Annotated in this window: 52 protein-coding genes, 3 tRNA genes and 1 pseudogene (2 of these 56 running past the window's edge); 17 read left to right on the top strand and 39 right to left on the bottom strand. The window is 59.5% G+C overall.

Going from position 1 to position 57131, the window contains the following annotated elements; genetic code table 11:
* On the bottom strand, window positions 1–426 hold the 5' portion of the coding sequence (locus QE453_RS15450; RefSeq protein ID WP_035207864.1) for a GNAT family N-acetyltransferase. It extends 84 nt beyond the left edge of the window; only the first 426 of its 510 coding nucleotides appear in the window; it begins with the start codon at window positions 424–426; the stop codon falls past the left edge of the window.
* A 273-nt stretch (window positions 427–699) separates the two neighbouring features.
* Between QE453_RS15450 and QE453_RS15445 the strand changes: the two genes are divergently transcribed.
* Window positions 700–957 (top strand): YjhX family toxin, encoded by a 258-nt coding sequence (locus QE453_RS15445; RefSeq protein WP_006698014.1) that lies wholly within the window; start codon window positions 700–702, stop codon window positions 955–957.
* A gap of 56 nt (window positions 958–1013) precedes the next feature.
* On the opposite strand, the gene QE453_RS15440 is transcribed toward QE453_RS15445, so the two are convergent.
* The 4 genes from QE453_RS15440 to QE453_RS15425 form a co-directional block, all read right to left on the bottom strand.
* On the bottom strand, window positions 1014–1517 hold the full coding sequence (locus tag QE453_RS15440) for a GNAT family N-acetyltransferase (protein ID WP_404977895.1): 504 nt from the start codon (window positions 1515–1517) through the stop codon (window positions 1014–1016).
* Window positions 1508–2989: an Asp-tRNA(Asn)/Glu-tRNA(Gln) amidotransferase subunit GatA gene (gene gatA / locus QE453_RS15435; protein WP_309777382.1), complete on the bottom strand. Its 1482-nt coding sequence runs from the start codon at window positions 2987–2989 to the stop codon at window positions 1508–1510. Before gatA ends, QE453_RS15440 begins: the two co-directional genes overlap by 10 nt.
* Before the next feature lie 54 nt (window positions 2990–3043).
* Window positions 3044–3331 (bottom strand): Asp-tRNA(Asn)/Glu-tRNA(Gln) amidotransferase subunit GatC, encoded by a 288-nt coding sequence (gatC, locus tag QE453_RS15430; RefSeq protein ID WP_004441400.1) that lies wholly within the window; start codon window positions 3329–3331, stop codon window positions 3044–3046.
* Between the two features lie 124 nt (window positions 3332–3455).
* Entirely contained in the window at window positions 3456–4160 is a 705-nt protein-coding gene (locus tag QE453_RS15425) for a metal-dependent hydrolase (protein ID WP_004441396.1), read from the bottom strand.
* Window positions 4161–4244: 84 nt separating this feature from the next.
* Between QE453_RS15425 and QE453_RS15420 the strand changes: the two genes are divergently transcribed.
* Complete coding sequence (locus QE453_RS15420) at window positions 4245–4547, top strand: zinc ribbon domain-containing protein YjdM (protein ID WP_022556051.1); 303 nt, start codon at window positions 4245–4247, stop codon at window positions 4545–4547.
* Window positions 4548–4561: 14 nt separating this feature from the next.
* Entirely contained in the window at window positions 4562–5041 is a 480-nt protein-coding gene (gene ruvX / locus QE453_RS15415) for a Holliday junction resolvase RuvX (RefSeq protein WP_045534082.1), read from the top strand.
* On the opposite strand, the gene QE453_RS15410 is transcribed toward ruvX, so the two are convergent.
* The 5 genes from QE453_RS15410 to QE453_RS15390 all read right to left on the bottom strand — a co-directional run bounded on the left by QE453_RS15410 (window position 4993) and on the right by QE453_RS15390 (window position 8914).
* Entirely contained in the window at window positions 4993–5310 is a 318-nt protein-coding gene (locus tag QE453_RS15410) for a DUF6105 family protein (protein WP_004441389.1), read from the bottom strand. The genes ruvX and QE453_RS15410 overlap by 49 nt on opposite strands.
* Window positions 5307–5468 (bottom strand): hypothetical protein, encoded by a 162-nt coding sequence (locus QE453_RS15405; protein WP_004441388.1) that lies wholly within the window; start codon window positions 5466–5468, stop codon window positions 5307–5309. The genes QE453_RS15410 and QE453_RS15405 overlap by 4 nt, the downstream gene beginning before the upstream one ends.
* Before the next feature lie 250 nt (window positions 5469–5718).
* On the bottom strand, window positions 5719–6363 hold the full coding sequence (locus tag QE453_RS15400; protein WP_004441386.1) for a TetR/AcrR family transcriptional regulator: 645 nt from the start codon (window positions 6361–6363) through the stop codon (window positions 5719–5721).
* 149 nt (window positions 6364–6512) lie between these two features.
* Complete coding sequence (locus QE453_RS15395; protein ID WP_004441384.1) at window positions 6513–7124, bottom strand: GNAT family N-acetyltransferase; 612 nt, start codon at window positions 7122–7124, stop codon at window positions 6513–6515.
* Window positions 7125–7261: 137 nt separating this feature from the next.
* Window positions 7262–8914 carry an acyl-CoA dehydrogenase family protein gene (locus QE453_RS15390; protein WP_004441382.1) on the bottom strand — a complete coding sequence of 551 codons (1653 nt, stop codon included), beginning with the start codon at window positions 8912–8914 and terminating at the stop codon, window positions 7262–7264.
* Window positions 8915–9043: 129 nt separating this feature from the next.
* Between QE453_RS15390 and QE453_RS15385 the strand changes: the two genes are divergently transcribed.
* The 4 genes from QE453_RS15385 to dprA are packed head-to-tail and all read left to right on the top strand — an operon-like array spanning window position 9044 to window position 13100.
* Window positions 9044–9985 carry an aspartate carbamoyltransferase catalytic subunit gene (locus QE453_RS15385; RefSeq protein WP_003502441.1) on the top strand — a complete coding sequence of 314 codons (942 nt, stop codon included), beginning with the start codon at window positions 9044–9046 and terminating at the stop codon, window positions 9983–9985.
* Window positions 9982–11274: a dihydroorotase gene (locus QE453_RS15380; RefSeq protein ID WP_004441379.1), complete on the top strand. Its 1293-nt coding sequence runs from the start codon at window positions 9982–9984 to the stop codon at window positions 11272–11274. Before QE453_RS15385 ends, QE453_RS15380 begins: the two co-directional genes overlap by 4 nt.
* Before the next feature lie 45 nt (window positions 11275–11319).
* Window positions 11320–11937 carry a glycerol-3-phosphate 1-O-acyltransferase PlsY gene (plsY, locus tag QE453_RS15375; RefSeq protein WP_004441376.1) on the top strand — a complete coding sequence of 206 codons (618 nt, stop codon included), beginning with the start codon at window positions 11320–11322 and terminating at the stop codon, window positions 11935–11937.
* 20 nt (window positions 11938–11957) lie between these two features.
* Window positions 11958–13100: a DNA-processing protein DprA gene (gene dprA, locus QE453_RS15370; RefSeq protein ID WP_004441374.1), complete on the top strand. Its 1143-nt coding sequence runs from the start codon at window positions 11958–11960 to the stop codon at window positions 13098–13100.
* Here dprA and QE453_RS15365 read toward each other — a convergent pair.
* Window positions 13053–13286 (bottom strand): hypothetical protein, encoded by a 234-nt coding sequence (locus QE453_RS15365; protein ID WP_004441372.1) that lies wholly within the window; start codon window positions 13284–13286, stop codon window positions 13053–13055. The two genes, dprA and QE453_RS15365, sit on opposite strands and share 48 nt — an antisense overlap.
* A 260-nt stretch (window positions 13287–13546) precedes the next feature.
* On the opposite strand from QE453_RS15365, the gene topA reads away from it, so the two are divergent.
* The 6 genes from topA (at window position 13547) to rpmG (ending at window position 21196) form a co-directional block, all read left to right on the top strand.
* Complete coding sequence (gene topA, locus QE453_RS15360) at window positions 13547–16231, top strand: type I DNA topoisomerase (protein ID WP_112554944.1); 2685 nt, start codon at window positions 13547–13549, stop codon at window positions 16229–16231.
* Window positions 16228–18582: a ribonuclease R gene (gene rnr / locus QE453_RS15355; protein WP_037089085.1), complete on the top strand. Its 2355-nt coding sequence runs from the start codon at window positions 16228–16230 to the stop codon at window positions 18580–18582. The genes topA and rnr overlap by 4 nt, the downstream gene beginning before the upstream one ends.
* 42 nt (window positions 18583–18624) lie before the next feature.
* On the top strand, window positions 18625–19068 hold the full coding sequence (locus QE453_RS15350; RefSeq protein WP_004441365.1) for a DUF983 domain-containing protein: 444 nt from the start codon (window positions 18625–18627) through the stop codon (window positions 19066–19068).
* 18 nt (window positions 19069–19086) lie between these two features.
* Window positions 19087–19755 carry an NUDIX hydrolase gene (locus tag QE453_RS15345; protein ID WP_022556046.1) on the top strand — a complete coding sequence of 223 codons (669 nt, stop codon included), beginning with the start codon at window positions 19087–19089 and terminating at the stop codon, window positions 19753–19755.
* A gap of 17 nt (window positions 19756–19772) precedes the next feature.
* A complete protein-coding gene (locus QE453_RS15340; protein WP_006698003.1) occupies window positions 19773–20939 on the top strand; it encodes an MFS transporter in 1167 nt (388 codons plus the stop codon).
* An 89-nt stretch (window positions 20940–21028) separates the two neighbouring features.
* Window positions 21029–21196, top strand: a complete 168-nt coding sequence (rpmG, locus tag QE453_RS15335) for a 50S ribosomal protein L33 (RefSeq protein WP_003496403.1) — start codon at window positions 21029–21031, stop codon at window positions 21194–21196.
* 889 nt (window positions 21197–22085) lie between these two features.
* On the opposite strand, the gene QE453_RS15330 is transcribed toward rpmG, so the two are convergent.
* Window positions 22086–23456, bottom strand: coding sequence for a PleD family two-component system response regulator (locus tag QE453_RS15330; RefSeq protein WP_004441356.1), 1371 nt, complete (start codon window positions 23454–23456; stop codon window positions 22086–22088).
* An 18-nt stretch (window positions 23457–23474) separates the two neighbouring features.
* The gene (locus tag QE453_RS15325) at window positions 23475–23846 is read right to left on the bottom strand and encodes a response regulator (RefSeq protein WP_003521498.1); all 372 of its coding nucleotides are present in this window, start codon (window positions 23844–23846) and stop codon (window positions 23475–23477) included.
* A 131-nt stretch (window positions 23847–23977) separates the two neighbouring features.
* Here QE453_RS15325 and QE453_RS15320 point away from each other — a divergent pair, with 131 nt between their 5' ends.
* From QE453_RS15320 to QE453_RS15310, 3 genes and pseudogenes are all read left to right on the top strand, one after another.
* A complete protein-coding gene (locus tag QE453_RS15320) occupies window positions 23978–24286 on the top strand; it encodes a DUF3572 domain-containing protein (RefSeq protein WP_309777379.1) in 309 nt (102 codons plus the stop codon).
* Between the two features lie 69 nt (window positions 24287–24355).
* Complete coding sequence (locus tag QE453_RS15315; RefSeq protein WP_309777378.1) at window positions 24356–25639, top strand: DNA polymerase IV; 1284 nt, start codon at window positions 24356–24358, stop codon at window positions 25637–25639.
* A 166-nt stretch (window positions 25640–25805) separates the two neighbouring features.
* Window positions 25806–27045 (top strand): annotated as a pseudogene (locus QE453_RS15310) (L,D-transpeptidase family protein).
* 23 nt (window positions 27046–27068) lie between these two features.
* On the opposite strand, the gene dnaE reads toward QE453_RS15310, so the two are convergent.
* The 25 genes from dnaE to QE453_RS15185 all read right to left on the bottom strand — a co-directional run bounded on the left by dnaE (window position 27069) and on the right by QE453_RS15185 (window position 54641).
* Window positions 27069–30569: a DNA polymerase III subunit alpha gene (gene dnaE / locus QE453_RS15305; protein ID WP_004441347.1), complete on the bottom strand. Its 3501-nt coding sequence runs from the start codon at window positions 30567–30569 to the stop codon at window positions 27069–27071.
* 492 nt (window positions 30570–31061) lie between these two features.
* Window positions 31062–31745 carry an ABC transporter ATP-binding protein gene (locus tag QE453_RS15300; protein WP_004441345.1) on the bottom strand — a complete coding sequence of 228 codons (684 nt, stop codon included), beginning with the start codon at window positions 31743–31745 and terminating at the stop codon, window positions 31062–31064.
* Window positions 31746–31760: 15 nt separating this feature from the next.
* The gene (locus QE453_RS15295; RefSeq protein WP_037089082.1) at window positions 31761–33068 is read right to left on the bottom strand and encodes a lipoprotein-releasing ABC transporter permease subunit; all 1308 of its coding nucleotides are present in this window, start codon (window positions 33066–33068) and stop codon (window positions 31761–31763) included.
* 123 nt (window positions 33069–33191) lie between these two features.
* A complete protein-coding gene (gene proS / locus QE453_RS15290; protein ID WP_006697999.1) occupies window positions 33192–34514 on the bottom strand; it encodes a proline--tRNA ligase in 1323 nt (440 codons plus the stop codon).
* A 659-nt stretch (window positions 34515–35173) separates the two neighbouring features.
* On the bottom strand, window positions 35174–35479 hold the full coding sequence (locus tag QE453_RS15285) for a DUF1467 family protein (protein ID WP_006697998.1): 306 nt from the start codon (window positions 35477–35479) through the stop codon (window positions 35174–35176).
* A gap of 130 nt (window positions 35480–35609) precedes the next feature.
* Window positions 35610–37277, bottom strand: coding sequence for a ribonuclease J (locus tag QE453_RS15280; protein WP_035207842.1), 1668 nt, complete (start codon window positions 37275–37277; stop codon window positions 35610–35612).
* Between the two features lie 202 nt (window positions 37278–37479).
* Entirely contained in the window at window positions 37480–38220 is a 741-nt protein-coding gene (locus QE453_RS15275; RefSeq protein WP_004441337.1) for a biotin--[acetyl-CoA-carboxylase] ligase, read from the bottom strand.
* 26 nt (window positions 38221–38246) lie between these two features.
* The gene (nuoN, locus tag QE453_RS15270; protein ID WP_022556035.1) at window positions 38247–39689 is read right to left on the bottom strand and encodes an NADH-quinone oxidoreductase subunit NuoN; all 1443 of its coding nucleotides are present in this window, start codon (window positions 39687–39689) and stop codon (window positions 38247–38249) included.
* Window positions 39690–39707: 18 nt separating this feature from the next.
* A complete protein-coding gene (locus QE453_RS15265) occupies window positions 39708–41219 on the bottom strand; it encodes an NADH-quinone oxidoreductase subunit M (protein ID WP_004441333.1) in 1512 nt (503 codons plus the stop codon).
* Window positions 41219–43216, bottom strand: coding sequence for an NADH-quinone oxidoreductase subunit L (nuoL, locus tag QE453_RS15260; protein WP_309777377.1), 1998 nt, complete (start codon window positions 43214–43216; stop codon window positions 41219–41221). Before nuoL ends, QE453_RS15265 begins: the two co-directional genes overlap by 1 nt.
* A 7-nt stretch (window positions 43217–43223) precedes the next feature.
* On the bottom strand, window positions 43224–43532 hold the full coding sequence (nuoK, locus tag QE453_RS15255) for an NADH-quinone oxidoreductase subunit NuoK (protein ID WP_003521516.1): 309 nt from the start codon (window positions 43530–43532) through the stop codon (window positions 43224–43226).
* Window positions 43533–43560: 28 nt separating this feature from the next.
* A complete protein-coding gene (locus tag QE453_RS15250; protein ID WP_004441329.1) occupies window positions 43561–44175 on the bottom strand; it encodes an NADH-quinone oxidoreductase subunit J in 615 nt (204 codons plus the stop codon).
* A gap of 136 nt (window positions 44176–44311) precedes the next feature.
* Window positions 44312–44803 carry an NADH-quinone oxidoreductase subunit NuoI gene (nuoI, locus tag QE453_RS15245; protein WP_004441327.1) on the bottom strand — a complete coding sequence of 164 codons (492 nt, stop codon included), beginning with the start codon at window positions 44801–44803 and terminating at the stop codon, window positions 44312–44314.
* A gap of 36 nt (window positions 44804–44839) precedes the next feature.
* Window positions 44840–45886, bottom strand: a complete 1047-nt coding sequence (gene nuoH / locus QE453_RS15240; protein ID WP_004441324.1) for an NADH-quinone oxidoreductase subunit NuoH — start codon at window positions 45884–45886, stop codon at window positions 44840–44842.
* Window positions 45887–45898: 12 nt separating this feature from the next.
* Window positions 45899–47980 (bottom strand): NADH-quinone oxidoreductase subunit NuoG, encoded by a 2082-nt coding sequence (gene nuoG / locus QE453_RS15235; protein WP_112765743.1) that lies wholly within the window; start codon window positions 47978–47980, stop codon window positions 45899–45901.
* Window positions 47981–48129: 149 nt separating this feature from the next.
* Window positions 48130–49434 carry an NADH-quinone oxidoreductase subunit NuoF gene (nuoF, locus tag QE453_RS15230; RefSeq protein ID WP_004441321.1) on the bottom strand — a complete coding sequence of 435 codons (1305 nt, stop codon included), beginning with the start codon at window positions 49432–49434 and terminating at the stop codon, window positions 48130–48132.
* Between the two features lie 10 nt (window positions 49435–49444).
* Complete coding sequence (locus QE453_RS15225) at window positions 49445–50554, bottom strand: NADH-quinone oxidoreductase subunit E (RefSeq protein ID WP_004441319.1); 1110 nt, start codon at window positions 50552–50554, stop codon at window positions 49445–49447.
* Window positions 50555–50570: 16 nt separating this feature from the next.
* On the bottom strand, window positions 50571–50831 hold the full coding sequence (locus QE453_RS15220; protein ID WP_004441318.1) for a hypothetical protein: 261 nt from the start codon (window positions 50829–50831) through the stop codon (window positions 50571–50573).
* On the bottom strand, window positions 50831–52021 hold the full coding sequence (locus QE453_RS15215) for an NADH-quinone oxidoreductase subunit D (RefSeq protein ID WP_004441317.1): 1191 nt from the start codon (window positions 52019–52021) through the stop codon (window positions 50831–50833). Before QE453_RS15215 ends, QE453_RS15220 begins: the two co-directional genes overlap by 1 nt.
* Before the next feature lies 1 nt (window position 52022).
* On the bottom strand, window positions 52023–52451 hold the full coding sequence (locus tag QE453_RS15210) for a GFA family protein (protein ID WP_004441314.1): 429 nt from the start codon (window positions 52449–52451) through the stop codon (window positions 52023–52025).
* Window positions 52448–53050 carry an NADH-quinone oxidoreductase subunit C gene (locus QE453_RS15205; protein WP_004441311.1) on the bottom strand — a complete coding sequence of 201 codons (603 nt, stop codon included), beginning with the start codon at window positions 53048–53050 and terminating at the stop codon, window positions 52448–52450. The genes QE453_RS15210 and QE453_RS15205 overlap by 4 nt, the downstream gene beginning before the upstream one ends.
* 20 nt (window positions 53051–53070) lie before the next feature.
* Window positions 53071–53655, bottom strand: coding sequence for an NADH-quinone oxidoreductase subunit B family protein (locus QE453_RS15200; RefSeq protein ID WP_003496467.1), 585 nt, complete (start codon window positions 53653–53655; stop codon window positions 53071–53073).
* The gene (locus QE453_RS15195) at window positions 53646–54011 is read right to left on the bottom strand and encodes an NADH-quinone oxidoreductase subunit A (RefSeq protein WP_003496469.1); all 366 of its coding nucleotides are present in this window, start codon (window positions 54009–54011) and stop codon (window positions 53646–53648) included. Before QE453_RS15195 ends, QE453_RS15200 begins: the two co-directional genes overlap by 10 nt.
* A 435-nt stretch (window positions 54012–54446) precedes the next feature.
* Window positions 54447–54523: transfer RNA gene (locus tag QE453_RS15190), tRNA-Asp, on the bottom strand.
* Window positions 54524–54564: 41 nt separating this feature from the next.
* Window positions 54565–54641, bottom strand: a tRNA-Asp gene (locus tag QE453_RS15185).
* Between the two features lie 447 nt (window positions 54642–55088).
* On the opposite strand from QE453_RS15185, the gene QE453_RS15180 reads away from it, so the two are divergent.
* A tRNA-Val gene (locus tag QE453_RS15180) sits at window positions 55089–55164 on the top strand.
* Window positions 55165–55816: 652 nt separating this feature from the next.
* Here QE453_RS15180 and QE453_RS15175 read toward each other — a convergent pair.
* Window positions 55817–57131: the 3' portion of an esterase-like activity of phytase family protein gene (locus QE453_RS15175; RefSeq protein ID WP_309777376.1), read on the bottom strand. The gene runs 884 nt beyond the window's last position; the window shows 1315 of its 2199 coding nt (coding positions 885–2199); its start codon lies off the right edge, out of view — the gene reads right to left on this strand; the stop codon is at window positions 55817–55819.

Raw genomic sequence — 57131 nt, 5'->3', positions numbered from 1 at the left:
CGGCGCATAGGAAACCGAGAGCCAGCGAATGCTGTAGCCATGATAACGGAAAAAGGCGACGGCCGGTTCATTCTGGGCATGGGTTTCAAGCCGTATGGTCTCGAAGCCCTTTTCCTCTATCAGTCGTTCGATGTCGCCCAGCAGGCGGCTGCCGACGCCCCTCCGCTGAAACTCCGGATCGATCCAGAAGTCGGAAATCGCCTCGTTAAAATACTCCCGCGCGGCCCAACCCGCAACCGAGCCGCCCAGTTCCGCGACGCGGATGGCAAGCCACGATGAGCGGGTGAAATTGGAAAAGGCGCTCGCCGCATTGTCGTAAAGCGTCGGTGTGATGCCGAGAGCCGCGGTTGCCTGCCGCCACGCCCTGAGGCCGATGGCCGCCAGAACCTCCGCTTCCTGCTCATACGCGTTGCGAATGACGATCAAGCCGCGCCCTCCTTGGCCGTTTGAAGTAAACCATTGCGGGTGCGATTCGACCAGCGTGGTTTTCCCGCTCCCTGCGGGACTTGACCGCGCCGGTTTGGCCCATTACCCAAAAGGAGCAAGAACGGAGTTTTTATGTTCGCTCAATCGGAGTCCCGGTAAAGGCCCGGCCCGCAAGTTTCTTGCGCGCCGGGCCAAATGAAACCGAGCCGGATGCCCTAACGGCACCCGGGTTTGCTTTCACGCGTCTAGAAGACGCCGACCGGACTTCAAACAATGGACATTTCCCGCGCCGAACAGCGCATTCTTCACCTGCTCGCCCAGGGCGGCAGAATTGAACTCGTTCGAGACGACGCCCGCAAAATTGAAAAACTTTCGCTCTTCACGCGCGAAGGATGGATTTTCAGCGGCCTCGATCTCCTCACCTTCCGCAAGCTGAAACGGAAGCGAGCCATCGCCTCCTCCGGTGGCAAGCCCTACCGCATTACCACGCGCGGGCTGGAACTTGTGAGGGGTGAGCTGGACAACCGATAAACTGACCGGGCGGCGGCAATGCCGTCGCCCGGCATTTCGCCACGCGGCATCGACGGTCACAAATTATAAGAGAGCATTTGCTCCAGCTTCACCTTCTCAAGTTCGACTTTCATGATGTCGGACCATTCCATGCCGCGCCAGACGATCTGAAAGCCGCAACGCTGGTAAAGGCCTATGGCGGCACGATTTCTCGCGTGGGTGTCGATGGTGGCAAGCGGCAGGCCCGCAGCCCGCATCCTGTCGAGAAAGTGGAGGATCAGCGCTTTGCCAATCCCCTTGCCCTGCCAGTTCGGGTCCACCCACAGATCGGAAATATGATGAGGCTTGGCATCGCAAGCGCCCCAACCGGCGACAACACCGTCGATTTCGGCCACAACGACATCACCAGTCGGAGACTTGGCGAAGCTTTCGAATTCGCCCCTCACCCGCTCGATGACATGGGAATCGAGATAGGCGGCGTCGAAGGCTTCACCGGCACGCCATGCGGCAAAACCGACAAAGCCGACCGCATCGCGATCGGCTTCGTTCATCTGTCTGAGCTTGAGACTGCTTACCACCACTTGGCAGGCGTGAACTTGCCCGCTGCCTGCTCGATGGCGTGGGCCGTCTTGAACAGCGTTTCTTCTTCGAACGGCTTGCCGATGAGCTGCAGGCCAAGCGGCAGGCCCTTGCCATCAAGACCGGCAGGCACCGAAAGGCCGGGAAGACCGGCCATGTTGACGGTGATGGTGAAGACGTCCTGCAGGTACATCTTGACGGGATCGGAGGCGAGCTCCTCATCACCGACCGCGAAGGCGGAAGACGGCGTGATCGGCGCCAGAATGGCGTCCACACCCTCGTGGAAGACGTTTTCGAAGTCGCGCTTGATGAGCGTGCGGACCTTCTGCGCCTTGAGATAATAGGCGTCGTAATAACCGGCCGAAAGTACATAGGTGCCGACCATGATGCGACGCTGCACTTCCTTGCCGAAACCGGCGGCGCGGCTCTTTTCGTACATGTCGGCAATGTCCTTGCCGTCGACGCGCAGGCCGTATCGGACGCCGTCATAACGGGCAAGGTTGGACGAGGCTTCTGCCGGTGCGACGATGTAATAGGCGGGAAGCGCGTATTTGGTGTGCGGCAGTGAGATGTCGACCACCTCTGCACCGGCGTCACGCAGCCATTCGACGCCCTTGGCCCAAAGCTTTTCGATTTCGTCAGGCATGCCGTCAACGCGGTATTCCCGGGGGATACCGATCTTCAGGCCCTTCAGCGACTGGCCGATGGCCTTTTCATAATCCGGCACAGGAAGGTCAATCGAGGTCGTGTCCTTGTCGTCGACGCTTGCCATGGTCTTCAGCAGGATGGCCGCGTCGCGCACGTCGCGGGCAATCGGGCCAGCCTGATCGAGCGATGAGGCGTAAGCGACGATGCCGAAGCGCGAGCAGCGGCCGTAAGTGGGCTTGATGCCGACGGTGCCGGTGAAAGCCGCCGGCTGGCGGATGGAACCGCCGGTATCGGTTGCGGTTGCGCCGGCGCAAAGATGCGCGGCAACGGCTGCGGCCGAACCACCGGAGGAGCCGCCGGGCACCAGCTTCTGTTCGGAACCATTGGCGCGCCATGGGTTGATGGCCGGGCCGTACCAGGAGCTTTCATTGGACGAGCCCATGGCGAATTCGTCCATGTTGAGCTTGCCGAGCATGACGGCGCCCTGATCCCAGAGGTTCTGGGTGACGGTGGATTCGTATTTCGGCTTGAAGCCATCGAGGATGTGCGAGCAGGCCTGGGTATGAATGTCACGCGTTGCGAAAAGGTCCTTCACGCCGAGCGGAATACCTTCCAGCTCACCCGCGGAACCGGCAGCAATACGGCCGTCGGAGGCTTTCGCCATCTCGCGCGCCTTTTCGGGCGTCGTCGCCACATAGGCGTTCAGCGCACCGTTGGCGGTGTCGATGGCGGAGAGATAGGCGTCGGTGAGCTCAAGGGCGGAAAATTCTTTCGCCTTCAGCTTCTCGCGGGCTTCGGCAATGGTCAGGCTCGTCAGGTCGGTCATGGTCGGCAACGGCTTTCGAAAATCTCGGAAAAATCGGGCGGCAAGATGGATCGATTACTCGACCACTTTCGGCACCATGAAGAAATTGCGATCGGTCGCGGGCGCGTTGGCGACGATGTCGTCCGCCTTGTCGCCATCGGTCACCTCGTCGGCGCGCTTCTTCATCGCCACCGGCGTCACCGACGTCATCGGCTCGACGCCATCCACATTCACTTCCGAAAGCTGCTCCACGAAACCGAGTATGCCATTCAGCTGGCCGAGCATGTTCTGTGCTTCGTCTTCAGTGACAGCGATACGGGCAAGGCGCGCAACACGCTTTACGGTGGCGAGATCGACGGACATGGTTTTACTCCGATGGGATATTTCCCATTCGCTATAATGACCATGTCCGTCCTTCGCAACGGTAGAAAGCATGTCGCGGCTAACTCGGCGGCGGTTTTGCGCTCACGACATGCGGCGTTGACGCTTAGAAGGACAGCACGTCGCCCGCCCTGGGTGTATGGACGCGCGCTTCGGCGCCTTCCATGCCGGCCACGAATTTCTCCGGCGTCTGGTCGATTATCGGGAAGGAGCCGTAATGGCAGGGAAGCACGTGCTGGAACTTGAAGAAGCGCTGGCAGGCAAGCGCCGCCACAGCTCCGCCCATGGTAAAGCGGTCACCGATCGGCACGAGACCGATATCAGGCTGATGCAGTTCATTGATGAGCTTCATGTCGGAGAAGATATCCGTATCGCCCATATGGTAGACGGCTGGACCGTCCTCGAAATGCAGCATCAGGCCGTTGGCATTGCCGAGCGAATGGGAAACGCCATCCTCGGTGATCTGGGCGGAGGAATGCAGCGCATTGGTGAAGGTAACCGAGAAACCGTCAAAATGAACGGTGCCGCCGGTATTGCCCATATCGACCTTCGCAACGCCCTTGGCGGAAAGCCACGCGGCTAGATCGGCATTCGCCAGCACGGTCGCACCCGTCTCGCGGGCAAGCTGCACGGTATCTCCGACATGGTCGCCATGGCCGTGGGTCAGCAGAATATGGGTGACGCCTTCGGCTGCAGACTTGCCATCCTGCCCTGCAAAACCGGGGTTGCCGGTGAAAAACGGATCGATGAGAATCTTCGCGCTGCCGTTTTCCAGACGGAAGGCGGAATGGCCGAGCCAGGTGATTTTCATGGGAAGTTCTCCTTTGTATTGCCGGTATAATATGACATAGGACGGCCGGAACAACCGCACTACCTGTATTTAAGAGGGGCGACAATGGCCGCTGACAATGACGATTATGTGTACGACGAAGCGACCGGCGAGTGGCGCCCTGCCTCCGAACTGGCCGCAGAAGCGGCACGCGCGAAGGAAGTGCGCGATGCAGCAGGCAATGTGCTCGCCGATGGCGATTCCGTGACCTTGATCAAGGATCTGAAGGTCAAGGGCACCAGCACCGTCATCAAGCAGGGCACGGTCATCAAATCGATCCGACTGACCGATAATCCGGAAGAAATCGATTGCAGGCATGATGCGGTGAAGGGTCTGGTGCTGCGCACCGAATTCGTCCGCAAGCGATAAGGACAGCACGCGACATGGCAACACTCACCATCGAGGAACTGGCGGCAACGCTTCAGCCCGCGCAGGCAATTGCCGGCCTCGACCTTGGTACGAAAACCATCGGGCTCGCCATGTCGGATCTGTCGCGGCGTTTTGCGACACCGCGCCCCGTTATCAAGCGCGTGAAATTCACGCTGGATGCGGAAGTGCTGCTGGCCTTCGCTGAAAAGGAAAAGGTCGCCGCCTTCATTATTGGCCTTCCGATGAACATGGACGGCTCCGCCGGGCCCCGCGTGCAGGCGACCCGCGCCTTCGTGCGCACCATGGGCGAAAAAACCCCCCTGCCCTTTGTTTACTGGGATGAGCGGCTTTCGACCGTTGCGGCAGAGCGCGCGCTTCTCGAAATGGATGTGTCTCGCGCCAAGCGGGCCGAACGCATCGATTCGGCAGCGGCTAGCTTCATTCTTCAGGGTGCGCTGGACAGGCTTTCTGCACTGACCCGCGCGGCCGACTGACGGCCCTGCCACCAGGCGTAAATCTGCCTGCGTTTGCGGAAACCGAGAATCGCAAAGACGATCAGGCTGTCGACCGCAATGGCACGCGCCACCAGCGGCGGCAGGCTTTCCGGCGGAAGTCCGAGAATATTCCCGTATATCTCGAAGACGAGATCGTGGGTCTGACGTGTGAGCATGTAGAAGCCGAAGCTCATGTCGTAATAGGAAAGCCAGTACCAGCTGCCCAGCAGCGCGACAGGACCGGCCCACAGGATCAGAAACCACTTCATGCCGCCTGCCCTCGCACAAACAATGTATCGGGGATGCCAGCAAGCACCGCCCAGCGCGCCACGGCCATCAGGCAGAGGTTCAGCGCCGGCACGTCGATATCCAACGGCAGCATAGCAAAAAACGTCATCATGACGCCCAAAGCTGTCCAGCGGCTCACTTGCGGCTCCCTTATGCGCAGTCATTGCGCATGGTTAACATTTCGTTAATCCACACTGGACCGGCCGGGATGGAGAGGCAAATGAAAGCTGTGATTATGGTTAACGACGGGCGGCCGGCATGTGGAAAACAACGTGACCTCCTGAACGGACGGACGCGCCGAGCGGTTGCCGGCCCAGTAAGAACATGGCTGATTTTTCTTTAATGCCCAGCTTCCAGCGCGGCTGCCTGGGCCCGTGTCTGAGACCGGTTCAGCCGTAAACGCCCCGCACCAGCCTTTTTACGGCAGTGGCGATCTTGTCCCAATCCCGATCCGATTTGAGCGCAACACCGGCAAACTGGCCGCTGGTGGCGGCGGAAATCACGAGGTGCTGGATGGCGGCGAACAGCACGGCATTGACGGCGGCGGTATCAACACCCTTCGGCGCCGCCAGCGAACCGCGCATGCGCTCCAGCCATTTGCCAAGCGACTTGGCACGGGCTTCCGCCAGCTGGCGCACCTGCGGCGAGCCGTCGGAAACTTCCCAGGCGATGATCTTGCAGACAAGAGGATCGCTCCGCAGCGCATCCATGAAGTAGAGCGCCAGCTTTTCCATCAGATCACCATAGGTCAAAAGGAACATTCCGCCGGTATCTTCCGGAATGCGATCCTTAACCCAGGATCCAAGATCCTCACCGATCGCCTCAATCAGACCATCGAGGCCACCGAAATAACGGTAGATCAGCTGCTTGTCGCAGCCGGCACGGCGAGCAACGGCATTGATCCCGAAGCCCTGAAATCCCTCTTCGGCAAGCAGCGACCGCGCCGCATTAAAAATCGCCTTCTCGGTCTGAGCGCGATCCTTGATGCGCTTTTCCGGTCTGTCGGCTGAAATCGCCTCTGCGGTCGCCAGCATGATTCCCTACCCGTTTTCTGAAAGGCCTGACTACAGGGGTTAACAAAGCATGAAGGCAAGGACAATGTGATGGGAAGATTGGACGGAAGGTTCCTGTGGATGAAGCAGCGGGGCCAACAATATCGCCCCGCATCCTCAGAGTGAGCCGCTCACTCCAACCCCATGCCAAACCAAACGCTGCCGGGGGTTTCGTGGCTGTCCAGACGCTTGAAACCTCGGGTTTCCCAGAAACGCATTCCAGCCAGGTTGCGTTCGCTGGCGCCGAGATGGATGCCGTAGACGTTGTTCTGTCGGGCCATATCCAGCCAGCGCGACAGGAGCCGGGTGCCGCCGCCCTTACCCTGCGTGCGTGGCAAAAGGTTCATGTGTATGTGGGCGGGGAACGGATCTGTGAGCCAGGCCGGGGTGCGGCGTGGGTGGTGAATGAAATGGGCGCGGCGCTGGTCGGCGTCCCATGTCTGCTGGTCGCCCCCAGGATCGGCATAGATGGCGCGCAGATGCGGCCACCATTCCCGCTCCAGTCGCTCTTCATGCAGGGCCGTATCCAGCGCGCCGACGATGTAACCGCAGACGCCTTCCTCATCCTCGGCAACGAATACAGCATCCGGCCACAGATGCAGATAGGGCACGGAATAGATATGCCCCACCATGCGGCCATCGTTGTAAAGTGGCGTGGCATCCTGCCCGGCATCGCCGGTGGCGAGGCTTATGGCATAGAGCGCGTCTTCATCCTCGGAACGAGCGGAGCGAAAAGTCAGCATCGGCCGCCATCCTCCATTGCCGCGCCTCGATGTGCGAAGCTATCGTGACAGACAAGAATACGTCCTAGGCCATTGCTGTTTTTCAAATCCGAGACCCCTCCCGCCGGAACTGTAAATCCTTCATCCGCATCCATCGCTCAAGCTGCAGGCGGATAAAGAAGATCGATTATATAGGTCGGATCGAAGCGGGAATCGAGCATGCCGTAAGTATGCCGCCAGCCACCGGCAAGCCGGGTTTCGAGGAAGGCATCGGCAATCTTGCCGGCGCCGAGGCGGCAAAGCTCGGCGGCAGCGGCCGCAAGCGCGAACTGCTCCACCAAAAGGCGAGCTGCCCCCTCATCACGTTCGGCAAGTGCGATTGCGGCGCGCAGCACGTCCGTTGTCTTCTTCCCGGCGGGTCCGAGGTCACGCTCCAGCGTCTGGAAGACAAGATCGAACAGGTCCTTGCCGCGCTGAAGAACCCGCAGGACATCCAGCGCCATGACGTTGCCGGAGCCTTCCCAGATGGCATTGACGGGCGCTTCGCGATAGTGGCGGGCGATCGGCCGCTCTTCCACGTAACCGTTGCCGCCAAGGCATTCCATGGCTTCGTAGATAAGCGCCGGCGCAATCTTGCAGCACCAGTATTTCACGATCGGCGTCATCACCCGCGCATAGGCGGCCTCGGCCGGATTGTTGCGGGCGGCATCAAAAGCACTCGCCAACCTAAAGGACAAGGCGGTCGCCGCAGCGACGTCCAGCGCCATGTCGGCAAGCACGCGCGTCATGATCGGCTGGGTGACCAGCATCTTGCCGAAAACGGAGCGACCGCGGGCGTAGTGCACGGCTTCGGCGAGCGAGGCGCGCATCATGCCGGCCGACGCCAGCGCGCAATCGAGCCGCGTCAGCGTCACCATGTCGAGAATCGTGCGAATGCCGCTGCCGGGATCGCCGAGCAGATAACCGAAGGCATCGGTGAATTCGACTTCGGCGGATGCATTGGATCGATTGCCCAGCTTGTCCTTCAAACGCTGGAAGTGCAGGCCATTTTTCGAACCGTCCTCGAGATAACGCGGCACGAGGAAACAGCCCATGCCGTCACCCATCTGGGCCAGCATGACAAAACCGTCGCTCATCGGCGCAGACAGGAACCACTTGTGGCCTGAGAGACGGTAGATGCCCTCGCCCACCCGCTCTGCCGTGGTGCGGTTGGCGCGCACATCCGTGCCGCCCTGCTTTTCTGTCATGCCCATGCCGATGGTAACGGCAGTTTTCTGCAAGGCCGGCTTCTGTGCGGAATCATATTTGCGCGAGAGGATCTTCGGCGCCCATTCCTTCTGCACACGCGGAGACGCCATGATGGCGGCAACGGAGGCGCTGGTCATGGTCAGCGGGCAGAGATGACCGGCTTCCAGCTGCGAGGTCAGGTAGAACTTCGTGGCGCGGGCCTTGTGCTCGTTACCGCGCGTGTCGGGCGAGTTTTCCCACACGCTGGAATGCAGGCCCGAGGACATGGAACGGCGCATCAGCGCGTGCCAGGCCGGGTGGAATTCCACCTGGTCCAGACGCTCGCCCCGCGGGCCGTGTGTGTGCAGCTGCGGCACGCCCTGGTTCGCCATACGCGCCAGTTCCTGCGCCTCATGCGAGGTGACATAGCGGCCGATCTGATCGAACTCGTCCCTCAGATTGCGTGACAGGCCGGAGGTCAGATCGACGATCAGCGGATCGGAACGATAGGCGTTGATACCGGACCAGAGGCTGGGCTGGTTCAGTTCGGCGAGCTGTTCTTCTGTCCGGTTCATGCCTGTCATTCGCATCCTTCTATCGGGATTCGTGCTTTATTGCGTGTATATGCCAAAACCCGGCTTATCGCATGCTTGCCCGCAACGCCACCTGTCTTTATAGACCCGTTGACTATTGCGACCCGGAGGACAATTTCCATGGTCTTTTTTCCCCATCGCCATCTCCTCGGCATCAAGGGGCTTTCCCATCAGGATATTACCCTGCTTCTCGACAAGGCTGATGAGGCGGTGAAAATCAGCCGCCAGCGCGAGAAAAAGACCTCGACGCTTCGGGGCCTGACACAGATCAATCTCTTCTTCGAAGCTTCGACGCGGACGCAATCCTCCTTCGAACTTGCCGGAAAGAGGCTTGGTGCAGATGTGATGAACATGTCGGTCGGCAACTCCTCGGTGAAGAAGGGCGAAACGCTGATCGACACGGCGATGACGCTGAATGCCATGCGCCCGGATGTGCTTGTCGTGCGCCACTCCTCGGCCGGTGCCGCAGCGCTTCTCGCCCAAAAGGTCGCCTGCTCCGTGGTCAATGCCGGCGACGGCCAGCACGAGCACCCGACGCAGGCGCTGCTCGACGCGCTGACCATCCGCCGCGCCAAGGGCGAGCTTTCAGGTATCACCGTAGCGATCTGCGGCGACGTACTGCACTCGCGCGTTGCCCGCTCCAATATCATCCTTCTCAACCAGATGGGCGCGCGCGTTCGTGTCGTCGCCCCGGCCACGCTTCTTCCTTCGGGCATTCGCGACATGAGCGTGGAAGTCTTTCACGACATGAAGGAAGGGTTGAAGAATGCCGATGTGGTGATGATGCTGCGCCTCCAGCGTGAGCGCATGTCCGGCTCCTTCGTGCCTTCAGTGCGCGAATATTTCCATTATTACGGTCTGGATGCCGAAAAGCTGAAGGCGGCCAAGGAAGATGCGCTTGTCATGCATCCCGGCCCGATGAACCGCGGCGTGGAAATCGCCTCCGAAGTGGCCGATGGCCCGCAGAGCGTCATCGAAAGCCAGGTTGAAATGGGGGTCGCCGTGCGCATGGCCGTCATGGAAACCCTGCTTGTCTCGCAAAATCAGGGTGAGCGCGTATGAGTGCCGTTACCGTTCTCAAGAACCTCCGCATCGTCGATCCCTCCCGTAATCTCGACGAGAACGGCAGCATCGTCATCGGCGCCGATGGTACCATTCTTGCTTCAGGAAAAGACGCTCACAATCAGGGTGCGCCCGACGGTGCGACGGTGCGCGACTGCAAGGGTGTCGTGGCCGTTCCGGGTCTGGTGGATGCCCGCGTCTTCGTGGGTGAACCCGGTGCCGAACACCGCGAAACCATCGAATCCGCATCGCGTGCGGCAGCGGCCGGCGGCGTCACCAGCATCATCATGATGCCTGATACGGATCCCGTGATCGATGACATCGCCCTTGTCGAATATGTGAAAAAGACGGCGCGTGACAAGGCAATCGTCAATGTGCATCCGGCAGCCGCCCTGACCAAGGGTCTGCGGGGCGAGGAAATGACCGAATTCGGCATGCTGAAGGAAGCCGGTGCGGTGGCCTTCACCAACGGCCGCAAGGCGCTGTCCGATACGCTGGTGCTGCGCCGCGCCATGACCTATGCCCGTGAACTCGGCGCTGTCATCGCGCTCGAAACCCGCGACAAATATATCGGCGGCGGCGACATGAACGAGGGGCTTTTCGCGAGCTGGCTCGGCCTGTCAGGCGTTCCCAAGGAAGCCGAGATCATTCCGCTGGAGCGTGACCTGCGCATTGCCGGCCTGACGCAGGCGATCTACCACGCCGCCAAGATTTCCGTGCCGGAATCGGCAGAGGCGATCCGGGTTGCGCGGCAGCGGGGCGTGAAGGCCACCTGCGGCATTTCGATCAATCACCTGACGCTCAATGAAAACGATATCGGCGAATATCGCACTTTCTTCAAGCTCTCCCCGCCGCTGCGCGCCGAAGACGACCGCAAGGCAATGGTGGAAGCGCTGAAGGACGGCACGATCGATATCATCGTCTCTTCGCACGACCCGCAGGATGTCGATACCAAGCGCCTGCCGTTTTCGGATGCTGCGAGCGGTGCGGTCGGGCTCGAAACCATGCTGGCGGCGGCGCTGCGCCTCCACCACAGTGGTGAAGTTCCGCTGATGCGGCTTATAGATGCGCTCTCCACCCGCCCGGCCAAGATTTTCGGTCTCGATGCAGGAACGCTGAAAGCGGGTGCCCAGGCCGATATCACCCTGATCGACCTCGACGAACCGTGGCTCGTGGCCAAGGAACAGCTGGTCTCGAAATCCAAGAACACGCCGTTCGAGGATGCCCGGTTCAGCGGTCGCGCCATCGCCACTTATGTGGCTGGCAAAGCCGTTCATTCCTTGGCATAAGATCATCAACAGATCACGCGGCAGGCGGGACAGAGGGGATATTGAATGAGTGCTTTGACTGACTGGCAGACCGCGCCTGCCCTTCTCGCGCTTTCGGCGCTGATCGGCTATCTGTTGGGCTCCATTCCCTTCGGCCTCCTCCTGACCCGCATGGCCGGGCTGGGCGACGTGCGCAAGATCGGCTCCGGCAATATCGGCGCGACCAACGTGCTGCGCACCGGCAACAAGAAGCTCGCCGCCGCGACCCTGTTGCTGGACGCACTCAAGGGCACGGCGGCAGTTCTGGTCGCCAATGCGCTCTGGGGTTATGAGGCCTCCCTCGTAGCCGGTTTCTTCGCCTTTCTCGGCCATCTCTTTCCAGTCTGGCTGGGCTTCAAGGGCGGCAAGGGCGTGGCGACTTATATCGGGGTGCTGCTGGGCGCCGCTCCGCTAATGATGCTGGCCTTCGCGCTGATCTGGCTCGCGACCGCCTTCATCACCCGCTATTCGTCGCTCTCTGCGCTCGTGGCAATGCTGGTCATCCCCGTTGCCCTCTGGGTCCTCGGACCAGAAAAAACAGCGCTGCTCGTGACGCTGCTCAGCGTGATTTCCTGGTGGAAACATCGCGAGAACATTGCCCGGCTGCTGGCGGGCACCGAAAGCAGGATCGGTCAAAAGGGCTGAGGCCGTCTCGGGGATATGCCATGCCGCATGAGGAAACGACACGGCAGGGCATAGAGCTTTCCGCGCGGCAGCGGGTGGCGTGGCTACGGTTGATCCGCAGCGATAATATCGGTCCCGTCACCTTTCGCGAACTTATCAATCATTTCGGCAGCGCTGAAAAAGCGCTGGATGCGCTGCCCGAACTGTCGCGCCGTGGCGGTTCGTCGCGCAGTCCGCGCATCGCAACACAGGCAGAGGCGGAACGGGAGCTTGAGGCGGCCGAGAATTTCGGCGCGCGTTTCGTCGGCATCGGCGAACCGGATTATCCGCCGGCCCTGCGGCATGTGGACGGCGCGCCGCCGTTGATCGCCATGAAAGGATCGGCGGATACGGCGACGAGAGCCTGCGTCGGCATCGTCGGTTCGCGCAACGCTTCGATCAACGGCGCAAAATTCGCCGCCATGCTTGCGCGCGACTGTGGCCGCGCCGGTTATACGATCGCCTCGGGGCTGGCGCGCGGCATCGATGCGGCGGCCCACAGAGCGAGCCTTTCAACGGGCACTGTAGCAATGCTGGCAGGCGGTCTCGACCGCCCCTACCCGCAGGAAAATTTCGGACTTTTGCAGGAGATATACGGTCAGGGCGGCGCGACTATCAGCGAAATGCCTTTCGGCTGGGAGCCGCGCGCCCGGGATTTCCCGCGGCGCAACCGGTTGATCGCGGGCGTGTCACTCGGCGTCGTCATCGTCGAGGCGGCGGAGCGTTCGGGCTCGCTGATCACGGCGCGGCTTGCCGGTGAAGCGGGACGACTGGTGTTCGCCGTGCCCGGCTCGCCGCTCGACTTGCGCTGCGAAGGCACGAACCGGCTGATCAAGGAAGGTGCCATGCTGACTACGGGAGCGGCCGATATTCTTGATGCACTGCGACCATTGATGGAGCCGCAATTGCCCAATGACCGGAAGATCGAGGAACCGCAGCAGGACGCTGAAATGTCACCACCGGGAGACGACGAGCGCAGCATCATCGCCGCTGCTCTCGGTCCCTCGCCTGTGGAGATCGACGACATCATCAGACACACGGGTTTCTCCGCCGCCACCGTTCATCTGGTGCTGCTGGAGCTCGATATTGCCGGGCGTCTAAACCGGCATGCCGGGGGGCGCGTGTCGCTCTTCATCGCGGATTGAGAGTTTGCGCCTTCCGCTCTGGATATCACCGACTTCGACATAGGCCATCTCGATGAGATAGCACAGCATATCGGCACCTTCCCGGTGGGCCACCTGCCGCAGCTCCGCCAGCATCTGGCGGATGTAAGCCAAGTTCTCCCGGGTCCCCTCATTATCGGCATTATTGTTTGTTGCGTTCGGGACCATATATTTATCCTGAGAATGCCGGACTGAAACGAAGAGCGTCAAGTAGATTCAAATGATGTTGCCCATCATAACCAATTTACCAAAGATTGCAATACAACGATAGATTATCCATAGGTTGCAGTCGTCTCAAAGCGAGAAAATCGGGCTTGCCTCTTGACCAGCGGGCATTACCTGTCCATGTCGAATTATAAAGAAGGCCAATTGCGGCACCACGCTGCAACCGGGGCCACGTTAACGGACCAGTTCCAGAGAAGAACAATATGAATGTCGTCGTCGTAGAATCTCCTGCCAAAGCCAAGACGATCAACAAGTATCTTGGCTCGGGCTATAAGGTTCTTGCATCCTTTGGCCACGTCAGGGACCTTCCTGCCAAGGACGGATCGGTGTTGCCTGACCAGGATTTCGAAATGTCCTGGGAAGTTGACAGCGCCTCCGCCAAGCGCATGAAGGATATTGCCGATGCGGTAAAATCCTCCGACGGCCTCTTTCTGGCAACCGACCCGGATCGCGAAGGGGAAGCCATTTCCTGGCACGTTCTCGATCTTTTGAAGAAGAAGCGGGTTCTCGGCGACAAGCCGGTGAAGCGCGTCGTCTTCAACGCCATCACCAAGAAAGCGGTGCTGGACGCGATGGCGAACCCGCGCGACATCGATGTGCCGCTGGTGGACGCCTATCTCGCCCGCCGAGCGCTCGACTATCTCGTCGGCTTCAACCTCTCTCCGGTTCTGTGGCGCAAGCTGCCGGGTGCGCGTTCGGCCGGCCGGGTGCAGTCCGTGGCGCTGCGTCTCGTCTGCGATCGCGAATCCGAAATCGAGCGTTTCGTTTCCGAAGAATACTGGAACATCAGCGCACTTTTGAAGACACCGCGCGGTGACGAGTTCGAGGCTAGGCTGGTTTCGGCCGATGGCAAGCGATTGCAGAACCGCGCCATCAAGACCGGAGACGATGCGAACCGGCTGAAAGCGCTGCTCGAAGGCGCGACCTATGTGGTGGATAGCGTCGAGGCGAAACCCGTCAAACGCAATCCCAGCCCTCCCTTTACGACCTCGACGCTGCAGCAGGCGGCTTCTTCGCGGATGGGCTTCGGCGCCTCGCGCACCATGCAGGTGGCGCAGAAGCTTTATGAAGGCATTGATATCGGCGGCGAGACCGTTGGTCTGATTACCTATATGCGTACCGACGGCGTGCAGATGGCCCCGGAAGCGATCGATGCTGCGCGTAAGGCTATTGGCGAGCAGTTCGGTGACCGTTACGTGCCGGAAAAGGCGCGCTTTTACTCTACCAAGGCCAAAAACGCCCAGGAAGCGCACGAGGCGATCCGCCCGACCGATTTCAACCGCACACCGGATCAGGTGAAGCGTTACCTCGATGCCGACCAGCTGCGCCTTTACGAGCTGATCTGGAAACGCGGTATTGCGAGCCAGATGGCGTCAGCCGAAATCGAGCGCACAACGGTTGAAATTCTCGCCAGCAACGGCGGCGAGAAGGCTGGCCTGCGCGCCGTTGGCTCCGTCATCCGCTTCGACGGCTTTATCGCCGCTTATACCGACCAGAAGGAAGATGGCGAGCAGAGCGACGATGGTGACGACGAAGGCCGTCTGCCGCCGATCAATGAGCGCGAGAACCTCGCCAAGCAGAAGATCAATGCCAGCCAGCACTTCACCGAGCCGCCGCCGCGTTATTCGGAAGCGTCCCTGATCAAGAAGATGGAAGAACTCGGCATCGGCCGTCCTTCCACCTATGCGGCGACGCTGAAGACGCTGAGCGACCGCGAATATATCGTCATCGACAAGCGCAAGCTGGTGCCGCATTCGCGTGGCCGGCTGGTGACGGCTTTCCTCGAAAGCTTCTTCACCAAATACGTCGAGTATGATTTCACCGCCGCCCTTGAAGAAAAGCTCGACCGCATTTCCGCCGGCGAACTGGACTGGAAGCAGGTTCTTCGCGATTTCTGGAAGGATTTCTTTGCGCAGATCGAAGATACCAAGGAACTGCGCGTCACCAACGTGCTGGATGCGCTGAACGAGGTTCTGGCGCCGCTGGTGTTCCCGAAGCGCGAGGATGGTTCCGATCCGCGCATCTGTCAGGTTTGCGGCACCGGTAATCTGTCGCTGAAGCTCGGCAAATACGGTGCCTTTGTGGGTTGCTCGAACTACCCTGAGTGCAACTATACCCGCCAGCTGACCTCCGATGGCGCGGAAGCTGAAGCCGCTGCTCTCAACGAGCCGAAGGCGCTGGGCGCTGATCCCATGACCGGCGAGGAGCTGACGCTTCGCTCCGGCCGTTTCGGGCCCTATATCCAGCGCGGTGACGGCAAGGAAGCCAAGCGCTCCTCGCTGCCGAAGGGCTGGAAGCCTGAGGATATCGATCACGAAAAGGCGTTGGCGCTCATCAACCTGCCGCGCGATATCGGCAAGCACCCGGAAACCGGCAAGATGATCTCGGCTGGTCTCGGCCGTTACGGACCTTTCCTGCTGCATGATGGTTCCTATGCGAACTTGGAGAGTATCGAGGACGTGTTCTCGATCGGCCTCAACCGCGCCGTGACCGTGATTGCTGAAAAGCAGAGCAAGGGTCCGGGACGCGGCCGTAGCGGCACGCCCGCTGCTCTCAAAGAGTTGGGCGACCACCCTGATGGCGGCCCGATCACCGTTCGTGACGGGCGCTACGGCGCCTATGTGAACTGGGGCAAGGTCAACGCCACCATTCCCAAGGGGCAGGATCCGGCATCCGTGACGCTGGACGAGGCGCTCGTGTTGATCGCCGAGCGCATTGCCAAGACCGGCACCGGCGGCAAGCCCGCCAAGGCCAAGAAAACAACCGCCAAGAAGGCCGATGGTGACGCCGCTGCAAAGCCGAAGGCGACCAAGGCCAAGGCAGCGACAAAGAGCAAGACGGCCGCCAAGCCGAAGGCAGCGGCCAAACCCAAGAAGGCAGCAGAGTGAGCAAAGCGCCGCGTCAGAGACAGGGTTCCGCCAGCGACGGTTTCGGACGCACCGGGCGCGGCAAGCGGGTGAGCGAAGGTGAAGGCATCATCCACGGCGAGGTGCCTTCGCGCGAAGTGCTGCTGAAATTCATCGCAGATCATCCGCAACAGGCTTCCAAACGCGAAATTGCCAAGGCTTTCGGGCTGAAGGGTGAGAACCGCGTTGTCCTCAAGGCGCTGCTGAAGGAACTTGAAGTCGACGGCATGGTGCACAAGAGCCGCAAGTCGCTTACGCGACCGGGCGGCCTGCCGCCCGTGACGGTTCTCGACATCACGACCCGCGACAAGGACGGCGAGCTGATCGGCCGCCCGGCGGAATGGCCTGAGGATTTGGGCGCAGCGCCGGCTGTGCTGATCCGCCAGTCCTCGCAGGACCGTGGCAAGAAGGCCCCGGCCGCCGGTCTCGGCGACCGTATTCTCGCGAAAATCTTCCCCTCGAAGGAAAGCACCGGTCCCGCCTACACCGCCCGCGTCGTCAAGCTGATCGACCGCCGCCAGAATGCACTGCTCGGCGTGTTCAAGGAGACGCCCGGCGGCGGCGGACGGCTGATGCCAATCGATCGCCGCGGCGAGGAAATGGTCATCGATCCTGATGGCGTCGGCGATGCCAAGGATGGCGATCTGATCGAGGTCGAAACCTCGCGCAACAGCGGTCGTTACGGCCTGACGCGTGCCAAGGTTCTCTCGGTCATCGGCTCCGTCGCCTCGGAAAAGGCGATCTCCATGATCGCAATCCACGCCCACGGCATCCCGCATATATTCCCGCAGAATGTTCTTGCCGAAGCGGATGCGGCCAAGGCAGCGACGATGTCCCATCGCGAGGACTGGCGCGACCTGCCGCTCATCACGATCGATCCGGCCGACGCCAAGGATCACGACGATGCGGTCTATGCCGAACCGGACACATCGCCCGACAATCCCGATGGTGTCATCGTCACCGTCGCCATTGCCGATGTCTCCTGGTATGTTCGATCAGGTTCGCCGCTGGACCGTGAGGCGCTGAAACGCGGCAACTCCGTTTATTTCCCGGATCGCGTCGTACCGATGCTGCCGGAGCGTATTTCCAATGATCTCTGCTCGCTGAAGGAAGGGGTCGACCGCCCTGCCCTTGCCGTGCGCATGACCTTCTCGAAGGAAGGCCGCAAGGCCGGCCATACCTTCCATCGGATCATGATGAAGAGCGCCGCCAAGCTCTCCTACCAGCAGGCACAGGCGGCGATCGACGGCAAGCCCGACGACAAGACCGGACCGCTGCTGGAGCCGATCCTCAAGCCCCTGTGGCACGCCTATGAGGTGATGAAGCGAGGCCGTGACCGGCGCCAGCCGCTGGAACTCGACATGCCCGAGCGGAAGATCAAGCTTCGCCCTGACGGCACGGTCGACTCCGTGGTCATTCCCGAACGTCTCGATGCGCATAAGCTGATCGAAGAAATGATGATCCAGGCAAATGTCGCCGCCGCCGAGACGCTGGAAAAAAAGAAACAGCCGCTGGTTTACCGTGTCCACGATGCGCCCACGCTTTCCAAGCAGGAGGTGCTGCGCGAATTTCTCGGCACGATCGGCATCTCCATGGCCAAGGGTGCGGCCATGCGCGCCAATTCCTTCAACGGCATTCTGGCACGCGCTCTCGACACGCCGCACCAGATCATGGTCAACGAGATGGTGCTGCGCAGCCAGAGCCAGGCTATTTACAGCCCCGAAAATATCGGCCATTTCGGCCTGAACCTCATGAAATATGCCCATTTCACCTCGCCGATCCGCCGGTATGCCGACCTCATCGTGCATCGGGCGCTGGTGGGCTCTCTGGGGCTCGGTGAAGGCGGCATCACGCCACAGGAAGAAGCGACACTCGACGATATCGCCGCTGAAATCTCGACCTTCGAGCGCCGCGCCATGGCAGCAGAGCGCGACACCGTCAACCGACTGATCGCGCATCATCTTTCCGAGCGGGTCGGCGAGGAATTCGAGGGCCGGGTCGGCGGTGTCACCAAGGCGGGACTATTTGTCGCGCTTCCGCAGTTTGGCGCTGATGGTTTCGTTCCTATATCTACACTCGGAACGGATTATTTCCTGTATGACGAAGCCCATCAGGCTCTCACGGGGGAAAAGACCGGTCTTGGTTATCAGCTTGGCGACACAGTGCAGGTAAGGCTCGCGGAAGCGGTGCCGCTGGCGGGTGCGCTCAGATTCGATATGCTGAGTCCCGGGCGGAAGATGCCGGTGGGCGTGCGCTCGTTCCACAAGGCCGGACGGCGGACAGCACGGGCTGCCGCCAAGCCCGGAACACGGCCGCCGAGAAGGCGACGATAACAAAGCCGCCTCAGCGGTTGAACGGACGGGAAGGACTTAAGGATGAGTGCACATCAGGGCTCGGAGACAGTTACCTTCGGAGACGATAGCGCCGAGCGGCCGCTTGGCCGGTCCATCATGCGCGGCATGGCCAATCGCTGCCCGGCCTGTGGCAGCGGCCGCCTCTTCCGCGCCTGGCTGAAGCCGGTGGACGCCTGCGCGGCCTGCGGCGAGGAAATGCACCATCATCGATCGGACGACCTGCCACCCTATATCTCCATCGTCATCATCGGCCACATCGCGGTCGGCGGCTTCATGATGACGGACATGGTTCTAAACATTCCCATGTGGGCTCATTTCGCCATCTGGGTACCAATCACAATTCTGGCCGCGCTTCTGACGCTGCAGCCCATCAAGGGCGGCGTCATCGGTCTGCAATGGGCGCTGCGCATGCATGGCTTCGACGGGAAAAAACCGCAGATACAGATAGACGGCTCCTCGCACTGACGCGCGCGGGTCTTGTACATGCCCCGGCATTCCACCAAGGCGGAAGCGGCAAGCGCCCCATTGCGGCCGCGCGATGCCGCCTCCCTCATTCTGTTCGACCGATCCGGCCCGACGACACGGGTGCTGATGGGTCAGCGCAGCAGCGCCCACGTCTTCATGCCCGGCACTTATGTCTTTCCAGGCGGCAAACGCGATCCGCGCGACCATGCGCTGCCCTTTTCCGGCGATCTGCATCCCGCTGTCCTTGACAGCCTGACGGCGTCGGCTTCGCGGCGCCTGAGCGTCGCCGGGGCAAGGGCGCTGGCGCTTGCCGCCGCGCGCGAACTTGTGGAGGAAACCGGGGTCGAGCTTGGGCCGGCCACTGAAGGTCCGGACCTCTCCTGTTTCCGCTATGTGGCGCGCGCCATCACACCGCCCGGCAATGTCAGGCGTTACGACACGCGATTCTTTTGCTGTTATGCCGACGAATTGCGGCTGGATATCCGGCTAACCCGGGATTCCGAAGAGCTTCACAACGTGCAATGGCTTGACATGACAGACCTTTCCGGTCTGAACATGCCGAAAATCACGCGTACGGTTCTCGAAGATGTCACAAATTTCATGATAGGTGATCCCTCACTGCCCTATGAAAGCCCCGCGCGGCTTTATGTCACGCGCCACGGCCGGTTCATTCGAGACTTTGTATAAAGGCCGTCATGTCACAAATGAAATGCGAAGAAGCGGATGCCATTCACTGGCCCTCACTGATCGCCGCCATTTCCGCCATCAGTGCGGTCGGCGTCGCCATAGGCCTTGGCCTGCCGCTCCTGTCGATCATCCTTGAGAAACGTGGCATCTCCTCCACCATGATCGGGGTGAACTCGGCCATGGCCGGCGTCGCGGCCATGATGGCGGCCCCGGTGACCACCAAGATCGCGCATGATTTTGGCGTGGCCCGCACCATGTTGTTTGCGGTTTTCATCTCCGCGCTGAGCGCGCTCGGCTTTTATTTCGCCGATGCTTTCTGGATGTGGTTTCCGCTGCGAATCGTCTTCCATGGCGCAACCACCACGCTCTTCATCCTCTCCGAATACTGGATCAACATGACGGCGCCGCCGAAGAAGCGCGGTATGGTTCTCGGCATCTACGCCACCGGCCTTGCGGTCGGTTTTGCCGTTGGTCCGCTTCTGTTTTCGGCGGTTGGCAGCGAAGGCATCCTGCCTTTCCTCGTCGGGGCGGCAATCATATTGCTCGCGGCAATTCCCATCTTCATGGCGCGTGGTGAGAGTCCGGAACTGGACGAGCGGCCCAACCACCATTTCGTCCGTTATGTCTGGCTGGTGCCGATGGCATCAGCCGCCGCTTTCGTCTTCGGCTCGGTACAGGCGGGCGGCCTTTCGCTGTTTCCGATCTATGCCACCAGGGAAGGCTTCAACGAATCGCAGGCGGCCCTTCTCCTTACCGTGATGGGCATTGGCAACATGGTCTTCCAGATACCGATCGGCCTGCTTTCTGACAGGATGAAAGACCGGCGGACGATGCTGGGCCTGATGGCCCTTGCCGGTGTCTGCGGCACGCTGGCCCTGCCGTTCCTGGTGGAAAGCTGGATCCTGGTGGCGGCACTGCTGCTGTTCTGGGGCGGCCTCGTTTCCGGCATGTATACGGTCGGCCTTACCCATCTCGGGTCGCGTCTGAAGGGTGCCGACCTGGTGGCCGCAAATGCCGCCTTCATCTTCTGTTACGCCATTGGTACGATCGCGGGGCCGCAGGCCGTGGGCATTTCCATGGACGTCGCCGGAACCGACGGCTTCGCCTGGTCGCTGGCGGTATTTTTCGGGCTCTACGTGGTCCTTTATGCCGTCCGTTTTGTTTTCCGGGCAAAACAGGCTTGACTTTTCAGGCGCGATACGTAGTTTCGCGCCAGATTTAGCCGAGGTGAGAAGCGCCTGCGGCTTCTCTTTTGTTTAAAGGCAGGACGACCATGGCGAAAGCTACAACAATCAAGATCAAGCTGCTGTCGACAGCCGACACCGGTACTTTCTACGTCACCACCAAGAACAGCCGTACGTTCACGGACAAGATGACGAAGACGAAGTACGACCCGGTTGTACGCAAGCACGTCGAATTCAAGGAAACCAAGATCAAGTAATTTCTTGATCGGTGTTCCGGCAAAAGCGCGCCCCCACGGGCGCGTTTTTTGTTTATGCGGATACAGGCCATTCGCTCAGCAGAACGCCCTGTCGACACGGCTTCACGCCTGGCCGGCTGCCCCACCTGATTTTCTCCGCCGCGCCGGCGACAACATATGTTGCAGGTTTGATACCACTGCCCCCCGTCAGCGGCCACAGGCCGTCCGATTGCCCGGCGGGGCAACGGAAAACGCCGACGGCTACCCCTACGATGTGGACCGTGATTGTAAGAGAAAGCGACGGCGTGTCGACTTCACGGCGTTGGGAATCCCGCCGATCTTTTCAAAGCGAGCGATGCTCCAACGCATCAAGCAGGGAGTAAGGCGGCCGGCCAACGATGCGTTACGGCACGAGGAACCGAATCGAACATCGTCAGCCGACCGACCCCACGATTCAGGAGATGCGGCGGACCTGAGCATCATGGGGCATTCAAACTACGCAATACCAGCCCCTGACAAGCGAAACCGCAGCGGCACACGCCGCTCTCATTCCATCATCAAAAGACGGAAGAACCGCCGGAAGAACTGTTACTCTCAACAAGGAGTGTGCGCAGAAGTAAAATAAAAATCAACAAATTCTTAAGCCAGCGACAAGTCACCTGAAAAACATGGTTAAATATACAACGCTGGCACACTATAGTTTTTCACGAGATTGAATTCAATATATTTTTCAACTTGAAATCTAGTTGCCTCGCGCGATTTCGCCTTTTCATTGCATGAAGTTAAAATACAGGCGAAGTCAGGGACTTGGCTCCTAAAGGCCGGGCTTTCCTTTACCGTTTTCTTGAGACGTCCGAAATTATTTTGGACGGCGGTGCAATTCTCCCGCACCGCTACTTCGCAAAGCCGTTCAGGCGGCCGCCGATACGACGCGGTTTCGGCCGGCGTGTTTAGCCTCGTAAAGCGCCCTGTCAGCCTGCCTCAGCAGTTCGTCCGGCGTTCCAAAGGCGCCGCTGCCGGATGCTATGCCGAGCGATGCCGTGATGCTCAGTTCACGATCGATGGAACGGACGTAGAAAGGCTTGTCTTCCACGATCGTCCGCAGGCGTTCGGCAACGCTCGCAGCAAGCTCTATCGGCGTGTCCGGCATGACGACGACAAATTCCTCGCCGCCGTAGCGGCAGGCGAGATCGGCGCCGCGGACCGTGCTGCGGATGCGTGCCGCAAATTCCCGCAGGACTTCGTCACCCACATCATGACCATAGGTATCATTGACCAGCTTGAAGCGATCTATATCGGTCATGCAGATGGAGATCGGGCGGCCGCGGACAGCGGCGCGGTCGAAGAGTATCTTGAGATGATTGTCGAGATAACGACGATTGTTGAGGCCGGTCAGGCCGTCAACGATGGCGAGCTCCATGGTGTGCTGGAGATTGAGCCGCAGATGTTCATTGTAGCGTTTGCGCCTGATCTGCGTCAGCGATCGGGCAACGAGTTCGTTGGGATCGATCGGACGAAGGATGTAATCGTTGACGCCGAGATCCAGCGCGCGCGCCACCATGTCGTCGGCCCCCTGCTCCGCCACGAGGAGCAACGGAAGGAAACGGGTCCGCTCCAGCGAGCGAAGCTGCGAGCACAGTCTCAGCGGATCGTAATCTTCGAAATTCGAATTGACGATGACAAGCTCGAAGGGATTGCCTGTTGCCTTGAGCAGGGCCGCCTGCGGCTCCGTGACGGCATCCACCTCTGCGACCGGCTTCAGCGCCCGAACGATGCGCTCCTGCGAGCTGGCGCGGCCATCCGCAACCAGAATCCGGCCCGGCGTCTGCATCAGCCCATCGCTGCGCAGCATCTCTTCGATGCCAATCTGACGGGCCGCTTCGGCGCGCACGCGCAATTCGTCGCTAACGGCCTTCAGGCGCACCAGGCTTTTGACGCGGGCGATCAACTGCAGGTCATTAACCGGCTTGGTCAGGAAATCATCGGCGCCAGCCTTCAGACCCCGCACGCGATCCGAGGGCTGATCCAGCGCCGTGACCATCACAACGGGGATATGCGCCGTATCCGGATTGGCTTTCAGCCTTTCGCAGACTTCGAAACCATCCATCCCCGGCATCATGATATCGAGGAGGATGATATCGACCTGCTCTTTATCGCAGATGGCAAGCGCCTTGAAGCCATCCTCGGCGGTAACGACATCGAAATACTCCGCCACCAGCCGGGCTTCGAGAAGCTTCACATTGGCCGGAATATCGTCAACAACCAGAACTCTCGCCGTCATAACCGTTCCCCAGTCGCCTCACGCATCGCCCAGATAAGTCTTGATGACTTCAATGAACTTCGGGACGGAAATCGGCTTCGACACATAGGCCTCACATCCGCCCTGGCGAATGCGCTCCTCGTCTCCCTTCATGGCGAAAGCGGTGACCGCGATGACCGGAATGACATGCAACTCGTCATCTTCCTTCAGCCACTTCGTCACCTCCAGCCCCGAAACCTCCGGCAGCTGGATATCCATGAGGATCAGATCCGGCCGGTGCTTGCGGGCGAGATCGAGCGCTTCCATGCCGTTGCGTGTCTGGATCGTCGTATAACCAGACGCCTCGATCAGGTCGCGAAAGAGCTTCATGTTCAGCTCATTGTCTTCGACTATCATGACCTGCTTGGGCATGGTGAGCAGTCCCCGTTTCGCTTTGAAACCTTCACCCAGACATATAAGTTGGCTGAGAACCGATTCCATCGTCCATTTGTTGCGCAAGGCTAGAGGGATTTGGTTTCAAAATAGGTAACTTCAGGTGAGAAATGCTGCGCGATACAAAAAACAAAGGCAATGCCAGCCAGGATCCGCAAGAAACGGCGGCCGCCATACTTGGCTGGCTGGCAAACGAGCCGGAAATGCTGGGACGCTTTCTGGCGTTGAGCGGATTACAGGCCAATATGCTGCGCCAGGCCGTCAGCGATCCAGGTTTTGTGGCGGGACTCACCGATTTCCTGATGAGCCACGAACCCGATCTCATGGCGTTCTGCGCCGCGACTGACACGTCGCCCGAAACGGTGGCTGCGGCCTGGCACCACTTTTCCGGACCCGGGCTGGATTCGGGTGTGTATTAAGGGAAGAGCCCTTGAGCCGTTGTTACAACCGGAGTATGGTCGGCGACGTTCTGGTTTTGTTTTCGGCCCATGTCCACGTCGTATCCTTATGATCCCGGTTTTTGCCGCGACTGTCTGGTCGGCCAGCCAGAGGGGCTTAGACGTTGCCGTGCCTGCGGGAGCCCGCGGCTTGTCTATCACGCCGAACTCTACGGTCTGAGCATCGCCCATATCGATTGCGATGCCTTTTATGCCTCCGTTGAAAAGCGGGATAATCCGGAACTGGCCGATAAACCTGTCATCATTGGCGGCGGCAAGCGCGGGGTGGTTTCCACGGCCTGTTATATTGCCCGTATTCAGGGCGTGCGCTCTGCTATGCCCATGTTCAAGGCGCTTGAAGCCTGTCCAGACGCCGTGGTCATCAAACCTGACATGGAGAAATACAGTCGTGTCGGGCGCGAAATCAGGGCGATGATGCAGGAGTTGACGCCGCTGGTGCAGCCGCTTTCCATAGACGAGGCGTTTCTCGATCTTTCAGGCACCGAGAAGTTGCATCACGATCCACCTGCGCGCGTGCTGGCGAAATTTGTCCGGCGCGTGGAAAAGGAAGTGGGGGTGACGGTTTCAGCCGGGCTTTCCTACTGTAAATTTCTCGCCAAGGTCGCGTCCGACCTGCAAAAGCCCCGCGGCTTTTCCGTGATTGGCGAAGCGGAAGCGCTGTCGTTTCTTGCGGCGCGGCCGGTCACGACCATCTGGGGCGTGGGCAAGGCCTTCGCGGCGACGCTGGAGGCCGACGGCATCCGCATGATCGCACAGCTGCAGGAGATGCAGGAAAGCGAGCTGATGCGCCGTTATGGCGTGATGGGCCAGCGGCTCTTCCGGCTGTCGCGCGGCATTGACGAGCGGCATGTACACAATAACGACCCTGCCAAAAGCGTCTCCTCCGAAACCACCTTCTTCAACGATATTTCCCGCCATGAGGACCTTGTGCCGATCCTGCGGTCGCTCTCGGAAAAAGTCGCCTGGAGGCTCAAGAAAAATGGCATTGCCGGCCATACGGTTGTCTTGAAAATGAAGACGGCCGACTTCAGGATTCGCACCCGTAATCGCAAGCTGGACGACCCCACGCAGCTAGCCGACCGAATTTTCCGTACCGGCCTCTCATTGCTCGAAAAGGAAACCGACGGCACGAGATTTCGCCTCCTCGGCATCGGCGTCAGCGATCTGCGCGATGCCGGCCTTGCCGATCCTCCCGATCTCGTCGACAGACAGGCGGGGCGCCGGGCCGCGGCGGAAGCGGCAATGGACAAGCTGCGCGACAAGTTCGGCAAGGGCAGCGTCGAGACCGGCTATACGTTTGGCTCGCGGAAATAACCGAACCCGTTAAGCCCTTCGGCCGACATATCGGCGCATCGATCTCCCGAACTATTTATTTTAGATTTTACACAAATTAGTGATAGCGCGGCAGCGCCGCCCTTAAACTTCATTAAACTTAGCGTGGTTGAGTGAGGGAAGTTTTGTGCATGTGGTGTATTGCGTCATGTCCCTTCGCCTCCGTCTTATGGCCGGCATGCTGTCGGCCAGCATTCTTGCCTTTCCGGCGCTCGCCGCTGACAGCAGGTCCCTGCAGATACTTGTATCGAAAAGTGACCAGTCGCTCGCGCTTTATGAAAATGGTGAAATCATCGCCACCTCCAAAGTCTCGACCGGCAAGGCCGGGCATGAGACACCGAGCGGCATATTCTCCATTCTAGAGAAGCGGAAATACCACGAGTCGAATATCTATTCGGCCGCCCCCATGCCGTTCATGCAGCGACTGACCTGGTCCGGCATCGCGCTGCACGAGGGTAAGGTGCCGAACTATCCGGCGTTCCCACGGCTGTGTGCGTCTGCCTTCCAAATTCGCGAAGTCACTCTTCGGTGATACGCGTACCGGGGTGCATGTCATCATCACCGACCGCCCGGTCTCGCTGCGCTTTGTGCAACATCCGGCGCTGTTTTCGCCGCGTGACGACGCAGATGACGGCAAGCTGCTTCTGTCGGATGTAGAGTTGCGGCCCGCGAGCTTCGATGCGGCTCTGGGCGCGGTCGAAGTCGCCGTCAATGAAAAAACCCAGGCCATCAAATCGACGGGGAAGGCGAGAGAGCCTTCACCGCTGCGCATTCTCATCACAAGGCGTGGCGAGCGGGAAAGGGTAATGGATATTCAGACCGTGCTGACCCGTCTCGGCTTCGATGCCGGTTCGGCCGACGGTTATGCCGGGGAGATGACGATCAGCGCTATCAACGGTTTCAAGCGGTGGAAGGGGCTGAAAACGTCAGGGCCCCTTCTGACCGACGCTTTCGTGGCGGCGCTTTATGCCTCCGCCGGTGAAGACCACCCGCCAACCGGGCAGATCATGGTGCGGCAGGACTTCAAGCCGCTTTTTGAGGCCGCCATCGACATCAAGGACCCGGAAGTCGCGCTCGGAACCCATTTTTTCGAGGCGGTGTCCGTGGATCGCGCTGCCGGAACCGCCGAATGGAACGGCGTAACGCTCGACAATCATCTGCCAGCCGCTGCCCGCAAGCGGCTCGGCATCACCGTTACCGAAGCGCCCGGCGGTTTCGACCAGTTAAGTGCCGTGCTCAGCCGTCTCGACATTCCGCAGGACATACGCGCCCGGATTGAGCAGGAACTCTCAAGCGGAAGCTCCATCACCGTTTCCGACCTCAGTCACCAGATGGAGACAGGATCGGGAACGGACTTCATCACCGTGACGAAGGAAGGGCCGGTCTGAGCGAGGCGCGAAGGCGCTGCGCCTCACACCAGTTCCACATCAACGACACCGGGGGCCGACCGAAGAGCAGCGGCTATTTCAGGCGAGATACGGTATTTCTCCGTCAGTTCGACCTCGATCTCGCGGCTACCCTCATCCTTGATAACGATGAAATAGACCGAGCCGTCACCCCTGGTGTTGAGGTGGCGGGCAACCGTTTTCAGCGGGCCGGAATCACGCACATAAACACGCAGTGCTTTCTGCATCTGCACGGATTTTTCTTCCAGCGACTGCGCCGTCTGGATGCGCAGACCGATACCTTCAGGGCGCTCTTCCGCCTGCACCGTGATCACCAACGACTTGCCGACCTCAAGCAGGTCGCGGTACTGGCCGAGACCTTCGGAAAACAACACCGCCTCATATTGCCCTGAAGCATCCGAGAAGGTGACGATACCCATCTTGTTGCCGGTGCGCGTCTTTCGCTCCTGTTTGCCGGTAACGGTGCCGGCAAGACGCCCGGCAGTCGCTCCCTGTTTCACAGCAGCGGAAAAATCGGCGAAATTCTGCACGCGCAATTTTTCCAGTACGGGGCGATAGGTATCCAGCGGGTGGGCCGTGAGGTAGAAACCGAGAACCTGATATTCGCGCAGCAGCTTTTCCGAGGCAAGCCAGGGCTGGAAGGCAGGAAGCACCAGCTTTTCCGGGCCATTGCCGCCGCCCGAGCCGAACATGTCCGACTGGCCGATGGTGCGGTTGTTCTGCGCCATCTGGGCATAACCGATGATACGGTCCAGCCCGCCGATCAACTCTGCGCGGTCGCGGCCGAAACAATCGAAAGCACCGGCATTGATGAGACTCTCGAGCACACGACGGTTGATCTGTTTGGGGTCGATGCGCAGGCAGAAATCCTCGAGGCTCGTGAACGGCTTGTCGCCGCGGATCGCGACGATATGTTCGACCGCTCCTTCGCCAACACCCTTGATGGCAGCCAACGAATAATAAATGCGGTTCTCGCCCGTTTCGAACTGGCGGAACGAGGTCTGGACGGACGGCGCGACGATTTCAATGCCGAGACGACCGGCGTCCTGACGGAAATCGTTGAGCTTTTCCGTATTGGCCATATCGAGCGTCATGGAGGCCGCCAGGAACTCCACCGGATAATGCGCCTTCATATAGGCCGTCTGGTAGGAGACGATGGCATAGGCCGCGGCATGGCTCTTGTTGAAGCCGTAATTGGCAAATTTTGCGAGAAGATCGAAGATGGTGTCGGCCTGCGGTTTCGAGACACCGTTCTTGATGGCGCCATCAACGAAGCGCTCGCGCTGCTTGTCCATTTCCTCCTTGATCTTCTTACCCATGGCGCGGCGCAGAAGATCGGCTTCGCCAAGCGAATAACCCGACAGAACCTGGGCGATCTGCATCACCTGTTCCTGATAAACGATAACGCCCTGTGTTTCCTTCAGCAGATGGTCGATGGTCGGGTGGATCGACTCCAGCTCTTCTTCGCCATGTTTGCGGGCGTTATAAACGGGGATGTTTTCCATCGGGCCGGGACGATATAGTGCCACCAGAGCAATGATATCCTCGATGCAGTCCGGCCGCATGCCGATCAGCGCCTTGCGCATGCCGGCACTTTCCACCTGGAACACGCCGATGGTCTCACCGCGCGACAGCATTTCATACGTCTTGGCGTCATCGAGCGGGATGGCGGCGAGATCCACCTTGATGCCGCGCTTGGCGACAAAATCGACAGCCACCTTCAGCACCGTCAGCGTTTTCAGGCCAAGAAAGTCGAATTTGACGAGGCCGGCGCTTTCTACCCACTTCATGTTGAACTGGGTGACCGGCATATCGGACCGCGGATCGCGATACATCGGCACCAGCTTCGACAGCGGGCGGTCGCCGATGACGATACCGGCAGCATGGGTTGAGGCGTGGCGATAAAGCCCCTCGATCTTCTGGGCGATATCCAGCAGGCGCGCGACAACAGGCTCCCTGTCCGCTTCTTCCTGCAGGCGCGGCTCCTCCTCGATCGCCTTCGAAAGCGGCGTCGGGTTGGCCGGGTTGTTGGGCACCAGCTTGCAGATCTTGTCCACCTGCCCGTAGGGCATTTCCAGCACGCGGCCGACGTCGCGCAGGGCCGCGCGCGCCTGGAGCGAACCGAAGGTGATAATCTGCGCCACCTGCTCGCGGCCGTATTTGGCCTGAACGTAGCGGATCACTTCTTCGCGACGATCCTGGCAGAAATCGATGTCGAAGTCGGGCATCGACACGCGTTCAGGATTAAGGAAGCGTTCGAACAGCAGTGAGAAACGCAGCGGATCGACATCGGTAATCGTCAGCGCATAAGCGACGAGCGAACCCGCGCCCGAACCACGGCCCGGTCCGACCGGGATATCGTGCTGCTTGGCCCATTTGATGAAGTCGGCAACGATCAGGAAATAACCGGGGAACTTCATGCGCGAGATGACGCCGAGTTCGAAATCGAGCCGCTCGCGATAATCCTGTTCCGTATAACCGGGCGCCATACCGAGCGCGGCAAGGCGCTGATCCAGCCCCTCCACCGCCTGACGCCGAAGCTCTTCCGCTTCGGCGCGTTCCGCCGCCTCAGGATCATCGCTGGCGCCGGTGAAACGTGGCAGGATCGGCCCGCGCTTCTTCAGCACATAAGAACAGCGCAACGCAATCTCGACGGTATTGTCCAGCGCCTCCGGCAGGTCTGCAAACAACGCCGTCATTTCCTCCCGACTTTTGAGGTAATGGTCGGGCGTCAGGCGAAAGCGGCTGTCGTCCGAAACAATGGCATTATGCGCCACCGCCATCAACGCATCATGCGCTTCGTAGTCGGCCTTTGACGGGAAGAACGCCTCGTTTGTGGCAACCAGCGGAATATCATGGTCATAAGCGAGGCCGATCATACGCCGCTCATGCGAACGGTCATACCCGGACTGACGCTGCAATTCGATATAAAGCCGGTCACCGAAGAGTGACTTCAGTGTCAGCAGCCGTTCCTTCGCCTGGGCGGCATGACCTTCCCTCAAGGCCATATCCACCGGGCCGCCGGAAGCGCCGGTCAGCGCGATCAGGCCCGCATTTGAGTCCTCTTCCAGCCATGCGCGGGTAATGTGCACGGAATGGCCACTGCCCTCGCCCTCAAGATAGGCACGGCTCACAAGATCCACCAGCCGCTCATACCCTTCGGCATCGGCGGCGAGAAGAACGATAGCGGGAAGTTTCTGAAGGTGGCTGTTGTGGTTGCGGCGATCCTCCGCCGCATCCTGCATGTCGATCGACAGCTGGCAGCCGATGATGGGCTGCAAACCCTCATCCCGCGCCTTTTCGGAAAACTCCAGCGCAACGAAGAGGTTGTTGGTATCTGTAATGGCAATGGCCGGCTGGCCGTCTGAAACGGCCTTGGACATGATTTTCTTGAGGGGCAGAGCCCCTTCAAGCAGGGAGTAAGCGGAATGAACCCGAAGATGAACGAAACCCGGGGTGTTCAGGTTTTCGTCAGAGGTTTCTGCCCGCACAACCGTATCGCCCATATCATCATCCTGTCATTCTGAATCACGGGGGCGATTTTCCGATTTCCGGCGCTTGATGTCCACCGCTTTGCGATGTCCATACAGGCTTCTGCGCCGGTATCTTCTTCACAGCGCGGTGAGGATTACCGAAAAGCTGGCAACGAAGACAGCAATGGAGGTAAAAGCGGCAACGTCACGGATGAAATCAGTCATTGGTCTCTCCTTACTCGTTATGTTCCAACTTTGTTCTCATTTCGTTCGATTGTCAACAGGGTTCTGCTGATGTTCTCCTTGCCAACGTGGCAGAATCGCTTTCGGTTCCCGCTTCGAAGACCGCAAGCCGCTGACTCCAAAGCGAAAAACCCGGAAGAAAAATCCTCCGGGTTCAAAAAATGAAACTTGGAAAATCCCTGCTCGCGGCAGCCAAGCGGCTAGCCTCCGTCAAGGGCGCATCCGATCCCTCGCCTCACCCGCTGTTCGGCGTCGGTGGAAGGCGGGACAGGCTCGGTCAGGTCAAAAATCGACGATCTTGCCCTCGGCGAGCGTTACGCGGCGATCCATCCGGCCGGCGAGCTCGTGGTTATGCGTCGCGATCAGCGCTGCGAGGCCAGACTGGCGAACCAACGCCTCCAGTGCGTCGAAGACATAAGAGGCGGTCTCCGGATCGAGATTGCCGGTCGGCTCATCCGCCAGCAGCAGGAGCGGTGCATTGGCGACGGCGCGGGCAATGGCAACGCGCTGCTGTTCACCCCCGGAGAGCTCGGCCGGACGGTGCTCGCCACGATGCCCCACCCGCATGTAATCCAGAAGCGCGCTCGCGCGTTTACGCGCCTCCGCCTGTGACAGGCCGGCGATGAGCTGCGGCATCATCACGTTCTCAACTGCCGAAAACTCGGGCAGCAGATGGTGGAACTGATAAACGAAGCCTATGTCGCTGCGGCGGATCGCCGTGCGGGTCTCATCCGGCAGGCCGTTGCAGGGCGCATCGTTGATATAGACTTCGCCGGCGTCTGGATGTTCGAGAAGCCCGGCGAGATGCAACAGGGTGGATTTGCCGGTACCGGAGGGGGCAACCAGCGCCACCATCTCACCGCTCTTCAACTGGAAATCCGCCTTGCGCAGAATGGAAAGCGACGTCTCGCCCTGACCATAGGTTCTCTCGACGCCGGTAAGCCGCAGCACTGTTTTTTTTGCCATATTGCGAAGCGGTCCTTATTCGTAACGCAGGGCCTGCACCGGATCGAGCTTGGAAGCACGCCAGGCCGGGAAGATCGTTGCCAGGAAAGAGAGCGTCAGGGCCATGATGACGACGGTGATGGTTTCACCAACATCCATTTCGGCCGGAAGCTGGCTGAGGAAATAGAGCTGCGGATCAAACAGCACCGTTCCTGATATCCAGGAGAAGAACTGGCGGATGGATTCGACATTGAGGCAGACGATGACGCCAAGCGCCACGCCAGCGAAGGTGCCGACCGTGCCGATCGCCGCGCCGGTCATGAAAAAGATGCGCATGACGGCACCTGAGCTTGCGCCCATGGTGCGCAGAATGGCGATATCGCTGCCCTTGTCCTTTACCAGCATGATCAGGCCGGAAATGATGTTGAGCGCCGCCACAAGAACGATGAGGGTCAGGATCATGAACATCACGTTCCGCTCCACCTGCAGGGCGGAAAAGAAGGTCTGGTTCCGTTGCCGCCAGTCGACGATGTAAATCTGCCGTTCCGCCGCCTGCTCCACCAGCGGGCGGATGCCATCGACGTCGTCCGGGCGGCTGACATAAAGCTCAATGGACCCGACACGCCCTTCCGTATTGAAATAGAGCTGCGCCTCGGAGAGCGGCATGTAGATCATAGAGGCGTCATATTCGGACATGCCGATCTCAAACACGCCGGAAATCTTGTAGGATTTCACGCGGGGATTGACACCCATCGGCGTCACATCACCTTCCGGTGATATGAGGGTGATATCGTCACCAGCCGTTACACCCAGTTGCGATGCGAGCCTGGAACCGACGAGGACGCCGTCTCCGGCCATAAAGCCAACGAGATCGCCGGTCTTGATGTTGGTCGCTACTTCCTTGACCTTGTCGATGTCCTCCTGGCGCACGCCGCGCACCAGCGCGCCGGAGCCCGCGCCACCGCGGCCGGAGGCAAGCGTCTGGCCTTCCACCAGCGGCAAGGCCATGGTAACGCCGGGGACGGCTGCGAACTTCTTCGCCAGTTCATCGTAATTATTCAAGGGCTGGTCGATCGCATTAACGATCATGTGGCCGTTGATGCCAAGAATGCGGGAGATCAGTTCCGTGCGGAAACCGTTCATGACGGCCATGACGATGATGAGCGTCGCTACGCCCAGCATAATGCCGACAAAGGAAAAACCGGCAATGACGGAAATGAAGGCTTCCTTGCGCCGTGAGCGCAGGTAACGCCAGGCCACCATACGTTCAAAAGCGGAAAACGGCCGGGCGGTCTTTGCCCCGGCGGAAACAGCCGCACCCTTTTCAGCTTCGGCTTGTGCCATGTCGTCTCCCTGATCTCAAACTGCGAGGCCGGTCTTTTCCGAAAACCGGCCCAAATTTCTGCGGCATCCACGCCACGAAACGAGAGTGGACTTCAGGTGAAGCCGCCCCAATTCCGCTCGCGCTTAACCCAGCACCCTGTTCATCGCCGCCTCGATCGTCACGGTTTCCCGCTCGCCGGTCTTGCGCTCCTTGACCTCGACTTCGCCATTCGCGACGGAGCGCGGGCCGACGATGATCTGCAGCGGCACACCGATGAGGTCGGCGGTGGCGAATTTCTGGCCTGCACGGTCGTCCGTATCGTCGTAGAGAACATCCTTGCCGGCGTTGGAGAGCGAATAATACAGCTTTTCGCAAGCAGCATCGCAGGCCGCGTCTCCAGCCTTCATGTTGATGATCACGACGTCGAAAGGAGCGACCGAAGCCGGCCAGATGATTCCGTTCTCGTCATGCGATGCTTCAATGATGGCGGGAACAAGGCGTGTCGGGCCGATGCCATAGGAACCCATGTGGACAGGGTGTTCCTTGCCATCCTTGCCCTGCACTTTCGCGCCCATCGGTTCGGAATATTTGGTGCCGAAATAGAAGATGTGGCCGACTTCGATGCCGCGTGCCGAAAGGCGCTCGCCCTCGGGAATGGCGTCATAGGCGGCCTCGTCATGCATCTCGGAGGTGGCGGCGTAATCGGCTGTCCATTCGTCAAACACGCCCTGCAACGCTGCAACATCATCGAAATCGGTGTTTTCGGCGGGAATGGCGCGGTCCAGGAAGCTCTTGTGGCAGAAGACTTCGGATTCGCCGGTATCAGCGAGAATGATGAATTCATGGCTGTGGTTGCCGCCGATCGGACCTGTATCGGCACGCATGGGAATAGCGCGAAGGCCGAGACGTTCGAACGTGCGCAGGTAAGCCACGAACATCTTGTTATAGGAATGGATCGCATCTTCCTTGGTCAGGTCAAAGGAATAGGCGTCCTTCATCAGGAATTCGCGCGAGCGCATCGTGCCGAAGCGTGGACGCACCTCGTCGCGGAACTTTAACTGAATATGATAGAGGTTCAGCGGCAGGTTCTTGTAGGACTTCACATAGGAACGGAAGATGTCGGTGATCATCTCCTCGTTGGTGGGGCCGTAGAGCATCTGGCGATCCTGGCGGTCCTTGATGCGCAGCATCTCCTTGCCGTAGTCGTCGTAACGGCCGCTTTCCTGCCACAGTTCCGCGGACTGTAGGGTCGGCATCAGAAGCTCGATGGCGCCGGAGCGGTTCTGCTCCTCGCGGATAATCTTGTTGACCTTGTCCAGCACACGCTTGCCCAGCGGCAGCCAGGAATAAATGCCAGCCGACTGCTGCCGGATCATGCCGGCGCGCAGCATGAGACGGTGAGAAACGATTTCCGCTTCCTTGGGGTTTTCCTTCAGGATGGGCATGAAATAACGGCTGAGACGCATGACGGCTTCCATTGATGCGGACGATAGCGCGCGAAGCTGCGGGAATCGCCCCGAATAGAGGGATATTGGCGCCGGATATAGCCGTTTCCGGGGCGGATGAAAACCCGCCATGAAAAGAGCGTTTAATGGGCATTTCGTTGTATTTTCGCGATAGCTAATTCGCGCCAAAACGCTTTGGCCGAAATATTATTCTTGATCGGGTGCGACAAAATGCACCACAGGGAATTTTTTGCCGACTGTAACAAATATGCAAAAAATGAGATGACAAGGCTGGGGGTTTGAGCTAGCTTTAGCTTACAAAAGAGGCAGGAAGTTTAAATTCTTGTCATTTTCGCGGTCAGTCTTGGGAGGATCAGATCTTAGGCGCGCTCGTTCGCAGCCCCGGTAACGGTTACAGATCACGCGAAAACTGGAAAACAAGGCTGAAAGGCCTTGTTTTTTTTTGCCCTGGCAAATTGCCCCGCTCGCTTCGGCATTCCGCAGAGTTCCGCGATGAATCGAGATCAGCAAGCTCCTGCTGTGTGCACGATAGATATGACATCCATATGACAGTGTTTGGCCGGATTGATGGCGGACTGCCCGATGCTTAGGCAGTTCCGGGGTTCGTTCTCGGGCCACCCCGTCAAGACGCGACTGGGGCGGATACCGCCCCGCTGTCTTTAGTCGAAAACGGGAATAATTCTCGGCAGATCATCAAGGCTGACACCGAACCACCAGGTTCCGCCATACCATAGGCCACAGATCAAAGCCGAGATCAGGGTCGTCCACAAAACGATCCGCCCGCCCTTGAAGCGGGAGGGTGCGCTGGCGACCGTGCCCAGTGCGACATCTCCGTCTTCATCCTGGGTGCGCAGGCCAATCGGCAACACGATGAAAAGCACCGTCCACCAGACGATGAAATAAACGGCGAAGGCCGAAAGAAGCGGCATGTGATCCTCCTGCGCAATGGGCTTCTTGTAACGCATTCATCTGCAGATCGGAATCACTTCTCCGCAAGAAATCCTAAAAGAAAAAGAGAAGAGCCGCGCTTTGCAGCGCGGCTCAGAAATCAGCGAGGAAGAGACAGGCGGGTGGCCAATCGGCCGGACGGCCGGCTCAGACCTTGGTTACGAAAACCGTCACGATCGGCTTCTTGCCCCAGCTCTGGTTGGCGGCGGCGCGTACGGCGCGACGCACGGCTTCACGCAGCAGTTCCAGATCCTTGCGGCGGGCGCGCGGAATGCTCTCGACGGCGCCGAGCACGGCGTCATAAAGCGTGTCCTCCATCGCCTCATCTTCATCATCGAATTCCGGCAGGCCGAAAGGCACGACATCGGGATCGCCGAGGAAGTCGTAACGGCTGTCCAGCACGACATTGACGGCGACGTGGCCGGCGAAGGAGAGCTTGCGGCGATTGCTGATGCCCATCTCGTCCATGTCACCGACGAGATTGCCGTCCTTGAAGACGCGGCCATGCGGCACGTCATCGATCACTTCCGCCGGGCCGGGTGCGAGGCGCAGAACGTTGCCGTTGCGCACCTTCGGCACCTGCGAAATGCCGGCCTGTTCGGCCAGTTCCTTCTGCGCCACCAGATGCGCCGCTTCGCCGTGCACGGGCACGACGATCTGCGGCTTCGTCCATTCATACATCTTCAGAAGCTCGTTACGGCGCGGATGGCCGGAGACGTGAACGAGCGCCTCATTGTCGGTGACGATGTGGACGCCCTGTTCGATCAGGCCGTTCTTGATATCGATGATCGCCTTTTCGTTGCCTGGGATTGCGCGTGACGAAAAGACGACCGTATCGCCGGAGGCGAGCGCCACATTGCGCATCTCATCACGGGAAAGCTTGGCGAGTGCTGCGCGCGGTTCCCCCTGCGAACCCGTCAGGATCAGCACCACACGATCACGCGGAATATAACCGAATTCATCTTCAGCGAGGAACGGCTTGATGCCTTCCATAATGCCGAGGTCCTGCGACACGTTGACGACACGCTTCAGCGACGAGCCGAGCAGCAGCACTTCACGACCGGCAGCCTCAGCCGCCTGCGCGATCGAGCGGATGCGCCCGACATTGGAGGAGAAGGTGGTAACGGCCACGCGGCCTTCGGCATTTTCGATGATCTGGCGCAGACCTTCCGAAACCTCATGCTCGGAAGGCGATACACCATCACGCACGGAGTTCGTGCTGTCGCACATCAGCGCCAGCACGCCCTCTTCACCGATGGCGCGGAAGCGGGCTTCATCCGTCAACGGCCCAAGTGAAGGCGCCTCATCGATCTTCCAGTCACCGGTATGGATGACATTACCGAGCGGTGTGCGGATGACCAGCGACATCGGTTCGGGAATGGAGTGATTGACGCCAACCGCTTCGATTTCGAAGGGGCCAACATTGATGCGGTCACCCGCCTTGAACGGCGTGATCGGAATTTCCGCGCGGCTGCCCTCATAAGCGCGCTTCGCCTCCAGCATGCCGGCGGTGAAGGCAGACGCATAGACCGGCACGTTGAGGCCGGGCCAGAGATCGTTCAGCGCACCATAGTGATCTTCATGCGCGTGGGTGATGATGATGCCCTTGAGGTTCTTTTTCTGCGCCTCGATATAGCTGATATCGGGCAGCACGAGATCGACACCAGGCAGATCGAGACCGGCAAAGGTTACGCCGCAATCCACCATGATCCACTGGCGCTTGCTCGCCGGCCCGTAGCCGTAAAGCGCCAGATTCATGCCAATTTCACCCACGCCGCCAAGCGGCACAAAAACCAGTTCGTCCTGTTGAGCCATTGTTTTTCTTATCCATTCAAAAAAGCGCGCAGGACGGCATCACGCCGCGCCATGCCGCTGCTATCAGCATCGGACCTGTTGAACCATCTGATCGACCGGGCCGATGCGGAGCCGGTTTGTCACCCTGCATTTCATGAGCTGCAGGAAAGCTCCAGCCTATGGGATCCAGTTCGGCGCGGTTTTTTTACCCGCACCGTGCACCTCATCCGAAAAACACGTCGCCAGCGGCAATGGAGCGTCTTGCGCCCTCGTCCTCATCCAGCAGCAGATAACCATTATCATCAATTCCGACAAAACGCCCGCCGATCGAACGATCCGGGAAATTGACGGTGATATGTTCGCCAATGCCGCAGGCCGCTGCCCGCCAGCTGGCAATGATGGCGGATACGCCCCTGCCCTCATCCCATTCGCGCAGAACCTCGGCCGTTTCACGGAAGAGATGGGCAAACAGTTCCTCGGGCGAGCAAGACGCACCATGTTCCGACAGCATCGTAACGGGATAAAGCGGATTATCAGGTTTATGGGCGATATTGATACCAATGCCGATGACGATGGCGCGCCGGCCGTCAGGCAAAAGCTCGGCTTCCATCAGAATGCCGCAGGTCTTGCGGCGGCCGATCAGCACGTCATTTGGCCATTTGATTTCAAGCGCCTCACCGCCCGGCGGCAAAACCGCGCGAATGGCGCGATAGACCGCGAGCGCAAAAGCGAGCGGCAGGGAGCCGATGCGCTCCATCGGCGCAGGATCGATCAGAAGAAGGGAAGCGTAGAGATTGCCGGGCTCCGACACCCAGGGCCGCCCACGGCGGCCCCGGCCGCCGGTCTGGCGGATGGCGGTAACCCACAGGTTGCCGCCATCACCCGCCCGTGCCCGGGCGAAACATTCCAGATTGGTCGATGGCGTTTCCGCCATCGCCTCGTGCCTGATATCGTCGATGGACATCCGGCCCGTATTCCTTCGTGTACTGCTCAAAAGAAGGTCTTCGCCGCAGCAGTGACCGCGTTGCCAAGTGCACCGCCGAAGACGATGAAGGCGACGGTGAAGAAGGCCGACAGCGCATAAACCACTTTGAGTTCACCCGACGGACGCTCGAACTTGTCCTTGGCTTCATCAAACCACATGACCTTGACGACGCGAATGTAATAATAGGCGCCGACAACCGAGCCGATCACACCGATAATGGCGAGCGGATAAAGCTTCGCTTCGATGGCGGCCAGGAACACGTAGTACTTGCCGAAGAAGCCGGCGAGCGGCGGAATGCCGGCAAGCGAGAACATCAGGATCGTCAGCACAACCGCCATGAAGGGATTGGAAGACGAAAGACCGGCGAGATCTTCGACATTCTCGACATTGCCGATTTCCTTGCGGCGCATGGCGAGGATGCAGGCGAAGGTGCCAAGCGTCATGACCATGTAGACGGCCATGTAAAGGATAACGCCAGCAACACCAGCCTGCGTGCCAGCAGCAAGACCGACCAGCGCATAACCCATGTGACCGATGGAGGAATAGGCCATCAGGCGCTTGATGTTCTTCTGGCCGATTGCGGCGAAGGAACCGAGCAGCATGGACGCAATGGAGATGAAGACGACGATCTGCTGCCAGTCGGCAAAGACCGGCTGGAACGCCTCGATGACGATGCGAACGAGGATCGCCATGGCGCCGATCTTCGGTGCTGCCGAGAGGAAGGCCGTAACCGGGGTCGGCGCGCCTTCATAAACGTCCGGCGTCCACATGTGGAACGGAACGGCCGAAATCTTGAAGGCGAGACCAGCGAGAACGAAGACCAGGCCGAAGACCAGACCGAGCGAACGGGTTTCCGAGGCCAGAACCTGGGCAATTTCCGTGAAGCCGGTATTGCCGGTGAAGCCGTAGACCAGCGACATGCCGTAAAGCAGCATGCCGGAAGAGAGCGCACCGAGAACGAAGTATTTCAGGCCCGCTTCCGTAGAACGCAGGCTCTCGCGGTTGATGGCGCAGACGACGTAAAGCGCCAGCGACTGCAGTTCCAGCGCCATGTAGAGCGAGATCAGGTTATTGGCCGAGATCATCAGCAGGATGCCGAGCGTCGCGAGAACCAGCAGCACCGGATATTCGAAACGGCCGATCGGTTCGAAGCGTCCCTGGCCAACGGCCAGGATCATGGCGGTGATGGAGCCGATCAGCGCCAGCACCTTCATGAAATTACCGAAGGCATCGGCGATGTAGACACCGCCGAAAGCAACACCCGATGCGGGGGCAAAGATGATCCAGAGACCGACGACGAGCAGGAGGGCAACGGCAAGGCCGGTGACCGTCGTTGTCGACTTGTCGCCCGAGAAGACGCCAATCATGAGCAGCGCCAGCGCGCCGATCGCGAGGATCAGCTCGGGCGTCGCAATGTGCAGACTGGCAAAAAGGATTTCAGCGGTCATGTCCAACGGGTCCTGTCGTCAATTCATAGTGAGCGCAACATTTTGCGCCGCCTGCAATGCAGCCGTATAGTTGTTTACCAGAAGATCGACCGATGCGGCTGTCGCATCGAACACCGGAGCCGGATAGACGCCGAAGAAGATGGTCAGCACAACCAGCGGATAAAGGATGACCTTTTCGCGGGTCGAGAGATCAAGCAGGCTCTTCAGGCTTTCCTTCTCCAGCGCACCGAAGATCACGCGGCGATAAAGCCACAGCGCATAAGCGGCCGAGAGAATGACACCGGTTGCGGCAAACAGCGCAACCAGCGTGTTGGCGCGGAAGACACCGACCAGCGTCAGGAATTCACCGATGAAGCCGGATGTGCCGGGCAGACCGACATTGGCCATGGTGAAGATCATGAAGGCGACCGCATATTTCGGCATGTTGTTGACGAGACCGCCATAGGCCGCGATTTCGCGGGTATGCAGACGGTCATAAACAACGCCGACGCAGAGGAAGAGCGCGCCCGAGACGATACCGTGCGACAGCATCTGGAAGATAGCGCCCTGCACGCCCTGAACGTTGGCGGCGAAGATACCCATCGTGACGTAACCCATGTGGGCAACAGACGAGTAGGCAATCAGCTTCTTGATGTCGTCCTGCATCATCGCCACCAGCGAGGTGTAGATGATGGCGAGAACCGACAGCGTAAAGACGAAAGGTGCGAAATAGTCCGACGCCAGCGGGAACATCGACAGCGAGAAGCGGATGAAACCGTAACCGCCGAGCTTCAGCATGACGCCAGCCAGAATGACCGAACCTGCGGTCGGGGCCTGAACGTGGGCATCCGGCAGCCAGGTGTGCACCGGCCACATCGGCATCTTGACCGAGAAGGCGGCAAAACAGGCGAGCCACAGCCAGGTCTGCATGCCGGCCGGGAAGCCGTATTTCAGCAATTCCGTCATATCGGTCGTGCCGGCCTGCCAGTACATGGCCATGATCGCGAGCATGGTCAAGACCGAGCCGAGCAGCGTGTAGAGGAAGAACTTGTAGGAGGCGTAAACGCGATCCTTGCCGCCCCACACGCCGATGATGATGAACATCGGGATCAGCGTCGCTTCGAAGAAGACGTAGAAGAGAACGGTATCCAGCGCCACGAAGACGCCGATCATGACAACTTCCAGCAGCAGGAAGGCGATCATGTATTCCTTGATGCGCTTCTCGACCGAATCCCAGCTTGCCAGCACACAGAAAGGCATGAGGAAAGTGGTGAGGATAACGAAGAGCATGGAGATGCCATCGACGCCGAGATGATAGGCGGCGATGTTGCCGAACCATTCATGCTTCTCGACCATCTGGAAGCCGGGGTTCGAATTGTCGAAACCGATCCAGATGAACAGCGACACGATGAAAGTGAAAACGGTCGTCAGCAGCGAGACATTGAGAATGTTGCGGCGACCATAGGGGCCGTTCTCATTCGTCAGAAGCAGGAGCACCACGCCGACGAGCGGCAGAAAGGTGACCGTTGAAAGAATGGGCCAATCGGTCATCAGAGGGCACTCCCGAGCATCATCCAGGTGACAAGCGCCGCGATGCCGATCAGCATCGCAAAGGCATAATGATAGAGGTAACCGGATTGCAGGCGGACCATGCGGTTGGTCACGTCAACCACACGCGCTGCAATGCCGTTGGGTCCATAGTGGTCGATGACGGCGACGTCGCCCTTCTTCCACAGGAAGCGGCCGAGCGCCTTCGCGGAACGAACGAAGAGGAAGTCATAGAGTTCGTCGAAATACCACTTGTTGAGAAGGAACTGGTAGAGGCCACGATGGGTCTCGGCCAGACGCTTCGGCGTCTCCGGCGACTTGATGTACATGTACCAGGCGGTCACGAAACCAAGGGCCATGGCAAAGAACGGGCTCCACTTCACCCACAGCGGAACGTGGTGGAACTCTTCAAGGATTTCGTTTTCCGGGAGCGTAAAGAGAGCGCCCTTCCAGAATTCGGCATATTCGTGGCCGAAGAAGTAACCTTCGAAGGCAACACCGGCGAAGATCGCGCCAACGGTGAGGATGAAGAGCGGGATCAGCATGACCATCGGCGATTCATGCACATGGTGCATGACGTCGGCAGACGCACGCGGCTTGCCGAAGAAGGTCATGAAGGCCAGACGCCAGGAATAGAAGCTGGTGAACAGCGCGGCGATGACCAGCAGCGTGAAGGCGAAACCGGACAGAACCGAATGCGAGGCATAAGCGGATTCGATGATGACGTCCTTCGAAAAGAAGCCGGCAAAACCGATCATCGTTCCCGGGATACCAACGCCGGTCAGCGCCAGCGTGCCGACAGTCATGGTCCAGAAGGTGATGGGGATATGCTTGCGCAGACCGCCCATGTAACGCATGTCCTGCTCGCCATCGACGGCATGGATAACAGAGCCGGCGCACAAGAACAGCAGGGCCTTGAAGAAGGCGTGCGTGAAGAGGTGGAACACGGCAGCACCGTAAGCACCGACGCCGAGCGCCACGAACATGTAACCGAGCTGCGAGCAGGTCGAATAGGCGATAACGCGCTTGATGTCGTTCTGCACCAGACCGACGGTCGCCGCGAAGAAGGCGGTGATCGCGCCGATCAGCGTCACGACGGTCAAGGCATCATGCGAGAGTTCAAACAGCGGCGACATGCGGGCGACGAGGAAGACACCGGCAGTAACCATGGTTGCGGCATGAATGAGCGCCGAAACCGGGGTTGGGCCTTCCATCGCGTCCGGTAGCCAGGTGTGCAGCAGGAACTGCGCCGATTTACCCATGGCGCCCATGAAGAGCAGCAGGCAGACGCCCGTCATCGCATTGGCCTTGTCCAGCTGCATGCCGAACAGGTTGATGACGGTTTCGGTCGAGGCAGCGCCCTCAGCCGGCAGATAAGTGCCGGCGGCAGCAAAGATGGTTTCGAAGTTGATCGAGCCGAACAGCACGAGGACGCCGGAGATGCCGAGGATGAAGCCGAAGTCACCGACGCGGTTGACGATGAAGGCCTTCATCGCGGCAGCCGATGCGGACGGCTTCTTGAACCAGAAGCCGATCAGCAGATAGGACGCCAGACCCACGCCTTCCCAGCCGAAGAACATCTGCAGCAGGTTGTCGGAAGTCACCAGCATCAGCATTGCGAAGGTGAAAAGCGAGAGATAGGCGAAGAAGCGCGGACGATGCGGATCGTGGTGCATGTATCCGATCGAATAGAGGTGCACCAGCGTCGAGACGGTGTTGACCACGACGAACATGACGGCCGTCAGCGTGTCGATGCGGAACGCCCATTCGACGTCGATACCGCCCGACTGGATCCAGCGCAGCACGGTGACCTTGATCACCTCGCCCGGCTCGCCATGGGCGAGTGCGACATTGAAGAACACGATCCAGGACAGGATGGCAACCACGATCATCAGACCGGTGGTGACATATTCCGATGCCTTGGCGCCGATGGAGCGGCCGAAGAGGCCCGCAATCAGGAAGCCGATCAGTGGAAGAAAGACGATAGCCTTGTAGATCATAGCTTTATCAGCCCTTCATCATATTGACGTCTTCCACGGCGATCGATCCGCGGTTGCGGTAGAAGACAACGAGTATTGCAAGACCGATCGCCGCTTCAGCGGCTGCAACGGTCAGAATGAACAGGGCGAAGACCTGGCCGACGATATCGTTCAGGAATGCCGAGAAGGCCACCATGTTGATGTTGACCGCGAGCAAAATGAGTTCGATCGACATCAGGATGACGATGACGTTCTTCCGGTTGAGGAAGATGCCGAAGACGCCGATCGTGAAGAGGATCGCGCTGACCGTCAGGTAGTGGGAAAGACCGATTTCCATATTCTGTTTCCTTGGATCCGTTCGCGCCTCAGATGCCCTGGCCCGGCTTGACCTTGACCGTGGTAACCGCGGTCTTGGGGTCACGGCCGACCTGCGTGGCAATGTCCTGCCGCTTGATGTCGGTGCGATGACGCAGCGTCAGCACGATGGCGCCGATCATGGCCACAAGCAGCACGAGGCCGGCGAGCTGGAAGAAGTAGACGTAATTGGTATAAAGCACGTCGCCGAGCGCGGCCGTATTGGTGCGTTCGGCAACCGGCGGGATCGGCATGGTGATGGACTTGGCCGCCTGCGGGTTGAGCACGCTGCCGCCCACGACGACGATCAGCTCAGCCGCAAGAATGACGCCGATCAGCGCGCCAACAGGCGCATATTGCAGCACGCCGGAGCGAAGCTCGGCGAAATCCACATCCAGCATCATGACGACGAAGAGGAAGAGCACCGCCACGGCGCCGACATAAACCACCAGCAGGATCATGCCGAGGAATTCGGCTCCCGTCAGCAGGAACAGCGCAGCTGCGTTGAAGAAGGTCAGGATCAGAAACAGCACCGAATGAACAGGGTTCTTCGATGCGATGACCATGAACGCAGACGCCACGGCGACGAAAGCGAATATATAAAAGAATACAGCGTGCAGACCCATTTTGGTGCCTTCTTGTCCTCATCGGGAGAAATGGCCGGAAGCCCCCTCGCCCGTTTCGTCCCCGCCGGCGAAAACCGCGCAGGCATTTTACTTTTCATCGCTCTCCGGGGTTGCTCCCCGGAAAGACGGTTGCACCTTAACGGTAAGGTGCATCCAGTGCGAGGTTGCGCGCGATTTCACGCTCCCAGCGGTCGCCATTGTCGAGAAGCTTCTGCTTGTCGAAATAAAGCTCTTCGCGGGTTTCCGTCGCGAATTCGAAGTTCGGGCCTTCAACGATGGCGTCCACCGGGCAGGCTTCCTGGCAGAAGCCGCAATAGATGCACTTCACCATGTCGATATCGTAACGCACCGTGCGGCGGGTGCCGTCGTTGCGACGCGGGCCGGCTTCGATGGTGATTGCCTGAGCAGGACAGATCGCTTCACACAGCTTGCAGGCGATGCAGCGTTCTTCACCGTTCGGATAACGGCGCAGCGCATGTTCACCACGGAAGCGCGGCGACACCGGACCCTTCTCGAAAGGATAGTTGATCGTCGCCTTCTGCTTGAAGAAGTGACGCATGGTCAGGAAGATCGCGCCGACGAATTCCTTGAGGAACAGCGAGTTGACGGCTTGGGAGAGGCTTGCCATCTCAGTCTCCAGATCTTTGAGCGAGGAGTTCAGACATCAACCGGCCCACCCCGTCAGCTTCAATACGAATGCAACAATAACGACCATGGCGAGCGACAGCGGCAGGAACACCTTCCAGCCAAGGCGCATGAGCTGGTCATAGCGGTAACGCGGAACGAAGGCCTTCACCAGAGCGAACATGAAGAAGACCATGCAGCCCTTGATGGCGAACCAGACGATGCCCGGCACCCAGTTCAGGAACCATACATCGACGATCGGCAGCCAGCCGCCAAGGAACAGGATGGTCGTCAGGCAGCAGATCAGAACGATCGCAGCATATTCACCGAGCATGAACATCATGTACGGCGTGGAGCCATATTCCACCATGTGACCGGCAACCAGTTCCGATTCCGCTTCCGGAAGGTCGAAGGGCGGACGGTTGGTTTCGGCGAGACCCGAAATGAAGAACACGATGAACATCGGGAACAGCGACAGCCAGTGCCAGTCAAGGAACGATGCCGGCAGGCCAAGCATGGTGCCGAGGCCGGTACGCTGCGCCAGAACGATATCCGTGAGGTTCAGCGAACCAACGCAAAGCAGAACGGTGACGATGACGAGACCGATCGAGACTTCGTAGGACACCATCTGTGCCGCCGAACGCAGCGCGCCGAGGAACGGATATTTCGAGTTCGAAGCCCAGCCGCCCATGATGATGCCGTACACTTCAAGCGACGAGATCGCGAAGATGTAGAGAATGCCGACATTGATATTGGCGACGACCCAGCCTTCATTGAAGGGAATGACGGCATAGGTGGCGAGAGCCAGCGTCACGGCAACCAGCGGCGCCAGCAGGAAGACCGCCTTGTTCGCGCCGGCCGGAATAACGGGCTCCTTCAGGATGAATTTCAAGAGGTCAGCGAAGGACTGGAAAAGACCGAAGGGACCAACGACGTTCGGACCACGGCGCAGCTGTACGGCCGCCCAGACCTTGCGGTCAGCAAGCAGCAGGAAGGCGATGGCCACCAGAAGGCAAACGAGAAGCAGCAGGGACTGGCCGACCATGATCAGCGCGGGCCAGACGTAGCTCCAGAAAAACGATTCCATAATCCCCTACCCTTACTCTGCCGCAGCCTGGAAATTGTTGCGGGCCAATGCGGAGCACTCGGCCATGACGGCAGAGGCGCGCGCAATCGGGTTCGTCAAATAAAAGTCTTTTACCGGCGAAGCAAACGCCGACTTCACGAGCGGGCCGGTTTTGGCAGCCAGAGCCTCGATATCCGAAGCCTTGCCGGCAACGATCTCATCGGTCTCAGCGAGATGCGGATGCGCGACGTAGAGCTGGCCGCGCAGGGCAGACAGCGAATCGAACGGCAGCTTCTTGCCGAGGACGTCGGACAGCGCACGCAGGATCGCCCAGTCTTCGCGGGCCTCGCCCGGTGCGAAACCGGCACGGTTGCCAAGCTGGACGCGGCCTTCGGTGTTGACCCAGATACCGGACTTCTCCGTATAGGCCGCACCCGGAAGGATGACGTCGGCGTTCATTGCACCCTGATCGCCATGGCTGCCAATATAGACGGTGAACTTCGCGCCCTTGTTCGACAGGTCGAGTTCATCGGCGCCGAGCAGGAAGAGAACATCCATCGAGGCGACCATGTCGGCTGCAGCAACACCGCCCTCACCCGGCACGAAGCCGATATCGAGACCACCAACGCGGGCAGCGGCAGTGTGCAGGACCGAGAAGCCATTCCACTCTTCGGTGACAGCGCCGACGGAGGTGGCGAGCTTGGCAGCGGCGGCAAGAACGGCAGCGCCATCAGCACGGGACAATGCGCCCTGACCGATGATGATCAGCGGATTCTTGGCGGACTTCAGCTTGTCAACGAAGCTGTGCGAACCATTGGCGAGATCGGACAGTGTTTCAGCGCCCGAGCCGAGATATTCGTAATTGTAACGCAGCTCACCGGCTTCACCGATCACACCGATCGGGAAACCGCCGCGACGCCAGCGCTTGCGGATGCGGGCGTTGAGGACAGCTGCTTCGTAACGCGGGTTGGAGCCGACGATCAGCAGGGCGTCCGCCTGTTCGATACCTTCGATGGTGGAATTGAACAGGTAGCTGGCGCGGCCGAGAGACGGGTCAAGCGCTGCGCCATCCTGGCGGCAATCAACATTGGCCGAGCCGAGCGACGCGAGAAGCGACTTCAGCGCGAACATTTCTTCGACAGACGACAGATCGCCGGCAATCGCGCCGATCTTGTTGCCTGAGGTCGCAGCCACAGCCTGCTTGATCGCACCGAAGGCTTCGCCCCAGGTTGCGGGCTGCAGGCGGCCATCCTTGCGGACGTAAGGCCGGTCGAGGCGCTGAGTCTTCAGGCCATCCCAGATGAAGCGGCTCTTGTCGGAAATCCACTCTTCGTTGATGGCCTCGTTGACACGCGGCATGACACGCATGACTTCGCGGCCGCGGGTATCGACGCGGATGGCCGAACCGAGCGCATCCATCACGTCGATGGTTTCGGTCTTGTTCAGTTCCCACGGACGGGCCGTGAAGGCGAAAGGCTTGGAGGTGAGCGCGCCGACGGGGCAAAGGTCAACGACGTTGCCCTGCAGCTCCGAGGTCATCGCCTGCTCGAGATAGGTGGTGATTTCGGCATCTTCGCCACGGCCAATGAGGCCGAGTTCGGCAATGCCGGCCACTTCCGTGGTGAAACGGACGCAGCGCGTGCAGTGGATGCAGCGGTTCATGACCGTCTTGACGAGCGGTCCGATGTATTTGTCTTCAACCGCGCGCTTGTTTTCCGCGTAACGCGAACCGGCGATACCGAAGGCCATGGCCTGGTCCTGCAGGTCGCATTCGCCGCCCTGGTCGCAGATCGGGCAATCCAGCGGATGGTTGATGAGCAGGAACTCCATCACGCCTTCGCGGGCCTTCTTGACCATCGGCGTGTTGGTGAAAACCTCAGGCAATTCGCCGTTCGGGCCGCCGCGAACGTCGCGCACGCCCATGGCGCAGGAAGCGGCCGGCTTCGGCGGTCCGCCCTTTACCTCGATGAGACACATGCGGCAGTTACCCGCGACCGACAAGCGCTCATGAAAACAAAAGCGCGGAACTTCGGCGCCAGCCTCCTCGCACGCCTGCAACAGCGTGAAATGATCCGGAACCTCGATCTCTTTACCGTCAACCTTGAGCTTTGCCATGGTTCTACTTACGTCCTGTTGCCTGTTCGTCCCATGTCTCACACGGTCCGCAACAAATCCTTAATCACGCCCGGCACTCTTAATCATCTGCCAGGCGCTTCATGGTGTCGCGAGGCCGGAAATTCCGGCTCCGCTCGAAGCCTCAACGCTTATTCAGCGGCTTCCAGAACAGCGCCATCATCCATGGCCCTGTAGGTATATTGGTCGATACGCTTTTCGATTTCCGGACGGAAATTGCGGATCAGCGCCTGTACCGGCCATGCTGCGGCGTCGCCGAGCGCACAGATGGTGTGGCCTTCGATCTGCTTCGTCACTTCGAACAGCATGTCGATTTCGCGCTTCTGCGCATTGCCCTTGACCATGCGCTCCAGCACGCGCCACATCCAGCCCGTGCCTTCACGGCACGGCGTGCACTGGCCGCAGCTTTCGTGCTTGAAGAAGGCCGCGATGCGAGCGATCGCCTTGATGACGTCGGTGGACTTGTCCATGACGATCATGCCGCCGGTGCCGAAGGAGGATTTCACTTCGCGCATGCCGTCGAAATCCATGATGGCGTCCTTCATGTCCTCACCGCGAACGATGGGGCAGGAAGCGCCGCCGGGGATGACGCCGAGCAGATTGTCCCAGCCGCCACGAATGCCACCGCAATGGTGTTCGATCAGTTCGCGGAAGGACAGGCCGAGCGCGTCTTCGAAGGTGCACGGACGTTCGACATGGCCGGAGACCATGAACAGCTTGGTGCCGACGTTGTTGGGACGGCCGATGGACGAGAACCAGGCAGCGCCGCGGCGCAGAATGGTCGGGGCAACCGCGATCGATTCAACGTTGTTGACGGTCGTCGGGCAGCCGTAAAGACCCATATTGGCCGGGAACGGCGGCTTCAGACGCGGCTGGCCCTTTTTGCCTTCAAGGCTTTCGAGCAGTGCCGTCTCTTCGCCGCAGATATAAGCGCCCGCGCCGTGATGCACGTAGATGTCGAAATCCCAGCCATTCTTGTTGTTACCGCCGAGCAGACCGGCATCGTAACATTCGTCGATGGCCGCCTGAAGAGCCTCACGTTCGCGCATATATTCGCCGCGAACATAGATGTAAGCGGTGTGCGCGCCCATGGCGAAACCGGCGATCACGCAGCCTTCGATCAGCGTGTGCGGATCGTTGCGCAGGATTTCGCGGTCCTTGCAGGTGCCGGGCTCGGATTCATCGGCGTTAACGACGAGATAATGCGGACGGCCGTCATTTTCCTTCGGCATGAAGGACCATTTGAGACCCGTCGGGAAGCCAGCGCCGCCGCGACCGCGAAGGCCCGAAGCCTTCATCTCGTTGATGATCCAGTCACGGCCCTTTTCGATGATCTGCTTGGTGCCGTCCCAGTGGCCGCGCGCCAGCACGCCTTTCAGGGACTTGTCCTTGAGGCCGTAGAGATTGGTAAAGATGCGATCCTGATCTTTTAACATGCTTCACCTCTTACCGCGGCTTCTTGCCGAAGACCCTGATATACTCGGCTTCGCCACCCTTGGCGAGCGCCTCGGCCTGCTTGACCCAGTCATCACGGCCGATACGGCCCTTGAAATTCAGATATCCATCGACCCAGTCGCATTCGGCCTGCTTCCAGCCGGCGATCTGCGCATAGGTGAAGATGCCGAGCTCGTTCAGCGTACCCTCAATCTTGGGGCCGACGCCGGAAATGAGCTTCAGGTCATCAGGGGCAGCTGGCTTTTCGATGCCTGCCGGACGATCCGCGGAATCCAGCGACGGCTTTGATGCTGCCGCTTCCTTGCCGACCGATTCCTTTTCGCCAGCCTTTGCGTTTTCAGCAGCAGCCTTGGGCTCGTTGGCCGGCGTCTTCAGCTTCGGATCGGTTTCCGGCGCATCCGTCTTCGGCTTGGCGGCGTTGGACGGGGGAACCTGTGCGGCATCCGCTGGCACTTCAGCCGGCTTGTCGAGATTGGAACGGTCAGGCTTGATCTCTTCCGTCAGGGTCGTCAGGCCGCCAACGGGGACGGACTGGTGACGGTCGATCTGGGGGCCGGTCTTGACGGTGTCGCCCTTGCCTGCCTCGAAAGCATCGATGATCTCTTCCAGACGCTCGGGCGTCAGGTCTTCATAGGCATCCTTGAAGATGATGACCATCGGCGCGTTGACGCAGGCGCCCTGACATTCCACCTCTTCCCAGGAAAGCGTGCCGCTCTCATTGGTGTGCAGCGGATCGTGATGGATCTTCTTGCGGCAGACATCCATCAGCGCTTCGGAGCCGCGCAGCATGCAGGGCGTGGTGCCGCAGACCTGAACGTGGGCACGCGTGCCGACCGGCTTCAGCTGGAACTGCGTATAGAAGGTCGCAACTTCAAGAACACGGATATAGGCCATGTCCAGCATGTCTGCGACTTTTTCGATGGCGGCGCGGGTAACCCAGCCATCCTGCTCCTGCGCACGCATGAGCAGCGGGATGACCGCTGATTGCTGGCGTCCCTCGGGGTATTTTTTGATCGTCTTTTCAGCCCATGCGGTATTTTCCGCGTTGAAGGCAAATGCCACGGGCTGGAACTGATCTTCGGCTAGTCGACGAACGGACATACTTCCTCACGCCTTTTCAGTTTAACGTCTCACACCGCGATCTCGCCACCGTGACGAATTCGCAGGCATAAGCCGCCTTGTCTTTTTGCATGAACACAATGAACTTGCTGCCATTGGGAACCGAGGCCTTTATCTCGTATCCCGACGACAGAAGCTGCTTGATGGTCGAGGAGCCGCCGCTCGCCAACGATACACCGCCCTCGTCCGTCGCCGTCTGGGCGAAAACGGGGGTGGACATCGCTGCGAGAAAAGCCGGAATGGCCAGCGGCAGACGCATCAGCGGTCGACCTCCCCGAACACGATGTCGAGAGAGCCGAGCACGGCTGTAACGTCGGCAAGCTGATGGCCCTTGCACAGGAAATCCATCGCCTGCAGATGGGCATAGCCCGGAGCGCGGATCTTGCAGCGGTAAGGCTTGTTGGAACCATCGGCAACCACATAGACGCCAAACTCGCCCTTTGGCGCTTCGACGGCGGCGTAAACTTCGCCAGCGGGAACGTGGTAACCTTCGGTGTAGAGCTTGAAGTGGTGGATCAGCGCTTCCATCGAACGCTTCATCTCACCGCGCTTGGGCGGAACCACCTTGCCATCCAGCGAGGAGACCGGGCCGATGCGGTGCTTGCCGGACAAAAGCTCGACGCACTGCTTCATGATCTTCACGGATTCGCGCATTTCCTGCATGCGGATCAGGTAACGATCATAGCAGTCGCCGTTCTTGCCAACAGGAATGTCGAATTCCAGATCGGAATAGCACTCATAAGGCTGCGAACGACGCAAATCCCAGGCAGCGCCGGAACCACGCACCATCACGCCCGTAAAGCCCCAGGCAAAGGCATCTTCCAGCGAGACGACGCCGATATCGACGTTACGCTGCTTATAGATGCGGTTATCCGTCAGGAGGCCCTCGATATTGTCGAGGACGGTGATGAAGGGATCGCACCACTTGCCGATATCGTCAACCAGTTCCGGCGGCAGGTCCTGGTGAACGCCGCCCGGACGGAAATAGGCCGAGTGCATGCGCGCGCCACAGGCGCGCTCATAAAACACCATCAGCTTTTCGCGCTCTTCGAAGCCCCAGACCGGCGGCGTCATCGCGCCCACGTCCATGGCCTGCGTGGTCACGTTCATGATGTGCGAGAGGATGCGGCCGATTTCCGAATAGAGAACGCGGATCAGCTGGCCGCGCATCGGGATTTCGAGGCCGAGCAGCTTTTCGACGGCGAGCGCGAAAGCGTGCTCCTGGTTCATCGGCGCGACGTAGTCGAGACGATCGAAGTAAGGAACGGCCTGCAGATAGGTCTTCGTCTCGATCAGCTTTTCGGTTCCGCGATGCAGAAGACCGATATGCGGATCAACGCGCTCGACGATTTCGCCGTCCAGTTCCAGAACCAGACGCAGCACGCCGTGCGCGGAGGGATGTTCCGGACCGAAGTTGATCGTGAAGTTGCGGACGTTATGCTCAGTCATTCTAGTGCTCCGCCGAGGTGATCATGGCGATGAATTCGGGGCCGGTCATGTTCTGCGTGATCTCAGCGAAGGAATAGCTCGAAGGCTTTTCATCCGTGAAAATCTGCGACGCGAACCTGAAACTGGAAGGGTTGTCAAAAGCCTGCAGCGACACGGCAAAATGCTTGCCATCCTTGGAACGCCACATCAGCGTGCTGCCGCAATTCTTGCAGAAGCAGCGCTCGCCCCACTCCGACGAGGAATAGACGCCGAGGCTCTCTTCGTTTTCGACGGAGATATCAGCGCATTCGACAGCCAGAAACGCGCCGCCGGACCAGCGGCGGCACATGGAGCAATGGCAAACGCCGAATTCGCGGGCGCCGATGACGGCCTCAAGGCCGACGGCGCCGCAAAGACATTGCCCATGCTCTGTCGCGGAGACCTGGCTCATTGCTTGGCCTTTTCGTCGCCAGGAAGAACGTAATCGGTCCCTTCCCAAGGGGAAAGGAAGTCGAAGTTACGGAATTCCTGCTTCAGCTCGACCGGCTCATAAAGCACGCGCTTCAGAACGTCATCGTAACGCACTTCAACAAACCCGGTAACCGGGAAATCCTTGCGCAGCGGGTGGCCTTCGAAACCGTAATCGGTGAGGATGCGGCGAAGGTCCGCATGGCCCTCAAACGGAATGCCATACATGTCCCAGGCTTCACGCTCGAACCACTCCGCACCCATGTAGACGGAGGTCGCAGAAGGAACGCCCTCGTCCTCCTCCACCTGCAGCTTGACGCGGACGCGCAGATTCTGGCGCGGCGACAGCAGATGATAGACGACATCGAAACGCTTTTCGCGCTGCGGCCAGTCAACGCCGCAGATATCGATGATATTGACGAATCCGCACTGCACATCGTCGCGCAGGAAGGTCAGAAGCGCGATTACGCTTTCAGGCGTCGTGTTCAGCGTCAGCTCGCCATAGGCGATATCGGCCGACACCACGAGTGAACCGCGCGCTTCCTTAACGTAAGCAGCAAGATCGTTGAGAGCTTCGCTCATTCTAAATCCGTCCTTTGCCCTTAGCGCTCGATCGTACCGGTACGCCGGATCTTTTTCTGCAGCAGAAGCACGCCGTAAAGCAGCGCTTCGGCCGTGGGGGGACAGCCCGGAACGTAGATATCCACCGGCACGACGCGATCGCAGCCGCGCACGACGGCGTAGGAATAATGGTAATAACCGCCGCCATTGGCGCAGGAACCCATGGAGATGACGTAACGCGGCTCAGGCATCTGGTCATAGACCTTACGCAGAGCCGGAGCCATCTTGTTGGTCAGCGTGCCGGCGACGATCATCACGTCCGACTGGCGCGGCGAGGCGCGCGGGGCGACACCGAAGCGCTCCATGTCGTAACGCGGACCGGAAGCCTGCATCAGGCCTTCGACGGCGCAGCAGGCGAGACCGAACTGCATCCACATCAGCGAGCCGGTACGGGCCCAGGTGATCAGTTCGTCAGTCGAGGTGACGAGGAAGCCCTTGTCGGCCAGCTCGTCGTTGATTTCCGTGAAGTAGGCATCGTTGCTGCCAACCGGCTTGCCGGTGGAGGGATCGATGATCCCCTTCGGCTGCGGCGCGACGAGCGTGCTGTTGTTCTGGCTCATGCCCATTCCAGCGCTCCCTTCTTCCACTCATAGATAAAGCCGATGGTGAGAACGAGGAGGAACACCATCATCGACCAGAAACCGAACCAGCCCATCTCACCGAAAGACACCGCCCATGGGAACAGGAACGCGACTTCGAGGTCAAAGATGATGAACAGAATCGACACCAGATAAAAGCGGATATCGAACTTCATGCGGGCATCGTCGAAGGCGTTGAAACCGCACTCGAAAGCAGAGAGCTTTTCCGGGTCCGGCGCCTTGTAAGCGACAGCGAAAGGCGCGATCAGAAGCGCCAGGCCGATGACAAGAGCGATACCGATGAATATTGCGATCGGAATGTAGGAACTGAGGAGTTCAGTCATGGTCTCTTCCCTGCCCGGCCGGGTGCCGGGCCTGCCTTTGTGACCTTAGTCTCAAAGAGCGGACAAATATGTTGCAACGCCAAAGTGGTTAGCGCAGCCGCGCCCTCTCTGCAAGAGTTTAGGCACCATTTCAAGACACCTGCCGCATTGATTGGCAACAATATTGCCGGAATTGACGCAAATTTGGGCCACATTTCCGACCTAAGCCCCTCAAATACAATAATAATCGATTGAAGGACGCAACCGCAAAAAAGACACACGATTTTTACGCCCAAACGTTGGCGAAGTGACGATATCGGGAAATCGAAACTTGACTAATAAAAGCAGGAAAAATCCCGCGGGAAACGGCCGGAATCAGAGATCTGAATCGCTGAAGACGAAGCCGCGCAGACCGCGCATCGATTGTTCAGATGGAGACATTTCAAGAAGGAGAAATGGCGCGAGTGACGGGGCTCGAACCCGCGACCTCCGGCGTGACAGGCCGGCACTCTAACCGACTGAGCTACACCCGCGCTCCACAGACATTCATCTGCGTTTTTTCCGAGGAACAGGATGGCGCGAGTGACGGGGCTCGAACCCGCGACCTCCGGCGTGACAGGCCGGCACTCTAACCAACTGAGCTACACCCGCTTATCCTGACCGACAGAACCTTGGTTCCGCCGTACGAACCAGCCTCGGCTGTTCGTTGAGCGGCTAACTACGGCGTTCGTGCGGGGGTGTCAAGCAGGTTTCACGACAAAAGAATAAGCTTTTTCATTTTGATCAGGAAAAACCCTGGGGCCTTTTATCGACGCTCCAGCAAATGCCCTGTTTTGCGGGCTTTTCCCAACGAAAACAAAAAACTTGTCCACAGCCAGCCGCTTTATCAACGTCATTTCTACGGGGCCGTCATGACGTCATTGGTTTCTGAATTTACCAAAAAGCCCGCAGTTCCCGGCTTTTTACCCCTCCCCTTCGGCGGAGGGAAAAACCTCCCCGAAAAAAAACAAAAAAACTTCACAAAAGCCCTTGCGGTTTTTTTCCGATCCGAATACATCACGGCCACCGACGCGGCGGACATGATCCGCAAGACGCGAAGGGCGATTAGCTCAGTTGGTAGAGCGCCTCGTTTACACCGAGGATGTCGGGAGTTCGAGTCTCTCATCGCCCACCATTCCTTCTCACAGTGATTTAAAGAACCCTTGCCGATTGCGGTTTGAACCGTAGGCGGTTGCGCTTCACCATGTATGCTTGGCTTCGATGCGCAGCCCCTGCCCTCGGTGGCATGGAAGGGGCAATGGTCGCGCGCTACTGCGGTGTAGAATCACATTTCCCAGCTGCCGCGCCGTGCCAAACCGGGACTTTCGTTTCATATTCGCACAGCCGCAGCCATCCCTGTTTCACCCCGCAACATACCGAAAAATAAGCAGATTTAGAATTTTTAAAGAGATTTCGGGCATTGTTTTCAGGCCGTTTCATGATGAGCGGTGGAACTGATGGATGAAACCATGTCACTCGACGCGTTTGTTACACTCGCGCTTATTGCGCTGCCTGTTTACATTTTTTTCCGCTGGGTCCAGCAGGATTCGGAGAAACCAGATATTTCCAAAAACAAGAATTCCATGGGGCGGTGATCCGGGCGCTGGGATCGCACCATTATCCCGGACGACCTCCGGAGAGAACTTTCGATCACCGATGCGAAGCGGCAATGCCTTTTGAGGGCTTGCATATGACGTATCGTATAAACGCCCGGCATTCAGACCCATACCGCATTAAAAAAGCCGGGCTATGCCCGGCTTTTTCCGTTGCGGCGCTATCGTGCGCAATCAGTTGATCGCCTTCATCTCGACCTTGAAGAACAGCGTCTCGCCGGAAGAATCATCGACGCCGTCATTATCTGTCACGGCATAGGCCGTTCCCGCCTTGTCGAAGGTGAAGCCTTCCAGCTTGTCGACGACATAGCCGTTGGTCTGGGCCTTGAGGTCGGGCAGGAAGTCATGAGCTTCCTGCTTGGTGACCAGCGGCAATTCGCCACCGATCTTGCCCGGCTTCAGGTCAGCAATCGCCACGCGGTAGAGCTTCTTGATCTTGGCCTTGTCACCGATCTGGTTGTCGCGCTCGACGATATAGACATTGTCGCCCTGTGCGGTGATTTCGGACAGGCCGACCCAACCGGCTTCAGTCTTATCGAGCGGGTAGCGCACGGCGCCCCATTCCTTGGACTTCGGATTATAGGAGACGAGCTTGACGAAGCCCTTCTCGTCGGTGCCCCATTCGCGCTGCACGGCCATCCACAGCGTCGCGTCATCGCCCTTGCCGATCATGGTAACGCCTTCGAAACCGAAGCGGGTATCGCCGGCGAGCAGTTCCTTTGGCAAGGCGATTTCGGCCTTGATTTCGCCCTTGGCATTGACGTTGTAGAGCGCATGCGGAACAAGCTTGGCGCTGTCGCCTTCGGAGGCCAGCCAGAACCCGCCCTTGCCATCCAGCGTGATGCCTTCGATGTCAAGCTTCTGCGCCGCAATGCCGTCGCGCTTGACACGCAGCACGTTGGTGATGGTGGCGGGCTTCTTGGTCGCGTCGATGGTGTAGATCGACGGCTGGTTACCATAGACCGAGTCGGACACGGCATAGAGGATGCCAGGCTTCTCGGCATCGCCTACCAGACCCGAAAGAGCGCCCCAGCCGATAGGCGCACCATTGACAGTGGCGGATACCAGCTGCGGATAGGCCAGCTCGCCCTCGGCGCGTTCATAGATCATGACATGCGAGCGGGCGCCGCCGTCTTCCACCAGATCAGCCTCATTGGCCGTGACGAGGAGGTTGCGCGCGGGGATGGCGACAGCGCCTTCCGGCGAAATGCCTGAAGGCAGGAGCTGCGTTAGCTGCGGCTCTGCGCCGGTATCCTTGTAAACAGCGGCAATGGAAGCGCGCTCGGCAAGCACGAAGAAGTACTTCTGACCATCGAAGGTCGCCGTTTCCAGACCCTCCGGCTCTATGCCCTTTGCCTTGGAGCGCTTTTCCGGATAGTGGCCAATGGCCGCTACCGCGTGCTCGAGCGAAGCGCCGGCCTCATAAAGAAGCTTGCCGGTCTTGTCGAAAATGGTGAAGCCGCGTGCACCGCCCTGCCAGTCGCCTTCA

The organism is Agrobacterium sp. SORGH_AS_0440, from assembly GCF_031453135.1.
GTDB lineage: Bacteria > Pseudomonadota > Alphaproteobacteria > Rhizobiales > Rhizobiaceae > Agrobacterium > Agrobacterium pusense.
The sequence above is the reverse complement of the archived record's forward strand: the minus strand, read 5'-3'. Positions and strand labels throughout refer to the sequence as shown.

What these genes read in the sequence shown, in the direction of transcription:
- QE453_RS15425 (WP_004441396.1), bottom strand. Translation starts at nt 4,160, where the DNA reads ATGAAAATCACCTGGCTCGGCCATTCCGCCTTCCGTCTGGAAAACGGC.
- QE453_RS15395 (WP_004441384.1), bottom strand. Translation starts at nt 7,124, where the DNA reads ATGCTGACTTTTCGCTCCGCTCGTTCCGAGGATGAAGACGCGCTCTAT.
- nuoH (WP_004441324.1), bottom strand. Translation starts at nt 45,886, where the DNA reads ATGGAATCGTTTTTCTGGAGCTACGTCTGGCCCGCGCTGATCATGGTC.
- gatA (WP_309777382.1), bottom strand. Translation starts at nt 2,989, where the DNA reads ATGACCGACCTGACGAGCCTGACCATTGCCGAAGCCCGCGAGAAGCTG.
- QE453_RS15195 (WP_003496469.1), bottom strand. Translation starts at nt 54,011, where the DNA reads ATGACTGAACTCCTCAGTTCCTACATTCCGATCGCAATATTCATCGGT.
- QE453_RS15285 (WP_006697998.1), bottom strand. Translation starts at nt 35,479, where the DNA reads ATGCGTTACAAGAAGCCCATTGCGCAGGAGGATCACATGCCGCTTCTT.
- QE453_RS15320 (WP_309777379.1), top strand. Translation starts at nt 23,978, where the DNA reads ATGCTGCGCGATACAAAAAACAAAGGCAATGCCAGCCAGGATCCGCAA.
- nuoK (WP_003521516.1), bottom strand. Translation starts at nt 43,532, where the DNA reads ATGGAAATCGGTCTTTCCCACTACCTGACGGTCAGCGCGATCCTCTTC.
- QE453_RS15380 (WP_004441379.1), top strand. Translation starts at nt 9,982, where the DNA reads ATGAGTGCCGTTACCGTTCTCAAGAACCTCCGCATCGTCGATCCCTCC.
- nuoN (WP_022556035.1), bottom strand. Translation starts at nt 39,689, where the DNA reads ATGACCGCTGAAATCCTTTTTGCCAGTCTGCACATTGCGACGCCCGAG.
- QE453_RS15250 (WP_004441329.1), bottom strand. Translation starts at nt 44,175, where the DNA reads ATGGGTCTGCACGCTGTATTCTTTTATATATTCGCTTTCGTCGCCGTG.
- QE453_RS15420 (WP_022556051.1), top strand. Translation starts at nt 4,245, where the DNA reads ATGGCCGCTGACAATGACGATTATGTGTACGACGAAGCGACCGGCGAG.
- nuoI (WP_004441327.1), bottom strand. Translation starts at nt 44,803, where the DNA reads ATGGCAAGCCTCTCCCAAGCCGTCAACTCGCTGTTCCTCAAGGAATTC.
- QE453_RS15400 (WP_004441386.1), bottom strand. Translation starts at nt 6,363, where the DNA reads ATGCTGGCGACCGCAGAGGCGATTTCAGCCGACAGACCGGAAAAGCGC.
- QE453_RS15365 (WP_004441372.1), bottom strand. Translation starts at nt 13,286, where the DNA reads ATGGTCCCGAACGCAACAAACAATAATGCCGATAATGAGGGGACCCGG.
- QE453_RS15410 (WP_004441389.1), bottom strand. Translation starts at nt 5,310, where the DNA reads ATGAAGTGGTTTCTGATCCTGTGGGCCGGTCCTGTCGCGCTGCTGGGC.
- plsY (WP_004441376.1), top strand. Translation starts at nt 11,320, where the DNA reads ATGAGTGCTTTGACTGACTGGCAGACCGCGCCTGCCCTTCTCGCGCTT.
- topA (WP_112554944.1), top strand. Translation starts at nt 13,547, where the DNA reads ATGAATGTCGTCGTCGTAGAATCTCCTGCCAAAGCCAAGACGATCAAC.
- QE453_RS15445 (WP_006698014.1), top strand. Translation starts at nt 700, where the DNA reads ATGGACATTTCCCGCGCCGAACAGCGCATTCTTCACCTGCTCGCCCAG.
- QE453_RS15340 (WP_006698003.1), top strand. Translation starts at nt 19,773, where the DNA reads ATGAAATGCGAAGAAGCGGATGCCATTCACTGGCCCTCACTGATCGCC.
- nuoF (WP_004441321.1), bottom strand. Translation starts at nt 49,434, where the DNA reads ATGTTAAAAGATCAGGATCGCATCTTTACCAATCTCTACGGCCTCAAG.
- QE453_RS15315 (WP_309777378.1), top strand. Translation starts at nt 24,356, where the DNA reads ATGTCCACGTCGTATCCTTATGATCCCGGTTTTTGCCGCGACTGTCTG.
- QE453_RS15350 (WP_004441365.1), top strand. Translation starts at nt 18,625, where the DNA reads ATGAGTGCACATCAGGGCTCGGAGACAGTTACCTTCGGAGACGATAGC.
- nuoL (WP_309777377.1), bottom strand. Translation starts at nt 43,216, where the DNA reads ATGATCTACAAGGCTATCGTCTTTCTTCCACTGATCGGCTTCCTGATT.
- QE453_RS15325 (WP_003521498.1), bottom strand. Translation starts at nt 23,846, where the DNA reads ATGCCCAAGCAGGTCATGATAGTCGAAGACAATGAGCTGAACATGAAG.
- QE453_RS15265 (WP_004441333.1), bottom strand. Translation starts at nt 41,219, where the DNA reads ATGACCGATTGGCCCATTCTTTCAACGGTCACCTTTCTGCCGCTCGTC.
- gatC (WP_004441400.1), bottom strand. Translation starts at nt 3,331, where the DNA reads ATGTCCGTCGATCTCGCCACCGTAAAGCGTGTTGCGCGCCTTGCCCGT.
- QE453_RS15205 (WP_004441311.1), bottom strand. Translation starts at nt 53,050, where the DNA reads ATGAGCGAAGCTCTCAACGATCTTGCTGCTTACGTTAAGGAAGCGCGC.
- dprA (WP_004441374.1), top strand. Translation starts at nt 11,958, where the DNA reads ATGCCGCATGAGGAAACGACACGGCAGGGCATAGAGCTTTCCGCGCGG.
- QE453_RS15280 (WP_035207842.1), bottom strand. Translation starts at nt 37,277, where the DNA reads ATGGCTCAACAGGACGAACTGGTTTTTGTGCCGCTTGGCGGCGTGGGT.
- QE453_RS15295 (WP_037089082.1), bottom strand. Translation starts at nt 33,068, where the DNA reads ATGGCACAAGCCGAAGCTGAAAAGGGTGCGGCTGTTTCCGCCGGGGCA.
- dnaE (WP_004441347.1), bottom strand. Translation starts at nt 30,569, where the DNA reads ATGGGCGATACGGTTGTGCGGGCAGAAACCTCTGACGAAAACCTGAAC.
- QE453_RS15220 (WP_004441318.1), bottom strand. Translation starts at nt 50,831, where the DNA reads ATGCGTCTGCCGCTGGCCATTCCGGCTTTTCTCGCAGCGATGTCCACC.
- QE453_RS15225 (WP_004441319.1), bottom strand. Translation starts at nt 50,554, where the DNA reads ATGTCCGTTCGTCGACTAGCCGAAGATCAGTTCCAGCCCGTGGCATTT.
- rpmG (WP_003496403.1), top strand. Translation starts at nt 21,029, where the DNA reads ATGGCGAAAGCTACAACAATCAAGATCAAGCTGCTGTCGACAGCCGAC.
- proS (WP_006697999.1), bottom strand. Translation starts at nt 34,514, where the DNA reads ATGCGTCTCAGCCGTTATTTCATGCCCATCCTGAAGGAAAACCCCAAG.
- QE453_RS15330 (WP_004441356.1), bottom strand. Translation starts at nt 23,456, where the DNA reads ATGACGGCGAGAGTTCTGGTTGTTGACGATATTCCGGCCAATGTGAAG.
- QE453_RS15275 (WP_004441337.1), bottom strand. Translation starts at nt 38,220, where the DNA reads ATGTCCATCGACGATATCAGGCACGAGGCGATGGCGGAAACGCCATCG.
- QE453_RS15200 (WP_003496467.1), bottom strand. Translation starts at nt 53,655, where the DNA reads ATGGGCATGAGCCAGAACAACAGCACGCTCGTCGCGCCGCAGCCGAAG.
- QE453_RS15300 (WP_004441345.1), bottom strand. Translation starts at nt 31,745, where the DNA reads ATGGCAAAAAAAACAGTGCTGCGGCTTACCGGCGTCGAGAGAACCTAT.
- ruvX (WP_045534082.1), top strand. Translation starts at nt 4,562, where the DNA reads ATGGCAACACTCACCATCGAGGAACTGGCGGCAACGCTTCAGCCCGCG.
- QE453_RS15390 (WP_004441382.1), bottom strand. Translation starts at nt 8,914, where the DNA reads ATGACAGGCATGAACCGGACAGAAGAACAGCTCGCCGAACTGAACCAG.
- QE453_RS15215 (WP_004441317.1), bottom strand. Translation starts at nt 52,021, where the DNA reads ATGACTGAGCATAACGTCCGCAACTTCACGATCAACTTCGGTCCGGAA.
- QE453_RS15210 (WP_004441314.1), bottom strand. Translation starts at nt 52,451, where the DNA reads ATGAGCCAGGTCTCCGCGACAGAGCATGGGCAATGTCTTTGCGGCGCC.
- QE453_RS15345 (WP_022556046.1), top strand. Translation starts at nt 19,087, where the DNA reads ATGCCCCGGCATTCCACCAAGGCGGAAGCGGCAAGCGCCCCATTGCGG.
- nuoG (WP_112765743.1), bottom strand. Translation starts at nt 47,980, where the DNA reads ATGGCAAAGCTCAAGGTTGACGGTAAAGAGATCGAGGTTCCGGATCAT.
- QE453_RS15385 (WP_003502441.1), top strand. Translation starts at nt 9,044, where the DNA reads ATGGTCTTTTTTCCCCATCGCCATCTCCTCGGCATCAAGGGGCTTTCC.